The organism is Bacillus sp. 105MF (assembly GCF_000374885.1).
GTDB lineage: Bacteria > Bacillota > Bacilli > Bacillales > Bacillaceae_G > Bacillus_A > Bacillus_A pseudomycoides.
In genome coordinates, this window is the sequence record NZ_KB895575.1 from 115343 (window position 1) to 172507 (window position 57165).

Below are 57165 nucleotides of genomic sequence, written 5' to 3' on the forward strand. Positions count from 1 at the left end.
GTTATACGAATTAGTTATCAGGTATACGCTCTAAGGTGAGACTTTATTTCTCTATAATATAATCAAGCCCTATTCATAGTACTTTTATTGATCCATTGTCTTATAAAGTTTTTGGAGGTAACGCCAACGAGTTATAAAGAAATACAAAATTTGTATACATACAAATGATATTAAGATAACGATTGAACTGTTTAAAATAGAAAAATCCACTAATTGTTGTAATGCGGTATATGCAACTGCAGTATGAATTACCGCAACGATAATTGGTAAAAAGAACATGATTAACAGCTGCCTTGTTACGATCCTTTTTAACTCGCGTCTACTTAATCCCATTTTCGAGATCATTTTATATTGTTGCTGATCTCGATTTAAATCTGTATATAAACGGAAATAAATAAAGCTCGCTGCAAATGTAAAGAAGACAATTCCCACCAAAACACTTGCCATAAGTAGTAATCCGTTTGTCTGTTTTGCTTGTAACCACTGCAATGCTAGAGCTGCAAAATAAAAATGGCGCTCTCCACTCTCTCTGTCCAGTATGCTAGTTAATTGTTGTGAAATTTCTTTTGTTTTCATCCAATTATCTGCAACAAATCCATAAATACGTTCTTTGGACTGCGGGATATCCTCACGATCAATGAAAGGAACTTTATCATACACTTGGTCTTGTACTGCAATTAAAGTACTTCCTACTTCATGTGGTAAAACTAAATGTTTCACAGCCTTTTTCACATGAAATGTTTGCATCCAATCTCCATGAATTACTTCAATTTCTTTTTTAAATTCCCTATTTTCAAATTCTTGTTTTTGTGCCACCCATCCTGGGACTAGCAAAATTTCATCTTCTCTATCAAGCGTCTCCTCTTGATAGCCTAGAGCCTTCGCAAGATTATTATATTCACTTAATTTCATAACAGAAACATTACTTTCCGTATATTTAGTAGAAGCAGATGCAAATTGATAAGAGATATTGGCATCTTCAAGATGCTTCTTAATTGTTGAAAGGTGTTCATTTACCATTTTATTTCCTTCAAAACTCATATACGTAAATGTATAAGGATTTGTCATTCTTGCTAGTTCTTGATTCCCAAGTGCAGCGGTAGTTCCAATTGCAGTGAACGCCACTGCTGAAATGATAGATACAATAAAAAACATCATTGCATTATCTTTCATACGGTAAATTAATTCTGAAAATGTTAATATATTTGTTCTTTTCAAAAATATAGATTCTCTCTTTTTCGCTATACGCAATAAAAAAACACTACATTGTGTGTATAAAAAATATGTTCCAATGATTACAAGTAATACACCTAATACTAATAGAACTGGATTTTTACTAATGATAAAACGAAATACTGTACTATATCCCCCACCTATACTAAGTATAGATAAAAATGATAATAAAAGAGAGGCCTTTGGTTCAGGCTTTGGTTTTTCTTCTGTTTGAATCAGTTCCACAAGTTCAGTCACTTTTATCATCTTAAAAGTAACAAGTGATACAATTAAAAATAAAAGCAGGAATGTAATAATCGTTAATACAATCGCTTGAATTGGAATATAAAACGGCAATCCATTGTTAATCATTAAAATACTTGCGCTAATGAGTAACACTAATTTAGAAAAGATAAGACCAATGATAATACCTATAAAAATCGAAGAAATACCAATTAACATATTTTCAATTAATACTAACTTTTTTAACTGCCTAATAGACATTCCTTGTATCATTAAAATACCAAACTCTTTTTTACGTGTTTTTAAAAATGAGCTTACTGAATATAAGATAAAGAAAAATGAAAAAACAAAAATCAAGCCTTGTGAGATCCTAAACCCGATTGTTCCGAGTTCACTTATCGTTTCACTTGTCGATTTTAACTCCCCTGTTAAATTAGGATGAAATAATAAAAGCGCGTATGTAAAAAAAATCATAATAGAAAATGTACTGCTTAAAAAATGAGCGGCATATGTCCGTTTATTACGAAAAACATTATTAAACGCGAATTGACGAAAAGTCATGCCTTTTCCCTCCTAACAACGAGAGAACATCCATAATCTTTTGGTAAAAAGCTTGCCTACTTTCACCGCAGTAAATTTCATTATACAATTCACCGTCTTTAATGAAGATAACGCGACTACAGTAACTTGCTGCATATGGATCATGAGTAACAAGCATCATGGTTGCACGTACTTTCTTATTCAGTTCTTCTAACATATCCATCACATCATTCGAAGACTTAGAATCTAAGTTTCCCGTAGGTTCATCCGCTAATAACAATTGTGGCTTATGAATGATTGCACGAGCAATTGCGGTTCGCTGTGCTTGACCACCTGAAATTTCATATGTTCTTTTATGCAAAATATCGAGAATGCCTAACTTTTCTGCAACTTCTTCCACCCGCTTATTCATTTCCTTTACAGCCACTCCATCTAACGTCATCGGCAACACAATGTTTTCTTTTACAGTAAGCGTACTGAGAAGATTAAAAGATTGAAAAACAAATCCTAACTGTTGTCGACGAAATAACGCTAATTCTTCAGATGACAATTGAAAAGGGTTCGTACCATTTATTAAAATGTTTCCTGATGTTGGTGAATCAATCGTGGATACCATATTTAACAATGTAGTTTTCCCACTACCAGACGGTCCCATAATCCCAACAAATTCACCCTCTTGAATAGATAAATCAATATCAGCAAGAGCTTTATAAGGAACTTTACCCTTATATACCTTACTAATCCCTTTCGCCTGCAATATTTCCATACTTTATTCTCCCTTCATTTATACTAACTAATTTGAAGTGTAAAGGAGTTATCTTACATCTCATATTGATTCGTCTTTCATTTATCTTACAACTTTGTAAGATTTCTAAAAAAGCTGATGAAATAGAATTTTTCATCAGCTTTTATAAAGTATAAAAAATAATCCGTACAGTCGTACCTTTTTTTACTTCAGAATAGATTTCTACTTTGTGACCTAAATGTTTTGCAATTTCATGTACAAGATATAGTCCCATCCCTGTAGATTCTTTAAAATCTCTACCATTCTCTCCTGTGAAGAAAGGTTGAAATACTCGTGGTATATCTTGCTTCGGTATGCCTACTCCAAAATCACTCACTTCTAAGATGACCCGCTTGTCTACATTATATGCTTTCAGTATAATTTTTTCTCTACTACCCGTTGAATATTTAATTGCATTAGAGAGAATCTGACCAACTAAGAATTGAAGCCACTTCGCATCACTCTCTACAATGATGTCTTTTTCAATTTTTACTTCGGGATATACAAAATTACGGATAAAAAAACGCTTATGTTCATGTATTGCTTCGTTTACTAACTTATACAATTGGACTCTTTCTACGTAGAAATCTTGTATGAAAGTTTCCAGACGTGCCACATATAAAGCCATTTCTAATCCTTTTTTTAATTTATCCGCTTCTTCATTGATACTTTCAAATCGAGGATCAACTTCATCTTGTGTAAGTAATTCAATAACAGATAAAGGTGTTTTCATTTGATGAATCCATTGATTCATAAAAGTTAAATGCTCCTCATTTTTACGTTCCTGCACTTGTAACTGATTCTGATAATGACGGTATTGTACTTCTAATAACTCATGTAATGCAGTAGACAAGACTGCAAAATCTGATTTTTGCACGGATTCATCTAAAGATCGCAGCGGATTTGCTAACCTTTCATAAAAAGACTTATGGGTAAAATAGCGATATAGTAAATATGCAATCAAAAAACATAATCCTAAAAACATTGCATAAAGTGCAGTTGTCATATGACGATAGCCATCAAACCAATAAACAAGAAAAATAGCAATGAATTGAAAAATTGTAAAGCATAGCAGCGGAATATGCTCACGTATAAATAGTTTTATCATTTTTCTCCACCGATTTCCCATGTTATATGTAATCGATAACCGACACTACGAATGGTTTCAATTGCACCTTGAATACCTAATGCTTGCAACTTTTTCCTAACACGTGTTGTATTCACACTTAGTGTATTATCATCAACATATGATTCACTATCCCAAAGTTTGTTCAATAGCACTTCTCTACTTACAACGCGCGGATAATTTTTCATTAACATTTCTAACAAAATCGCTTCATTTCTTGTTACATCAATTTCTTGATTACGTAATTGTAATACTAAACGCTCTGGAAACAAAGTAAGCCCTTGTTGTTCAATCATTCGTTCTTCTATTTTGGGTGCATAGTCTCCATATGCACGCCTTAGTTGACTACGAATTTTCGCCATTACAACTTCATAATGAAACGGCTTTGGAATATAATCATCCCCACCATTTTCTAATGCCATCACTTGATCCATTGTTCCTTCACGAGCTGAAATAAATAAAATAGGACACGTAGAAATAGCGCGAATTTGCCTGCACCAATAATATCCATCGAAACTTGGTAAATTAATATCTAGTAGCACTAAGTCTGGTTTCTCTTGTAAAAACATATCTAATACACGTTGAAAATCAACAATAACAATTGCTTGATACCCGTATTTCTCGATATAAGAAGATAATAATTCCGCGATTTTAGGATCATCTTCCACAATCATAATTTTAACCATGTTTTCATTCCTTTCTTATACTCTCTACGTAAGCATATACTACCATATTTTTTCTTACTTATTTTTAAAAACTCATTGCATGACTATTTAAACACTGCATTTCTTCGCCTATATGACAGGTGTCATTTGTTTTAACTGACACCTATGCATACAAAATATTCCTTTTTAAGGATACAATAATGACAAAATCATAAGAAAAGAGGAAAATAATGAGAAATAACAACAAAAGAATTCGTTTGCTTGATATATTAAGGGGCTATGCTGTGTTAGGAACACTTGGTACAAACATTTGGATTTTTGCATATTTAGGTGATATTTCTTATATCTTTACGTTCGATCATGCAATTTGGTGGATGTCAGTTAATGATTTTATTCGGCTGTTCGTTTTATTTTTAGTAAACGGAAAACTTCTCGGTTTATTAACAATTATGTTTGGTGTAGGACTTGAACTTAAATATCAACAATCTTTACGCAAAGGAAATACATGGCCTGGCGTTTACCTATGGACTTCTTTTATACTTTTATTAGAAGGTTTCATTCATTTCACCTTGGTTATGGAATATGATATTTTAATGAGCTATGGAATAACCGCAATTATTGTTGCTTTCATTATTAAACGTGGTGACAAATGGATTAATCGAGCTATGAAAATGATAGGTATCTTTCACGGAGCTGCTATGCTTGTCATTCTTGCTATATTTATGTATTTAAAATTCATAGGAGGTAACATTTCACTAGGTAACGCTAATGAAATTGTAGCTCTTTATAGTGATGGAACTTGGTTTGAACAAATCCATTATCGACTAACAAACTTTATCGCGAATCGACTGGAAGTAATTTTTGTTATTCCAATGAATATTTTCCTTTTCCTATTAGGGATACGTCTTATGCGTGCTGGTGCCTTCTCCCCTGATGAAAACGGGAAAAGGATTCGTACAAAAATGCTAGAAATCGGCATTATGATTGGTGTCCCTCTCAATCTGTTAATCTTTATTCCGGGCGGTATCTTTGATTTACCAGCTCGTTATTTATTTGCACCTTTCCTTTCTATTTTGTATATTGCATTGATTGCTAAAATGATAGAAAGATTTGAACACTCTTGGTTATGGCGGCGCCTTGAAAATGTAGGGAAAATGTCTCTTAGCTGCTATGTTCTTCAAAATATTCTTTCTTCCATTCTCTTTTACGGTTGGGGCTTCGACCTTGGCGGAAAAGTGAACTCATTATCGATTGTCTTTATTTGGATTTGCATCTGCTTCTTTGAAATTTACTTCGCAACATTTTGGCTAGCTAGATTTAAATTTGGTCCAATGGAGGCCGCACGCAGATACACAGCTGGTTTAATTAAGTAAAAATGATTCTTAGTGGGATTTCATCATTTCCACTAAGAATCGCTCCTTTTAAAATTCAGTGTACTTTACCCTGAAATAGGACTTATTACAAGTCCTTATTCCCTCTTTATAGGAGGATAGTAAATGTTTAAAAAAATTTATCCACACGATCAAATCGAAAAGTACTTATACTTAGATATTATTTTTATTGTCCTTTTAATTTACAATGTAATTCAAGCAGAAACGATTATTAACTTATTCTTAAAAATTGTTCTTTTACTGCTCGTTTTGTTATTTTTTTACTTCGAATTGTGGTATAGAGATTGGCGCCTTCTCCTCTCCAGTTTATGTAGCTGCATATTATTTGCACTACTTGCAATATTCATCGAATCATGGCTACTTTTTTATGGTTTTGTCATCGGGAATTTATTAGGAAGAGCCCAATCTAAATTGTATATCGGCATCGGTACAGTAGGCATCGCAATGATGTTTTTTCTTGTTAGTTGGTATACCTTTGGTCACCCTTTTTACATATTAAAAACTTCTTTGCTTCTTGCCTTTATTCTTCAACTTGTACAACCATTTGTCATCCATATCCGGGAAAAAGCAAAATCTTTACAAAAGGAGCTAAGCGCCGCAAACTCTCAAATTGAAAGATATATTCAAGAAGAAGAAAGACACCGCATTGCAAGAGACCTTCATGATACACTCGGGCAAACATTAACAATGATTAAACTGAAAAGTGAACTGACAATACGATTGATAGAAAAGGATCCACCACAAGCAAAACAAGAATTAAATGATATTTTAGACACATCACGTTTCGCATTAAAACAAGTACGTGAACTAGTTACTGATATGAAATATATATCGATTGAAAGTGAATTAAATCACCTACGTGAGCTATTACATACAGCCGGTATCCAATTCACAATTAATGCAAACGGAAAAGCACCTTTGCTATCAAATGTTGCGGAAACAATGATTGCTCTCTCTATAAGAGAGGCCATTACAAATATTCTAAGGCATAGCCAAGCAAACCACTGTAAAATCGTTCAAGAAATGGATACAAAATGGTTTCAAATAAAAATAAACGATGATGGAATTGGCTTTCAACATGAGCCACTTGGATTCGGAGTTCAATCAATTCGGGAACGAATGAAGATGATACATGGCACAGTAGATATACATACATTAAGAAACAACGGCACAACGATTATTTTAAAGATACCTATTTCAACAAACTTAGTAGAAACAAATTAGCCTTGTAAAACGATACAAGAAAGGCGGCAGTAAAATGATTCGTATTGTAATTGCTGAGGATCAAAAAATGCTTCGCGGAGCCCTCGTTTCTCTATTAAAACTAGAAGATGACATTGAAGTGATTGCAGAAGTTTCAGATGGGATAGATGCTTGGAACATTATTACAAAACAACAACCCGATGTGTGTCTTCTCGATATCGAGATCCCCGACATCACTGGACTTGAAATCGCAGAAAAGTTAAGAACAATGGGACATTCCTGTAAAATAATGATAGTTACAACTTTTGCTCGTCCAGGATACTTGCAAAAAGCGATGGACGCAAAAGTAGACGCATATTTACTAAAGGACGAACCAATTGAATTTCTTATTGAAGTGATTCATAAAGTAATGAATGGTGAACGTGTAGTAAGTGCGGACCTAACTGCTACGCTGTTTTTAAAAGAAGATAATCCACTAACTGCCCGTGAAGTAGAGATACTCCGTATGGTTAAAAACGGGATGACAACGGGAGAAATTGGTAAAACATTGTATTTAACAAACGGAACTGTTAGAAATTATTTATCATCTTCCATTCAAAAGCTTGAAGCTGAATCAAGATTTCAAGCCATTCGTATCGCTGATGAAAAAGGATGGATATGATGTAAGATGCGGTATAGTAAAAGGGATGCTTCTTCTACACCTTTCCTCCCTTTTAAAATACAAGTTTGTTATAAGTTAATTTAAATATTTTTTTATATTCAAATTTCTTATATCAAAAAATGCAGTATTTTGGAAGTCTATTCTTTTCTTAAAGCAAGTACTATAATCAAATGAAAATTATAAGAAAGGAATGAGTTAACTAATGAAACAGCAAAAACAATATTGGAACGAGGTTGCACATGAAAAACAATTTACAACTCCCTTTCGATTTGATTTGTTTCAAACACATGTAAAACAAGAAGCGACTATCTTAGACTATGGATGTGGATATGGAAGAACATTGCGTGAGTTAAGAAAAACACAGTTTACCAATCTTTATGGAGTTGACTTCTCAGAAGAAATGATTAAAAGGGCAAAATTAGACGATATGGGGATTCATTTTAGTGTCATTGAAAATAGAAACCTAGCATTTCCTGATAATTATTTTGACTCTGTACTTTTATTCGCAGTACTAACTTGTATTCATAGTGACGAAGAACAAAGAGCCATTTTAGATGAAATTAAGAGAGTCTTAAAACCTAATGGAATAATTTATATTAATGACTTTCTATTAAATCAGGACAATCGTAATTTAAAGCGATACGATCAATTTTATCAAAAATATGATATATACGGTGTATTTGAATTACCTGACGGAGCCATTTTACGCCATCATAATGAAGAACAAGTAAAGTGCTGGATGAAGGATTTTAAACAGCTGGCATATGAGAAAGTGGAATATACAACAATGAATGGGAATCGATCCAACGGGGTAGTTTGTATAGGGAAATTAATAAAATAAAACCTTAGAACTTGGAGTATGCTATGGTGATTTATAATCAGACTAATAATAAAAACTTTACACTTGCATATCCCCTCCTTGTTAAGACAACATTCTTTACTAAAGTTAACACAGCGAAAGAAACAATGCTTTTCTTATTCAACACAGACAGAAAATAATCAAACACTTTTATAAGCCAACTATTCTTAAAACACATTTGTAAAAGCACCACACTCATTTTCCTACATAACCTTTACTATAATCACCTCTACAAGGGAGGAACTAATATGGCTCTTATTCCTTATAATGAAAGCGATGTCGATTTATTAGCACGCTTAATCCGTGCTGAGGCTGAAGGTGAAGGTAGACAAGGCGAACAGCTTGTCGGCTGCGTTGTAGTAAACCGCGTTTTTTGTGACTGCTTAGACTTTAAGCAATTACGTACCGTAAGTGATGCAGTATATCAAACTCCAGGTGGATTTGAAGCTGTACAATACGGATATTTTTATCAACGTGCTCGTGACTCAGAAAAAGAAATTGCAAGACGTGTGTTACAAGGTGAATGGCGCTGGCCAGCAAGATGGTCCCTTTGGTATTTCCGGCCGACTGGTGCTTGTCCACCGGAATGGTATAATCAACCCTTTGCAGGGCAATTTAAAAGCCATTGTTTTTATGAACCAATCGGGGATGAATGCCCGAAAATGTATACGCGATAATAACTTTATAAAATTCACCACATTCTATTAGTTACAACCTTAAGAATTCAAGGACGCGCATATACAAGTCCTTGAATTCTTAGTTATACTATTAATCACCTCAAACACAGCTTGATAATATAATTTGTGTTTGAGTTAGTATTCTACTCTACTTAGTTACAAAAATCCAATAAGGACACTATTTTCTCGGCACCTATTACAGATATAAGTAACGGTATCCGTGGACCACTTGGCTGATTGATAACAAGTCTATAAATGATTCTAAAAAGTAATTTTTGATTCTCTTTCATTATCTTTTTATTTTCATTATGACAAATTTCATATATCTGTTCCATTATCTTTGGACTATCCGCATTTGTAGGAACTATTTCACAAACTTCTAAAATCCACCTTTTCTGTACCTCTTCCAATGTTTCGTAAAACTCCCAATTCTTTTCTTTATTTACTTCAATCATTTTTTGCGGTTGTAAATTTCGAATCCAGTATTCCACACGATTACTTATTTTCATAATGTCAATCAAGCTATAATCTGCATCCACTTTCGCTAATATCTCTTGTAAAATATGAGTATCAAAGTTCACTAATGGCAAGACGCCTGCTACTTGATTAAATTTTGGTAAGCTGGCATTTTCATCACTAACGCCGGAAAGCCTAATTACATCACGGAACTCTTCATTATTTAACTTATTATTTTGATAACCTTCTTTATATCTTTCATACTCAGTATAATTCCGAATCACATCCTCATCCATACCAATATGAAATGCTGCATTTGGTTTATATTTTGAAAACATAAATAGAATGACTTCTGGCAAATACACATTTAATAATTCACTTGGAGTAATGATATTCCCAGCAGAACTTGACATTTTTTGATTATTACCTTTTATTCCAATGAAATCATAGGCAACATAATTCGGTGCCTCATAATTGAAAATTTTACTAGCTATCTCCTTTGAAACATTATAACTACCTGTTTCGGCTGAATGATCTCTCCCACCCGGTTCAAAAATCACATCTTCTATCATCCATCTCATCGGCCAATCAATTTTCCAATTTAATTTCATGTGACTCGTTTGCATTACTGATAGTACATTATGACTCCCACATTCACACTCATATCGGATTGTTTCCGATGTTTCATCAAAATTTGTTATTTTTGTTGAATCTTTCCCGCATTGCTCACAATATAGCGTAATTGGATAAAAAATCTCCCGCTCATCTTCAGATGGTTCACTCGTTTTGAATTTCATTAATACGTCGTAGATTTCTTTTCTTCTTTTTAATGCTTGAAGTATATGTTGATTATATCTCCCAGTTCTATATTCTTCATGTTGATAAATAAACTCCACATCAATACCAAAAGTTTCTAATGATTTTTCAAATTCTTTTTCAAAATGCTCTGCATACGATTTATGGCAACCATATGGATCTGGAATATCACAATATGGCATACCAATATATTTCTCAAATGATGAATCAACGTTTTTCGGAACCTTTCTAAATCGGTCGTAGTCATCCCATGAAAATATAAATCGTGTCTTTTTTCCTAAATCTTGAAGTGCTCTTACAACAAAATAGGTCGTTATTATTTCTCGAAAATTACCTATATGAACAGACCCCGAAGGACTAATTCCGGATGCACATACAAACGTCTCTTTATTTGGATGTTTTTGAATAAGTTCATGCGCGATTTGATATGCCCAGTGCATATAATTCACCTCTTATTAATTTTTTATTTACTCATCCACTTCCTTTTCAAAACAAAAAAACTCCCACCCCCAAGATTATCCATCTTGAGGACGAGAGTTGTTCACTTCGTGGTACCACCTCAGTTTATTAATATGTCACCATATTAATCTCTTCAGGTACGGCAATTATTTGCTTATACCCTATCTCTATAACGGGAGAACCCGTCGCATTATCCCTAAACAAGTTAGTTCTATGCACAGCTCCAAGTCTTTTTTCGTTAAGATTTTTACCCCTCCTTCTCAGCTACCGGAGTTCTCTGTATGCAATCATTCTTAACTACTCTTCTCTTCATTGCCACTTTTGTTATAAGTTATTTTCCATATAATAATTTATAATGTTATCGTTGTCAAATTTCTCCAAATTAAAGGGTTTGCTACCATTTTCATCGAATATATATAGGTTATCTTTATAGAAAGGAGAAAATACATTGTTAGGAAAATTAGAATTAGTTATCGATGCTAAAGCAAACTTAGGAGAAGGCCCTTGTTGGGATGAAGAAAAGCAAATATTATACTGGGTTGATATTTTAGGGAAAAAGGTATGCATTTATAACCCTATTACAAATATAAATCGTAAAATTTCATTAGACCAACAAATTGGATGTGTCGTTCAAGATGCATCTGGCGGAGTTATATTAGCAATGGAGCGTGGTTTCCATTCTCTTAATCTTGAAACAGAGGAATTAAAACTTATTCATAACCCGGAGTCTCACCTGCCAGAAAATCGCTTTAACGATGGAAAGTGCGATCCCGCTGGTCGCTTTTGGGCTGGCACTACCGATTTATATGGAGTCAGCGCAGCTGGTTCTTTATATTTCTTGGATACTGATTTTAGTGTAAAAAAGCAATTAGAACATGTAAATACATCCAATGGTTTAGCCTGGTCACCCGACCAGCGGTATCTTTATTTCATTGACACACCTACTAAAAAAGTCACTCGTTTTGATTATGATATACACACTGGAACAATTAGTAACCCAATAGATATCATTATTATTCCTAATAGTGAAGGATTACCTGATGGAATGACAATTGATGAGGAAGGCTGTTTGTGGATTGCACATTGGGGCGGTGCTAAAATCACAAGATGGAATCCAATGACTGGCGAAAAAATTCTAACAGTTCCTGTTCCGGCACTCAATGTAACTTCCTGTACATTTGGAGGACCTGACTTAACAGAATTATATATTACTACTGCCAGGACAAGAATGAACCAAGATCAATTAGAAGTTTATCCATATGCTGGTGGCGTATTCCGAATAAAAACACAGGTTAAAGGGTGTCCAACTTATCAGTTTAATCATAAGAAATCGCAGGTAAAAAAATGAATCGAATAGAGTACATTAGACAAGGAAAAAAAGTATCATGACCTTTGTTATGAAGAATCGCTTTCAAAATTCTCCCTCCTTATTTTTTTATTTTAATAAACATCCATTTACCTTCAAAATATTCCGTACTTTCGGTTTGAATTTCGCATGATTAATGGGCAAAAAAAGCCTACCACTTAATCATATTTACAGTGGTAGGCTTTAGATATACTTTTATATGTTTTAAAAGAAGGGACAATCTATTTGATCAATAAATTCCCAAGATTTATTTTCTACACATTCGGCAGGTCCTTTCTTTTCCATTGACACTTTTCTAAGAGGATTTACTTCAAATTTAAACATAGAAGTAGGTTCAATATACATGGAAAAAACATAGCTGCTAGGTAAAGTTTTAGATACATCAATATCGCCTACTTGTTTAAACAATTGCTGGGCACCGTATAAAAAAAATTTTGTTACATCAGATTGCTTATTAATCCATGCGATCATTTCAGAAGATACAGATTTATTTAAATGGATTTTTACCCGATCACCACGCTTATACCGCTTGCGCCCCATACTCACACCAACTAACTAATTGTTAAATTCGTAAATCCCAATTCTTTTTGTTTATGTTCTCTATACCGTGGTGAACATGTGTAAACTAATAATCCACGTGCATTTGTAAATAGAGGGTTATCTACAAATATTACATTTTTTAAACGACCTTTTTGTTTTAAAATAAGTTGCAAACTGTTTTTAATGATGACAGCGCCCCCGCCATAGATAAATACATACGGATCATCTTTCATATCATCAATTTTATTAATAATATCCGTTGCAACTCGTGCAGCTAATCCTAGAAATGCCTGTTGTGACTCTTCTACTAGCATTGCATGCCTTGGGTGTTTCTCATTTAAATAAATTTGATTAAACTCTGTAATACTATCTATTGTTTTTGTCGGATGCTTCCGATTCCATCTTGTAATAATCTGCAATAAAGTTTCTTTAACTCCATAGGACAATCCTTTACTTAATTGCGGTCTAAAATTCACTCCAAATGAAACAACTTCCTCAGTTGTACCCGCACCAATATCAAAAGATAATAATGTTTTATCCACAAAATCAATCTCTGTAATAGCATCTTTTTCACTTGCAACTTTATGTTTTAAAATATTACCTTCCTCATCGTACACAATCCCCCAGGTCCCAGACGCCCCTTCTGGTAAGCATTTACAGTACTCAATGGATATATTTATCGTTACATCTCTTCCATTTGGATAATGAAAAATAATTTTATGATTTCCCATATAACGTTTAGCGTTTTCTGCTGCGATTTCTTGCGTAATAGTTTGCATTGGAAGAGCAACTGATAAATCGTAACGAATATTAATATGATCTAATTTCGGACTATGACGCATAGCGCTAATTGCTAAACCTGATAAAATCGTTAGAACCATTAATTCATCTGTAGATTTATTAGACTTCTTCTCTACTTCTGTCCCTTTTAACTGATCATTGATAACCTTTTGCCCAACAATGTAACGTACATTATTCAACATGAGTGAAGATGAATTAATCGTCACATCTATATGATTTTCCACTTCAGATATCGGTACATCCTCTTCGTCTAATAAGCCTGTCGGTTCCCCAATATACAGTGAATATATACTTGGAATATAAATCGGATTTTGGCCTTTCACCATTAACTTTAAACCATTATTTCCAGCGTCTGCACCCGCTTTTAAAAGTATGGACATATTTACCCCCCAATTTAATCTGACATCCCTTCCAAATATATGCAAATAATAACTTTAACATTCAAACCAAATAGAAATCTTTTTCCTTTCTGTTTTTTAATGTTTATTTCTAAACAGAGAAATAAATAATTAATTTTCATAAATTCATCTATTTATGTAAAATATATTTGACATTACTCCCTGTCATTTTTATACTATTAAGTGTAAAGAGTTTTTTACACTTATAAAGAGGTGAATACGATGAATCAGAATAAGTTTATTTTCGTAGTTATTATACTATCATCACTTGGAATACTCATACATGGCGCATACAAATATACGACCGAAGGAGCCATTCTCGGAGGGACTATTTTTGGAGCTTCTTTAATAATTAGTTATTTAATAAATCATATGACATGGGGAGATCCAAACGGCGTGTCAGAAGAAAGTCAAGATGAAATGGGACAACAAATTACATATAAAAGTTTCAAAATTGGATATTTTGTATTAGTCGTTATTATGTTTATTTTATTGATTTGGTCAGAAGGATTTTCTACCTTATATTCGCTTGATAATATTCAAAATCTCCCTTTATTTATAGCGCTTTGTTCTTCATTCATTGTTATTCCACTTGTAGAATTCGTTGTTTCGAAACGATATCAATAAAGGTATACATAATAGGAGAAGGCATTCCCTTACATAGGAATGCCTTCTCTTTCTTCTTCATATTTTTTACAAACTTGTTCTAATGTTGGTCCAGTTCATCAATAAGCCGGTAATGTTTATAATCAATTTCATAACAGTTATTACACAAAATAGCTATCATTCATATTACCACACTACGCAGCGTCTCTTTTCCTTTTGGAGACCATCTACATTCGGTCGCACGTATACTTGGTGAATTATCAAGATGGTAAATATAAAACAAGCTGCCTTCCAATTGGGCCCATTCTTCTTTGACCTCTATCTTCAAATCCTACTTTTAAATACAGCTTTTGGGCAGGAATATTTTTTTCATTTACAGCTAGTACAATTTCATTTTTATTCGGAAAATAGGATGCTACAAAGTCATGTAATAAGGCTAATCCTTTTTTGGCATACCCTTTTCCTTGTTTCTCGTAATTGATAGAAAAGGCAACTAAAAGTAAAGCATTGGGATTATCTGTGTATTCTGCTACCCTCGTTCCTGATTGTAATGCGAAAATTCCTACTGGTGTATGATTCGCTAAAATAACAACAACATTTCGAGTTGTGTCTTTTTTAGCTTTTTCAAGCAAGTCACTTGGTTTTGCTGTAAATTGAATTTGTTCACTAGGTAAAATAAATGCGTCTATAATTTCTTTATATTTTTCATCATATGGAATAAGCTGAATATCTTCTGTTTGCAAATTCATTTTTATTTCCCCTTTTCTTCTAATTACTAACTTAAACCTTGCTGTGACTTAGAACGTACTTTTCCATCTAAAAAGGTAATCTCAGCAAAGGATTGTGGTGGATTTCCTTTCCAGGCAAAAGTTTATTTATAGTTTGATGAATTTTCATCACCTTGATTTATAAGTAAATCCCCTTCAAATCCTATTAATTCTTTTACTTCGTTATATGTCATTTCTTCATTTATTTGTGAGAAAATATTCATATCAATTGTTTCTCTCTTCTTTTTTTCTGTGACAGTTGAAGAAGTTGTTGTTTGTTTCTTTATTTCTTTATTTCTTTTTATCACACGCTGTCATACCAAAAATCACACACAGACTAAGACCACAAACTATGAGTGCGCATTTATTTTTCATCATTACAACTATCTCTGGTTTAAAAATGATACCCAAGCATATCTAAATGTAATACATCGCAGAGAAACCAGGATAAACCTCCTTCTTTGTTATGTTTTTTATTCATCATTTTCAGATGGTTTTATATAGTTTTATACACGGTGGATCTGTCGTAACTTCCTAATTATTATTAAACCATATATTCCCTTTTTGATAAACTGAATATTAATAATTAACAAAAACATCTCGCGCCATATAGCACGAGATGTTTTTGTTAACTTTTAAGATGATTATTTGATTGATCTTCTTGTTCTTTTCTTAATTCATTCTCTTCATCTTTTGGTAACTGTTTGTCGTTTTCTTTAATCGGATTCGTTTCTTTATTTTCAATCATATCATTTGGTACTTGTGGCATAACACGTCCAACAATTGCAGCAAGTTCATCAAGAATTCCTTCGCCAGCTTTTCCGTGCTTAATTTGATTCCCCATTCGCTTTAATCGTTCATACGTATCAACATCCGCTACAACAACTGCATTTGCACCATTTGGATCATGTTTTAAGCTTTCAGCGACAGAATACTTGATTGATTCTACACGAGTTCGATCCAGTTTTGCCTTTACATCAATGCCAACAACAGCATATTTTCCAATAACGACTGCGGTCGCATCTTTTACACCTGGTATACTAGAAGCTAAAGAAGCTAAATGATCTGCCACTTTTTCATTCGGTTTTGTTTTATCTTTTGTATAGCTAACATTTCGCATAGATACATTTTTTTGTTCTGGTTTTTCATAAGCATTCTCTTTTTTTCCTACACTACACCCTGTGATAGCAAAACAAATCATAAGCATATATATAAGGATTTTCATCATTTTCACCACTTTATCATTGATGTTTAATCATAAATCTTTTCGACAGCCTGCATCTTTTTCACTTTTTCTTCAGTTCCGTCATTTGCATTAATAAAAATTTGGTACGTATCTTTTCCTAATGTCCCGACAAATTCATAGCACAATACTTCTTTATGCACATCATTTACAACAACCGCCTTGCGTTCTTCCATTACTTTTACATCTGGATTGATTTTCTTTCTTGCATCAGCAGCCGTTAATTTTGCAGTTGGAATGGTGCGTTTTTGATGTGATGCTAAATATTCTTTTGCTGAAAAACCAACAATTGATCCATCATCTAAAGCAATTTTCATTTGAATTGCTTCTGGATAAATACGCACATTATTCTCATTCACAACGTACGTAAACACACCAATATTATCGTATTGTGAACTATCAAAGAGCTCCATATTGGTAAACTTATGGTCCTTTAAGAAAGTTAATCCTTTACTTCCTGCGTCATTTAAGCTAATTTTTTGTTCCTTAATTTCACGGTTATTCATTACCCATATTGGATATCCACCTTTTTCGGTAATGTCCATATAAAATTCATTCTTTGTTTCAGGATCTTGAATTTTCACACTATAAAATGATTCTTTAGCACCTTTTCCGCTTTTCTCAACTTCTACTTTTTCATTGCCTTTTAAATTTAAAAATGATTTTGCTATTTTTGCCGCTTCCTCTTTTGAAATCGCTTTACCTTTTGCTTCAAAGCCGCCTTTTTTTGCCTTTTGCATGCTTGTGAAAGTTGGACCGAAATTATTTGAAGAATAGGATGTTACATTTTTCTCAACCGTCTTAAGCCCGTCAATAATCGTGTTATCCGCTGGATCTTTATTTGACGCAAGCGCAAGTTCTACATCCATCCAACGTAAATTATTTTTCAAAACGAGATGCTGTACTTTTCGAAGCTCATCTTGAATGTTGCCAGCATTTGAATATAGAGTTTGAAGCGCTTTATATTCTTGATCGTTTAAAGGTTCTTTCTCTAAATCACGAATGGCAGTGCGATAACTAAAATCACCAATATTCGCTAAAAATTCCTCGGTTTTATTAAACGGCATTAATGTTAAAGGTAGTTGTCCTACATCAGAACGAGCTTCCGATGTTAAACGCCACACATCCGCTAATGCCGGTGATAAAGATGTACGTGAATTCATTGCCAGTGTTGTTCCGATTTTATCGTGTAATAAATCAACCTCATACGCTAAATCATGAAACGCACGCTGATAGCTGTTTTCTGCTCGAATTAACACCGCATTTTTTTCTTGGTGTTCTTTATAACCCCAATACCCTGTTCCAACTACGCCGATTGTTAACAATACAATTACGATACCTCTTAACATTTCTTCACCTCCGCTCTATTTACAGAAAATATGTTTGCCGATTTTTTTAATTTGTGGTCGACTCCAAATCCATTTACTCGTTGCAGTATCTGGATTGAAATAATACAGTGCATTTCCAGTAGGATCCCAACCATTAATAGCATCTAATACAGCTTTTTTCGCCGTTTCATTTGGCGTTAAATAAATTTGTCCATCAGCAACTGCTGTAAATGCACGTGGTTCAAAAATCACTCCAGATACTGTATTCGGGAATGATGCACTTGTCACACGATTCAAAATAACTGCTGCAACTGCAACTTGCCCTAAATATGGTTCACCACGGGATTCACCATAAACTGCGTTCGCCATTAATTGAATATCATTTTGTGAATAACCATTTGGCACATTTGTACCTTTATTTTGGGCTGGCTTATTACTTTGTCCACCCGTGTTCCCTTTATTAGCAGTTGATTTCTCATACTTTGTCGCTTTTACAAGCATCTGCTTCGTCTTAGCCCCCGCTAAGCCATCTACAGGTAAACCGAACTTTTGTTGAAAATTCCTTAGTGCCCAATATGTACCCCAACCAAATACACCATCTACTTTTCCCGTATAAAATCCGTTATATTTCAATCGAGACTGTAGTTCAATGACATCTTCTCCAGAGGCACCTCTTTGAATCACCTGATTAGAAAAGGCTTGGACATTTCTTGTCTGCCCGCTACTTACAATTACAGATATACCGATTAATACAAACAAAATCAGTATTTTAAAAATAACTGTATGACGCATATATTTCCCTCCTTATTTGCAGTGATGATTTCATGGTTATGTTTTGTAAATAAAACGCTTTTATGTAAAGAAGACAAAAAAATCCAAACTTATATGATTTAGACTGCATGTACACAATAAGAAAAACGGCTAAAAGGAGTTTATTATGAAGCGTATTTTTGCATGTTTTGTATTAGGAATTATATTTGTTACAGCATATTGCAATACATATACTCATTCATCAGTTGTTCACGCACAACCACCATATGCAAAATGGGGTAAACTTGCGGTAGAAAAAACGAAAGAAAACTATCCAAAAGCGCAAATTATTGATTACCTTCATATTGGAAGAAAACCGAAGACAGTGAATATAACAACAGAAAAATTCAAATTATGGCTGCGTGAAGATGGAAAGGAATATGGTGTTTTTGTTGATGTAGAGTTTGATACAAGAACGGAGAAGTTTTTGAAGATTACATTTCAAAAGAGCAGTAGATAGTGTTCAACTAACCAAGCTTTTACAGGCTTTTATTTCCCTACTTATCTTCTGTTGTTTCTTTGATTCTTGACATTAAAATCTTATTGTCAGCGAATAGCGGGATTAAAAAAGAGGAAATCATCTCGATTCCCTCCTTTTTATTACTATTTAACTTTCACTTCTTGCTTAACTATACTCTCCTTCTATTTATGTATGATTAACGTTCTCTTGTAAATGATTTATAAATAATTTTAATGGTACTAATCCACGCTTTGGCAGTTGACTGCTTATTACCGCTACAATTTCTAAATGAGGAATAATGATAATGTATTGCCCACCATATCCCATTGCAAAATATATACAATACGGTATGTGAAATCTTTCATTGTCTAATACCCACCAGTGATAACCATATGCTCCAACATGTTCATATGTTAAAAAAACAGCCTTATTCGATTGTTCAATCCAACTTGAGGATACAATTTTTTCTCCACTCCAGAATCCATTTTGTAGACATAATAATCCTATTTTTAGCAAATCCTCCGCTTTCATTTTCATGCCAAATCCACCAACATAAATACCTTGAGGATCTTGTTGCCACTCATATTCGGTAATTTGTAAAGGTTTAAATAAATATTTCTTTGCAAACTGCTCCGTTGTCTTTCTAGTAGCAACTTGTAGTATATAACTTAACAGATGTGAAGAGCCTGAATTATAATTCATTTTTGCCCCTATCTCTTCCATTAACGGCTTCTGCAAAATATAATTTATCCAATGATCTGATTCCACGAAATCATTTGGAAATACAACTCCATTTCCAAACTCCTGCCACTCTTCACCAGTTGTCATTGTTAACAAGTGATAAATGGTTAATTCCTTCTTTTCTTTCGGTACATTGGGAATCCATTTTGCTATAGGCGTATGTATATCATTTATGTAGCCTTTATCTATTGCTATACCGATTAAAATTGATACGATACTTTTCGTGATAGAATTAATTTTATATAAATTATGTGCGCATTCTTTTGTTTTATAATATTTTGTTGTTAACTCACCTTGTTGATATACGAGAAATGCATTCACTTTCTTTTTCATAAATTGATTTTCCAACTTGTAAAAATCCAATATGTATTCCTCCAAATGTATACTGTTCTTGTCTGTTTTTACTATTCTACTCAAATCAAATAAATATTTCTATTTCTATGTACTTTCTAAAAAAATATCCAATTTCACGTGTGGCAAACATATACTATAGATATAAGACATGGTCACTCATACTAAGTAGTTTCGTTTTCGTGAAAAAACACTTAATAACATACGAATTGGTATGCTTTTTTCATTGATGTAACAATATTTCCAAGGAAAATAAGTACAAAATAGCATACCAAATAACAGCGTGACAATAGTCATTGTCATTGTTTGAATTATGGTGTTAATTTTATTGTTAAATGCTATGTTATTTCTAAACTCTTTTGAAAAAAAAAGAAAGGTCATTGTAAATTTATGTTAAAATGTATATAAAAATTGTGAGAATTTGTACTTAAACTGATGAGTCAGATTAGTTGAATAGGCATTAGTTAAGTTATTCTGTCTTTATGTTAAACTTTAGAAGTTATTCAGCAATGGTAAAAAGGGAGAGAAAGTAATGTTACAATCACTGATTTTTGATATGGATGGAACTCTATTTCAAACAGAAAAAATTCTAGAATTATCACTTAATGATACTTTTAACCATTTGCGGTCACTAAATTTATGGGATACAGTAACCCCCATTGATAAATACCGTGAAATTATGGGTGTACCTTTACCAAAAGTTTGGGAAGCTTTGTTACCTAATCATTCCAATGAAGTAAGAGAACAAATGGATGCTTATTTTCTGGAAAGATTAGTTGAAAACATAAGAAGTGGGAAAGGTGCTTTATATCCTAATGTAAAGGAAGTTTTCCGTTATTTAAAAGAAAATAATTGTTCAATTTACATAGCGAGTAATGGTTTAACGGAATATTTACAAGCAATTGTGAGTTATTACAATTTGGATAATTGGGTTACTGAAACATTTAGTATTCAACAAATACGAACACTCGATAAAGGAGATTTAGTTAAAACAATTATAAAAAAATATGACATAAAAAAGGCAGCGGTAGTTGGAGACCGTCTATCTGATATAAATGCAGCTAAAGATAATGGTTTAATTGCAATTGGATGTAATTTTGATTTTGCACAAGAAGATGAACTTGCTCAGGCTAATTTGGTAATAAATGACTTAATGGAGTTAAAAACAATATTGCCTGAAATGAAAATAGTTTACTAAACCAACGGGTGCTTTAACTGAATAAGCGAAATAATAAATCAACGCTCAGAATGATATATGTCTGGGCGTTTTTGTTTGTTATTAGGTATGCGATTTATAATGTGAATTACCGTGTTATTAGATATCTTTTTTACACATAATTACAAAGAAAAAAGTACACCACGCTTCAATAAGTGATGTACTAACAATTATATAATCTTTACTTTATAACTTCGTCCGAACATTCCAAAGTTCTGGGAAAAAGCGTTGATCAAGAACACGTTTTAAATAAGAAACACCAGATGATCCACCTGTTCCCATTTTATGTCCAATAATTCGCTCTACTGTTTTCATATGACGGAAGCGCCACTGCTGGAGCCAATCTTCAATATCGATTAACTTTTCTGCCAGTTGATATAAATCCCAATATTTCTTCACATCAGCATACACCTCTAACCATGCAGCTTCAACTGTCGCATCTTCTTCATAAGGCTGTGTAATATCACGATTTAAAACATTTGGATTGATTGGGAACCCTTCTTTTACAAGTGCCTGAATTGCAACATCGTAAAGACTTGGTGAATGAAGCGCTTTATGCAAACGAGCATGTAACTCTGGATCTTTTTCATAAATTTTTAATGCATGAGGTGTTTTATAACCAAGCGCATACTCAATCATACGGTATTGATAAGACTGGAATCCTGATGCTTGGCCGAGTGAATCACGAAATTCAATATATTCAGATGGTGTGAGCGTTGCAAGAATATCCCAAGATTGAATAATTTGCGATTGAATTTTTGAAACGCGCGCAAGCATTTTAAAAGCTGGAGCCAGCCTATCATTTTGAATGGATTCAATCGCTGCACTAAGCTCATGTAAAATCAACTTCATCCAAAGTTCACTCGCTTGATGAATGACAATAAACAACATTTCATCATGATGATCAGATAACCTTTTTTGACTTCCTAGCAAACTATCTAATTGTAAGTACTCTCCGTATGTCATATTTTCTTTAAAATCCGTATGAATTCCCTTTTCCATAATTACTTTTTCATTTTCTTTCATAAAAATGAACACCCCTTCTATGCATCATCTGCTTGCTCTTATAGTGGTCTTATTACAGCTCGAACTGGACTCCCATCCGCATCTGTCAATGCAAGTGGCAGGGCAATCAGTTCATAATCTCCGTCTTGTGCATGGTCTAATACAACATTTTCTAAAATATGAATACCATATTTAAATAATTGGTGATGCGCCGCTAATTCTTTATCATCTAGCGGATCTACAGAAGGTATATCCACTCCAATTAATCGAATGCCTTTTTCCGAAAGAAATGGTGCAATATCAGCACGTAAATACGGAATTACTTGCGGGAATTCCTGTGCATTCCCATGCGAAGAAGTCCGAAGTAATAACCTCTCTACCCCATCTAAAGGGAATTTTTCTAATTCTTTTGCGCCAATACTTTCGATACCTGATACATCTATAATTCGAGCTTTACCAACATAGACATTAACATCTAAATCTAGTACCCTTTTTCCGTTATTATCAAAATGAAATGGCGCATCAATATGCGTACCCGTATGAATACTCATCGTTAATTTTCCAACATTAACAGATCCACTTTGTTCTTTTGCCCATGATACTTCGTATGAAAATGGCGTATCTCCTGGCCATGTCGCAATATCATTATTTAATGGTTGTGAAATATCAATCCAATCAGATTCCTTCATCGCTTATGCCACAACCTCTCGCTTATTTTCAAACTTTTTATATTCTTCATCTTTCATGATTTTCTTCAAGATTTGCACAGATTTCCACACTTCTGCGTACGTGTTATATAAAGCAACTGGCGCAAGGCGAACCCCATTTGGTGCACGAAAATCAGGAATAACTCCATTTGCTTTTAAAGCTTTACATATACGTGCAGCTTCTGGATGCTCTAAATATATATGCCCTCCGCGTTTATCATCCTCTAATGGATTTCCAATTGTAAATCCCATCCCCTTCAGTTCATGGTTGATTAAATTTAGCATATAACGAGTAATGTGTAATGATTTTCCTCGCAATCTTTCAATGCCAGCTTCTTTGAAAATCTCAAGTGAACCAATAAGTGGCGCTGTACTTAACACATGAGGTGTGCCAATTTGATATGCCCCGGCATGCTCAGCTGCTGTTAATGTATGTTCCATATCAAATTGCTTATCTTTTCTTGAACTAAACCAACCAGAAAGCCCTGGAAGACGATTGAAATGGTTTTTGTTTACATATAATCCAGCAACCCCACCAGGTCCTGCATTTAAATATTTATAATTACACCATACTGCGAAATCAACACCCCACCCTTTAAAGTCATGCGGAATTGAACCGATGGAATGGCATAAATCAAAACCAATATAGATACCACGCTTGTGCGCTTCAGCTGTTAATCGCTTCATATCAAGAATTTGTCCACTTCGATATAGCACTGCAGGCAATAAAATTAACGTAATATCATCCGTCATCGCATCAATAATATCTGCCTCTTGCAGCGTTCTACCATCCCTGCTCTTCACTCGTACAAGATGTTCATCTGGATCTAGTCCTTTTAAACGGATTTGACTTTGCAAAGCATAAATATCTGATGGGAACGTTAATTCATCCGCAAGAATCTTTGTACGAATTCCTTTCGGTTCATAAAATGTCGCAATCACTTGATGAATATTCGTCGTCGTGGAACCGGTTACAATTACCTCTTCAGGTAAAGCACCAACAAGAGGAGCAGTTAATTCACCTAATTGTTCAGAGAGAAAAAACCAAGGATATTCTCCTTCTGTCCACCCGTCAATACCATACTCTTTCCATGAATCTAGCATAGTAAGTAAAGATTTTTCTGCTCTTTTTGAAAGTAATCCTAATGAATTACCATCTAAATATATTGTATCTGCTTTCTTATAAAATTCTTTTTGAAAATCAGCAAGTTCATCGTATTTATCACATTCCATTGCATAGTCGTAAGATGGTTCAAATGGCTCTCGATACATTCTTTCACCTTCTCTTAATTTTCTTTTTATTCTAACTAATTGAAATATAACATCAAAATTGACATAACGTCAATGATATTATGTCAGTTGACTTTTTGTATTCGATTCAACTAGAATAAAATTATATTTTCAGATATTTCAGTATAAAGGAGTGTCCAGTTTGGGAAAAGATCTTCTTTCAACAAGACAACAGCGATCTATAGAAACGAGAAATAAATTATTAAAATCTGCCCGCAATGTTTTTTTAGAAAACGGATTTCACAAAACAACAATCTCTCAAATTATTAAACATGCTGAAACTGGTTATGGTACGGCATACGTTTATTTTAAAAATAAAGACGAGCTCCTCATAGTCCTTATGGAAGATGTTATGAATCGTTTTTACAAAATCGCTGAACGTTCCTTTTTTCCTAAAACAAAAAAAGAAGCTCACAGTATGATTGAAAATCAAGTGCGAGCTTTTTTACAACTAACTGAAGAAGAAAGAAATATATTACAAGTCGTTGAAGAGGCTATCGGTGTGTCAAAAGAAGTTCGACAAAAGTGGAATGACATTCGAGAACGTTTTATTAGCCGAATTATACAAGATATTACCTACTCTCAAAATAATGGATTAGCTAGAAAAGAATTAAATAAAGCAATTGTGGCACGCAGTTGGTTTTATATGAATGAAGCGTTTCAGTGGGAGATTGTCCGAAATGAGATCGATGTAAATCTAGAGGAGGTTGTTTGTACATTAACAGAGCTGTATACGGCAGGCTTATATAAAAATGAATAGCACACTCTCGTCTCTATGAAGAAAGTGTGCTATTTAATCGTTTAAAGGAATATTTCTTCTGGATATGGCAATGCTAGCTTTGGTCTTTCCTGTGATGAAAAGTATTGAAGTTTTAACGATTCTCCATCTATCGCTCTCGATTCTCCTCCAACTCCCTCACATTCAAACACAACAACGATATATTCCACTTGATCTCCATTTGAATATGTATGACGGAAGTCTTTCCCTCCAAAAATCCCTTTTATTTCTTTCACTTGTACTCGTAAACCTGTTTCTTCCCACACTTCGCGAACAATAGCATCTTCTGGCGTTTCACCAGGTTCAATTGCCCCGGCAGGAAGACTCCAATACTCCCCACCAGGATATTGGAACAAGATCTCCCCTAACTCATTTTTGATGATTGCCGCGACACTTGGCATGAAAATGAGACCAGAACCTACTTTTTCACGGATTTTTTTGTAGTATGTAGAAATAGACATGTTCATTCTCCTTATATATTATATTTCCTGTGTGATTATATTATTGCAATCTACTCACAATCCCCAAAATAAACTTATACTCATTTCGCCTCTTTTTTACTCTCTTAAACCCTTCTTTTGAATCAAAAATCAAACAAGTTTTTCTAAACCAAACTCGTAAATAGCATGATTCAAAATAAATAGATTTCACAACTCCTTTTTGCTCAAATTCTGTTCCATCTTCTCGTTCTATTTCTGTTCGAACCAACCATTTATTTCCGATTCCGGCTTCTATGTACTTCACTTACAACTCCCCTTATATGAAATACTTACATCTTCCTTAGGAAATGTTGTTCTAAGCATTCTACTATTTCCCTGGTAAGCGCAGATTTTGACAGATTCTCTATTATTTCTACTTAATTGAAACTAGCAACATTCCTGTTATAAAGAAAAAGGAAAAAGCTTCATATATACCGAATAACACAAAAATAATCCATTCTTTTGAAAGAGGTATATATGTTATGAACGATCAATTTACTACTCTCCTAAGTGAAATGACCTTTATAGAAAGACAATATGAATTTCGAAATCCAGATGTTGTTCTCTATCATCCCGGTCATTACACAGAATTAAATGAACAAATCATCACATTATTTCATGAGGAAGGCTTTAAAACAATCATGATTCCCAGTGTACATAATGCATTTTTAAATGCTAATGAGTTTATCTTTCATAAAGAAATCCTAGTTAAATCAGGAATTCCTGAGGAACTGATCATTCCAATAACAGGAGAAGCTAATACAGCTAACGATGTTATCAAAAACGCAATGCTTCACCTATGTAACACAAGCGTACATAAAAATATTTTATTAGCAGGGAAAACTTTTTTTATGAAAAGATTTTTGCTTATAGCAACTGCGTTTGCTACAAATGACATGACTATTGATATTCTTCCATTACAAGATAATAGAAATCTTACGAAAGATACATGGCACTTAACCGACATCGGTAGAAGGAGGGTATGGAATGAATACCATATGATTTCCAAATTTCTTAAAGAAAACTGCCCTTAAATCGTAAAGTAGTAGACTTTATCGCGTTGACCAGTTTAAAAGATTTCCCTTCTTTATAGAAATTTTTTTGATCTACTATTTCCCCGGTAAGCGCATATTCCGACAGAACGTGCACATACATATAAAAGAAGCAGATTGATAGAAACCTGCTTCTTTTACAACTAAAATCGTTGCATTCGTTTATAAAATGTACTGCGCGGGACATCTAATAGTTTCGCCGCAAGCGAGACATTTCCCTTTGTTTTTTTGAAGGGCCTCAATCATTCCATCTTGCTGTATTTTTTCCCGAAGGGTTAATTATTATCCATTAAATCTCCCCATAATAATAGTGTTATAGTATTTACCATCCGCAAGCCTTTTGTCATTCTTTAATACACCTTCGATTTCAAAACCAAGTTTTTCATACAATTTAATCGCTTTATCATTTGTTTCTAAAACATTCAAAGTCATTTTTTTAATGCTATTAGCGTCAGCCCAAGATATAGACTCTTTTAAAAGATTTTTCCCAATCCTATATCCCCAAAACTCTTTTAATACGCATACTCCAAATTCTACTTTATGAGAGAATCTCTTTAAATACACTCCCTCACATCTTGAAAACCCAACAATCCGATCGTTCACTACCGCGACTAAAAATAAGTTTCTTGGACTTTCAGTGTCCGTTTTGATGATTTCTTCAAATCTCGTTGTATCTATGAATCCCTCCCCTTCTTCTCTGTCCAGATTTTCAGTTTCTCCATCAATTTGTAATCTTAATTTAGACAAATCATTTGCATCTTTATCCATTGCAGATCTAACAGTATAATTAATCCCATTTACATAAAATTCTTGTTTGTTAATAATCATAATATACTCCTTTGATATTAAGTTGATTTAGAAGAATAAGACAGGTAAAAATCTTAGTAATTTACTGCAATTTTAACCAAATAACCTCCACATTCGTTTCAATTAAATCGTTTCAAAACATCATTATAAAGATGCCCCTTTTGATTTAACGAATCTTCTGTTGCTTTTCATATGAATCATTAAAACTGATATTCTCTGTTCGTATCATCCATTCTTCTACTAGACTCTGGAATAACTCAGGTTGTTCAATTTGTAAGTTGTGACCGGCCATATCTAAAACAGCAAATGTTGCTCGTGGATACTCTTCAATAGTCTCCAATAAATCTTGATATCCTACAACTATATCTTGCCTGCCAGCGAGTAAAAGAACTGGTTTTTCGTATTTTTGTCCATTTGTATTGAATGATAACGTATAATTTCTTTGAAGCGTTTCCACAAACTCTGTATTGGCTACTGTAAGACCTGATTTGATTTCTTTTTTATATCGATTGTAAGTATATTCATTTGCTATCACTGCTAACTCACAAAACTCGTTTCTTTCATCCGATGAAAGTTTATTTAAAAATTCATCATCACTTATAATCCTATTATATTTTGGGACTGTTCTTGCTTTATGATTCGCAATTATAACAGGGCATATCAGCAATAAACCATCAATTCGCTGAGGCATTTTTGAAAGTATTGCTTTAGACAAATATCCGCCATATGATTCTCCTACAAGTAGAAAATTTTCATCAGGAATAATTTTTTCGATAAATAAAGTCAAGACATCTAATAAAATATCAGAACTATTTATCCAATTAGGGGCAGTCGATTTTCCCATACCTGGTAAATCAATATAAATGCGCTTATAACCTGCATGTTTATGAAACACTGACTCCATACATCCCATCATGAGCCTATGATCGACAGAACATCCATGTAAGAGAATTACAGGTTTTCCCTCGCCAATTATTTTATAATATATTTGTGTATCTTTAATGTGGCATATCATAAGAAATCCTCCTTATTTTAAATAAAGGTTTTCTATTTCATTTCTTCATTCAACTTAAAATATGCTTCAAAGGCTGATTTACAACCACTAAAGTTTTTAACATAATAAGTTAAGAACTTTTTATAGAGGTAATATATTTAAAGGAGAGCTTTGCGTCCAACCGACAGAATATACGTTCTTATTATATAACACTCAACAAGTGACTGACAACTCTGATTTTTCAGTCCGAACCGTTTTTCACTTACAAATAAAGGATCCTTACATATCAATGTCAAATTGTTTTAGAATTCGGTCGTACAATAAAAAAGAACAAGTTTTATATAAAACTCGTTCTTTTTCAACCATACTATTCACGCATGCACAGCATGTCCTATCGGCCTGTAACACTGCTTCATGAATTGCTTCCGATAATGTCGGATACGCTGCGATAAAATCTCGCATTATATCAGCTGTTACTTCTGTATGAAGCATAACAGTTCCTTGTCCAATCAGAGTTCTGTCGCACGAGGCCCGACAATCGAAATTCCAATGATTTCTTGATACTTCGGCTCAACTATTACTTTCACTTTTCCAATTTGTTCTCCTAAAATAAGTGCTTTTCCATTTGCGGTAAATGGAAATTCCCCAACGGGCTTGTTCTTTTGTCATTTCATTCCCTTTACTTTCAGTTGTTTTTAACATGTCCAGCCCTCCTATTTTCTTGTTCACCTTTTATATCGCAAGTACCGCGCCAATTTAAAACTCTTGAAATGATAGTTTTTTTCTCTTTTTCAAAAATACTTGTTTAAAAGATATAATTTGCATTAATATAGAATGCTAGTTAGTATGCTATTTGATTTACGAGAATAATAGATTTTCTACATGTACATCGTTATGATGTAAGAAAAAAGAAAGTGAGCGGAAAATGAGTAAAATCGTGATTATTACAGGTGCATCCAGTGGATTTGGATTTTTAACTGCCCTCGAGCTTGCGAAAAAGGACTATTTCGTCATCGCTACAATGCGTAATCTTAATAAACAAACGGAATTATTATCTCAAGCTGCTGCATTACACTTACAACAAAATATCAAAATTCATCAATTAGATGTAACAGATCAAAAATCTATACATGCATTCCAATTGTTTTTAAAAGAATTAAACCAAGTAGACATTCTCGTCAATAACGCAGGCTATGCGAGTGGTGGATTTATAGAGGAAATTCCGGTAGAAGAATATCGTAGACAATTTGAGACGAATGTATTTGGAGCAATATCCATAACTCAAATTGTATTACCTTATATGCGAAAACAAAAAAGTGGGAAAATTATTAATGTAAGTAGTATTAGTGGCCAAGTTGGATTCCCAGGTTTATCCCCCTATGTTTCTTCAAAATACGCATTAGAAGGTTGGAGTGAATCCCTTCTCCTAGAGGTAAAACCATATGGAATAGACGTTTCATTAATCGAACCCGGTTCCTATAACACAAACATATGGGAAGTTGGGAAAGAACTTGCCGAAAATTATTCAGAATCAACCTCTCCTTATAAAGCGTATATGGATAAAATACAAAATCATATTAATAATGGCAGTGATACATTTGGCAATCCAGTAGATGTTGCAAGAAAGATTGTAGCGATTGCTGAAGCAAAAAACGCAACATTACGATACCCAATTGGGAAAGGTGTAAAATTGATGATCGTTGCTAAAAAAATTCTTCCGTGGAGAGTATGGGAGTTTCTTGTTTTGAGGAGTTTTAAGAAGATGTAATGTAAAAAGACTACTGATAAATAAGAGTCGTTATACACATTGAAATTGGGATAACGACTCTTATTATCTAGGCCTTTTAACCAACAGGTTGGAATAAATATATCATTACATTAAATGTAATCATTAAACAAAATACTCCCAATAGAGAAATTACATATTTTTTTGATTTTTTATCATATTTCCATTCCATATACGCCCGAAAAAGCTGTTGCGTACCTAAAAATACAAATAATATATATACACCCTTTATATACTCTGAAGTATAAATACAAACAAAGCCAGCCACTAAATAGATTATGATTATAATCCGCTCTCCCCATTTATGAAGCTCATTTACAGGCTCATAAATCCAGCCACTTTGTTTTGGTATATTTAATTTCTTTCTCACAAGCTTTTCTAAAAGATATAGCACGAAAATCCATAGAATCAACACAATCACTATTGTGAAAATTGTTCATCCCCCCATCCTTAAAAATCCAATATTACACATATTAATTAGGAATATACTTTTTGAGTAAGTAAATGCGCAATATTATTGCCCTTTTGTTCTATCAAAGAAACAATCCCCTCAGGATAAGTCAGTTTATCTTTTAACTCCTGTATACTTTTCCATATAAGAATAATATTCTTATGTTCTTTATGAAATAACACTTCACTTATAGACTTTACAGGTTTACACCAATGAAACAACGTACATTGATGGTGTGATTCTCCATCAACTTCAAATATGTGTTCATTTACAATCGCTAATTCTGCTACTCGAACTTGTAAATCATATTCCTCAAGTAACTCCCGTATAATCGCTTCATATGCCGATTATCCATACTCAATCGATCCACCTGGAAAACGATAAAATGTCTCTTCTTCATTACATTGAACAAGAATTTTAGAATGCTCCTCATCTATGATAATAGCTTCCGCGCGCAATAAGGGCCTTTTCATTTCCTACCCCCTATTTTACTAATTTGAAGATCGTATTTTCTCCAGCTGATCGCTTGGATAAGTAGCATATACACGATTATCATAATCCCAACTAATTATCGTTGCACTATCTCGACCAAGTTGGTGATGAACATGCTCTAGTACATTTTGAATACATTCTGTTAGTTTCACTTTGTTTTCATATATATCTTTATATAAATGAATTGGATTTTCATAACGACGTTCTCCGTATTCTAGTACGCCATCTGTTACCATTACGATTCTATTTCTTCCTGTACGTAGCTCTCGAGCACCTGAAGAATAACATGGAACAGGTAAAGAAAATGTATTCACATTCCCAATCCATTCATAAAAATGACGTTGGTTCAGCATATACTGTCCTAGCTTATGTAACTCTTCATGAAATACATAAACGAGGCAATCTCCTATAGAAAACCACCAAATATAATTTTCTTTTCGCACACAAATTAAGCATGCTGTTTCACCCTTTACTTGCTGACACGCCTGTTGAAACGAATTAGATTGAAAAAGTGTAAGGATATGATTTTCAACAGAACGGAATGCTATTTCAATTGGTTCTTCTAATAAAACTTTTATATTTTCATAGTCATTTTGGATTGTATGTACTACTAAGGCGACACTTTCTGCACTATTGTGTCCATCTAATATCATCGCAAATTCCCAATCTCCATTTGACCAAACGAAAGCGCCATCTTCATTCTTCTTTGCGCCTGCACTCGTATTTCCACCATATCTGCCAAGCACTATATCACCATACTGCTTAACTGAAATTTCGCCTAAACACATTTCATCACTACCAACCCATGAAGATTGTGTATTATTTGTTGTATGCATACTCATTCACCATATACGTTCGTATTCTTTCGCATAGTTTTTGGATTTGTTCTGCTTGTCCATAAGGTGCATCTTTCCAATTGGCGATCTTAGTTGGTGACCAAAATTCCTTCGGTGTATTCGGATAACGAGGAATTATATGCATGTGCATATGATTGACTCCATTACCGGAAACGAAAGCATAAATATGTTCTGCACCCTCGCATTCTTTTAATGCACGGCTTACTCTACTCGTAATTAAACCAAAAGCTTTCGCTTCTTCTTCTGTTAATTCAGCTAATCCTGGTGCATGTCTTTTTATATCAATCATTACATATCCGAGATACGTTTCCTCTTCTTCCCAATGAACATGCCCCACATATACGAGTTCATCTTCATAGATTGCCCCGCCTAGCACCTTAATCTCCCCTTTATGTTTCTGACATATAAAACAGTGTGCTTCAAAGTGACTTTGTGTCGACATATGCATCCCTCTATCCCTTGGATTTACCATTATAATACCATAAAACACCCTTCCGTTCAGACTATTCAGAAATGAATTTATTATATATTCCTATTATCTCAATCTAATAGTATAAACCTTTGTAATTCTTTTTCATCGAGTCACCTTTAAACAGAGATGGGCATTTATTATAGAAAAAGAAATCTTTTCTTGAAGGAGGAACAAATCATATGCATCCACATTGGAATTCTCACATGAATTACCCACCAACCTCTTATTCAAACAACGCCGTACGAACTACACCACCAATCCCTAATGATTTTCATTACATGATGCAACTTATAGCGAACCTGGAACATCAATTAGCAAAATTGATCTCATTGATTGAAGAAAATAATCAATTAATAAAAGCGATGGAACAACAAAATCAAGTGTGTGCACCAGCTGGAGGTTCAGTAATTGTGCGTATGTAACCTTATTTCATTCAAATAAAAAACACGCATCATAATAAGTAGCCTCGCTTACGATGCGTGTTTCATTTCTATTTACACTCTTCTTTTCTTATGAAATCCTTGCGTAATCCGATCTAATACAATCGCAATGACTACAATAGCTAGTCCAGCCTCAAACCCCATTCCAATGTTAACCTGTGTTACAGAACGATATACATCTACCCCAAGTCCTGGTGCACCTACAAGCGAAGCTGTAACAACCATCGATAAAGAGAGCATGATACTTTGGTTTACACCAGCCATTATAGTTCCCGTTGCAAGAGGTAACTGAACTTTAAATAACTTTTGCGATGTAGTTGAACCAAATGCATTTGCAGCTTCAATTAAATCTTCTGGTACTTGCCTAATCCCTAAATCAGTAAAACGAATCGTTGGTGGCATCGCAAAAATAACAGATGCGATAATACCAGGAACAACACCTACTCCAAAGAATGTAATCGCTGGAATTAAGTATACAAATGCTGGCATTGTTTGCATAAAATCTAATGTTGGCCTCAATATTTTTGAAAATCGCTCATTTTGAGATGCTAAAATGCCGATTGGGATTCCAACAATGATGGAAATAATGACTGATGTAAGAACAAGCGCTAATGTTTGCATCGTTTGTCCCCAGTAGTTAATGTTTAGAATAAATAATAAGCCGATTAACGCAAATACCACTAAAGATATTTTCCTTGTTGTATACCAAACGAGAAAACATACGATTATAATCATTAAAAATGCTGGAATTAATGTTAAGAAATTTGTAAGTAAATCAACGAAACCACCAATGATGTATGAAAATCCTCTAAACAATCCTTCAAAATGCGCATATAAACTAGTAACAAATGCATCGACCCATTCACCTAAAGGAATACGCGGAATACTATTCATCGTCATTCACCTCTTCCTCAATATTTCCTGCAAGGGCTTGAATGACACTTTCTCGTTTTATGATGCCTCTTAACCTTTTCTTTTCATCAATGACTGGTAATGGAAGCTTCATTTCCGCCATTTTCGCATACGTTTCCTCTAGTAATGTATCTAAATATACGTGCGGAATATCTTTTAGTAACAAGTCAGCAATTGGCCACTGCTTTTGAACAGCTTTACTCGCATCATCCGCTGTTAATATCCCTAAAAACTCGTGTTTTTTATTTACAACATATACGGTAGATACCCCTGCATTTCTCATAATTTGTAGGGCCACTCGAGGGCCGCGGTCAATCAATAATGTTTCTGGTCTTTTTAAAATAGATTCAGCCGTAATCACTTTTCCTAAATTCACATCCGCAACGAATTTCTCTACGAATTCATTAGCTGGGCTTATCATAATTTCTTCTGGCGTTCCAATTTGCACAATTTCTCCGTCTTTCATTAATGCGATACGATCCCCAATTCGAAGTGCTTCATCTAAATCATGTGTAATAAAAATAATGGTTTTTTCCATCTTATCTTGTAGCTCTAACAGTTCATCTTGCATTTCTTTACGGATAAGTGGGTCTAATGCGCTAAATGACTCATCCATAAGTAAAACATCTGGATCATTCGTAAGAGCTCTTGCAATTCCAACGCGCTGCTGCATACCACCGCTTAATTGTCCTGGGAAGCTATCTTTATGATGATTCAATCCAACTAATTTAAGTGACTCCAAAGCTTTCGCTTCTCTTTCTTCTACTGGTACTCCTTGTATTTCTAATCCATAGGCAACATTTTGTATCACGGTACGATGAGGAAATAACGCAAATTTTTGGAAGACCATACTCATCTTTGTTCTTCGTACTTTCCTAAGTGCCTCTTTCCCCATTGTTGCGATATCTTCCCCATCTATGTATATGTGGCCTGCTGTTGGCTTTATAAGCTGATTGAGCATTCGAACAAGAGTTGATTTCCCGCTCCCAGATAGCCCCATAATGACAAAAATTTCTCCTGTATACACTTCAAATGTTGCTTTTTTCACCCCAACGTTCATTCCCGTTTCTTTTAATATTTCTGATTTACTTTTTCCCTCCTTTAATAAGGCGACTGCTCTTTGAGGGTTTTTTCCAAATACTTTTGTTACGTTTTCAACACGTACTTTTGTATTTTCCATATAACGACTCCTTTTCTGCCTATCTATTCACATAGTGTAACGATTTTAAACAGAAATATTACATAAAGAGGCTTTTTTTAAAATTCTTGTTTCCGTTCATAATAAGAAGGTTCACTTATAGATTTATTCCTACAAACAACGTGATACAAAACGGAATGAAAAATCTCTATTTACGAAACGGGAGGACTCGATGAAACAGAAAATATGGCTTATAAGCATTTTGTTATTTATCAGTATGATTATTACCTCTTGTAATGCCACAAATGCAAATACAAAAGGAAAAATTAAACTTGGTGTAACAAGTTGGAAGGAAAATATTGCGGCTGCAAATATGTGGAAAGTTTTATTAGAAGAAAAAGGATATAAAGTTGAACTCATGTATTTAGAAAAAGCAGCTATTTGGACTGGCGTCGCTCGCGGCGATGTTGATGCAAACTTAGAAGTATGGCTTCCCGTAACCGATAAGCCCTTAAATGACCGATATAAAAATGACATTGTCTTAAAATCGAAATGGTATGAGGGAACTGGACTTGGATTAGTCGTTCCTTCTTATATGAAAGACATTAACAGTATCGAGGATTTAAATACCCATAAGGATGAATTGGATAATAAGATTGTCGGAATTGAGCCTGGTAGTAGCCTTATGAATTTAACAGATAAAGCAATGAAAGAATATGATATAAAGCTAAAACTTGTCCAATCTTCAGAAGCAGCGATGATGAGTGAGCTAAAAAAAGCATATACACAAAAGAAACCCATCGCTGTAACGCTTTGGAATCCACACTGGAGCTTTTCAGAATTTGATTTAAAATATTTAAAAGACCCTAAGAAAGTATATGGTGAAAAAGACGACATTTATTACTCTGTACGAAAAGGTTTTGAAAAAGATTATCCAGAGATTGTGAAATATTTCGACAGATGGAAAATGAGTGATGAACAACTTGGTACATTGATGGTTATGTTAAATAAAACAAAGGATCCCGAAGAGGCGGCTCGAAAATGGATTGAAAAGAATCAGGCGTTAGTAAATGAGTGGATAAAAGATTAATTTATTACGCAAAAATAGGCCAGGGAGCCTAATGTTCTCTGGCCTATTTTAAGTTATTTTTTTTCAATAACAGCATCGACAATACCATATATTTTAGCTTCTTCCGCAGTCATAAAGTAGTCTCTTTCTGTATCAAGAGCTACCTTTTCAACTGGTTGACCTGTTCGATCTGATATAATTTTATTAATATCATGTTTTAACTTTAATATTCGTTTTGCAGTTATTTCGATCTCTGTCGCTTGCCCTTTCACTCCGCCAAGCGGCTGATGAATCATAATTTCACTATTTGGAAGCGCAAACCTTTTCCCTTTCGCTCCAGCGAGTAATAATAGCGCTCCAAATGAAGCTGCGAAGCCCATACAAAGCGTTTGAACATCAGGTTTAATCAAATTCATTGTATCTAATATCGCAAATCCCGCTGTAGTTGAGCCTCCTGGACTATTGATATAAAGAAAAATATCCTTCTCCGCATCTTCTGCTTCTAAAAATAATAACTGTGCCACTACACTGCTTGCTACTTGATCATTAATTTCTGATCCAATCATGACAATACGGTCTTTTAACAACCTTGAATATATATCATAGGAGCGTTCTCCTAGCTTTGTTTGCTCTACAACATACGGAATTGTATTCATCATAATCCCTCCATCTACTTTTTAAGCTGCGCATAGCATATAACCGTAAGAAGAAGGTGTCTTTGTATTGAATAATAACACAGGCTGCTTAGATGATAGATGTGTAAAGTCGATTGTTGGAAGAAGTCTTGTTAACAATTCTGGTTTTTGTTCACGAATAGCTGTTACAACTACTTCAACGTCATCATCCTGCCCGGCTAATTCAATCTCCTCTTCTTCACTTACCGTTTTCAATCTATTTCTACTACGAAACAACGAAGCCTTCACTGCGCCTTCTGAGATTGAACATATTTCCGCAATATCTGATAAGCTGTATTGAAAAACATCTTTTAACAAGAAGATAACGGATTGCTGTACATTTAATAAAGACAAGACTTTCTCCGCCATCTCATGCAAATCAGCAATTTTTTCATGTGGTTCTTCAAATGTAATCTCCTGCTCTAATTTCTTCTTAGCTGATTTTGCTTTCATTTGATCGAGCCATTGATTTCGAGCGATTTTATATAGAAGCGTAATACAAACATCTTTATGTTCTACACCTATATATTTTTGAAGTACTTTACAAACCGTTTCTTGGGCCAGGTCTTCCCCATCCCATTTGCTTTTTGTTAAAAAGGTACAGTACCTTTTTAACTCCGCATAATTTTCAATGATAAAGTTTATATTTGAATGATTCATATCGATATGATTTTTTAACATTTGAGTTACTTTTGTGCACAAAATAACCACTCCTTTTCAGCGCTTACTTAATTAACGATTGAACAAATCAAAAAGTTACGGGGCACATAAAAAAATTTAATGTTTATGTTTGTAAATGTGGGGTCATAAATATGTTATGTAGAATTTTACATGAGGAGGCAACAATATGCCAAAATTAACCGTTGTAGGCAGCGGAACATTTGATGTCAAAGAAGGAACGAAATTAGTACTAGCACTTGTAGATAATGGTATCCATATTCTTCACCGCTGCGGTGGAAAAGCACGTTGTACCACTTGCCGTGTCGAAATCATAGCTGGAGATTTTTGTGAACCTACACATGTTGAGAAGAATGCTATTACTGAAAAAGGCATTGAAGATCATTTGCGATTATCATGTCAAATGCATGTACATACTGATCTCACCGTTCGTCCCATATTAACAGTTGAAAATTCCGGATTAGATGCTGGGCCACGGCCTGTAGAATGAAAAGGCAACAGAATGACGGATTTAAAACGCTTAGCTGGTGAATATGCTGCTGATTTTGTAAAAGACGGGATGAAAATCGGCCTTGGTACTGGTTCTACTGTATATTGGACAATACAAAAATTAGGACAGCTAATCAGCGAAGGTTTAACGATTCAAGCTGTACCAACATCAATAGAAACTCAGAAATTAGCAGTGCAGCTTTCTATCCCTTTAATTCCTTTAAGTGACGTTGATTACCTTGATCTCACGATTGATGGTGCAGACGAGATTAACCCCAATCTACATTTAATTAAGGGGGGCGGCGGCGCTCTTCTACGTGAAAAAATAGTCGCCACTTCTTCCCAAAAACTCATTATAATCGCTGATGAATCAAAACTGGTAAAAGATTTAGGTACCTTTCCTCTTCCTATTGAAATCGTACCGTTCGCTTGGGAGCAAACTGCAAAACGAATTCAATCCTTTGGTTGCCAGACGATTTTACGTACCCAAAATAATCAACCATTTATAACAGACAATGGCAATATGATCTTAGATTGTGTTTTTCCAAACCAAATAACGAACCCAATCGAAACTCATCAGCAGGTAAAAATAGTAACTGGTGTAATTGAAACTGGTTTATTTATTAATATGGTAAATAAAGCGATTATTGCAACTGAAAAAGGAATAAAAGTATTATGACAAAACTAAAGGGCATGAGCCCGGTACAATACGAAGCCCATGCCCTTTAGTTTTGACTAATGAAGTAACCTGTCTAACTTTTTGAGATCACTTCACTAATAGCGACTTACTTAACTAATTTAGCTAATTCACATTGCAATCTATATTCTTCTAATTCCCAAATCTTATTTACAATTCGTTCTTTACAGCATTCCATACCAATATCCATATCATAATCAGCAGGGTCAACACATGCGCTGGATTCAGTTAAAATAAATCCATTTGGCAATTTCGCAACTACGACTGTACATTTGCCATGAAATTCTTCTACTGTCCATTGAGTTTTCTCTAAAATATTATCAATATCCTGTTGAGTTACCGTATTATCCATTATTCAACAACCTCCCAATCTTCTGCTAGCATATCAGTTGGTGAAGCTAACCAAGGAACAAAATGTTCTTGTACTGTTTTCATTGCAATATATGCAACATATGAGACATTATGTCCTCTATGCTTGTTTTATAAAGGCCACGACACTAATACACCGTTGACCGTCTATATGAATTCCATTGGTCTTTTGTCCTAATGCGGTTTCTTACCGCCCTCTGCTCATTCTCCGAATTCATATATGATAAAATTAATTCAATCGCTAATATGTCCAAACATGTAATTTTCATAGCAATAAAATTAAAACTAGGCTTACAACGTCATTCAAAATTAGATGAAGCAGGTGCATACAATTCGAAAAAGAGTTTCAAGTGGTGTATTATTATCGATATTGAGTCAGGTCCAAAGACAGGAAAAAACCCAAAAAATGGGCTTCTCGATATAAAACAGTATCTTTATATTCCCATCATATAAGAAAGGACTGAATAAGTTGAAATCAAAACAAATAAAAGAAATAGCTGACTTAGAAACTGCCTTTCAAATTCGAAAAGAAGTGTTTGTCAAAGAACAAGGTGTTCCTCTGGAAGATGAATTTGATACATTCGATAAATTAAATGATGTATGTCATCATATTTTAGTTTATTTTAATGAAATACCTGTAGGGACTGGACGCATAAGATTCGTCGATAACATTGGTAAACTAGAAAGAATCTGCATATTACAACCTTATCGAAAACATGGTTTAGGCAAAGTAATTATTCAAACATTAGAAGAGATTGCTAGAGAAAAAGAAATATCCAAAGTTAAATTACATGGGCAAACACATGCAGAAGGGTTTTATAACAAACTAGGCTATCATACTTCTTCAGACGTATTTATGGAAGACGGTATTCCGCATATTCTTATGACAAAGGATTTATCGATTAAAGAAGTTAGTAAATAATAAAGTAAAATCCCCTTTCTGCACTATATAAAGGGGATTTTAAAACGATTCATTTATAATATACTCTATCAATTCTTTCATCTATACATTGTCGTCTCTTAAACTATCTCTACTCCCTTTATTGTTTCTTCAATCGCCTCTTTATTTGTTAAAATCCAAAAGAACATTTCTTCATTTAACTTTAATAATTCTGCTGATTGAACAAAATAAGTAATGAAGATGACTTGAATACCTAGCATTACATACCAAATCGCCTGAATTTCTGCTTCTGATAAAGAATTCTGTTTATGGTATCCCTCAAAAATATTTCGAACAATATATAACCAGTCACTTCTTAATTGTTCATCACAAAATACTTCGCTTAAAATACTAGTGAAACAGTAGCACAAATCAAACACTCTCACATTTATTTCTACAAGTTCAAAATCTATAAATCCTTGAAACTCATCTTCCTTAAAGATTAAGTTAGATAAATGCATATCTCGATGAATGAGTTGCCTTGGTAACAGCGTAATGGAGTCTTTAAAGTCTTTTTGCAGCTGGTTCATAGTTTGAATGAGCTCAGGATGAACTTGCTCACTGCTTTTCAAAATAGGTGTGGCCCAATCATAAATTACATTGTACAAATTACGTTCCACAAATTCGTCTACATGATTTGTGGAACAAAGTGCCTGATGTAACTTAGCAACTTCACTTCCAATAGTATTACTTAACACTTTAAGATTTTCAACGCGTTTGACTTCTACAACATTTCCCTCTACATACTCATACATACAATAATATTTATCATCTTGTAAAATATAGCTTTCGTTGCCTCTCGTCTTCAAAAGCCTTTGTATTCTAATTCCTTTTTGTGCAAGTTGATTTAATACATTTGTTTCAGCCAACAACTGCTTTATCGAACCTTTTTCTTTTAATATATAATTTTGCTTATTCCTTATAATCTTTGTTACTTTCGGTTGGATTGCTTCTGCTGTTACTTGCTCGTCTTGAAACCAAAAATTTGTAATATCTAATATGTGTTCCATTGTACATATACCCCTTTATGAAATCCGAAGCCTTTTATACTTTTCGAAACATTAATTCACAAAGCATACCCATTCCAACTCCAATTGTATAAGCTAATAAATCACTCCACAAAAAACCATACCCTAATACAAGTCCCCCTAAAGTCGTTGCACGAATATTATCTATCCAATCCGCATGATATAATTGACTGATTTCAATACCATAACAAAATAGTAAACTTAAAAACGCGATCTTTTTAGTCTTCATTTTATGAAAAAGGAATCCAAATCCAATAAAAATCATGAGAGCCCACAGTGCATCCCCTAAATATGCATTTAATAGATTAGGTAAAGCATAAGCAAATTTCCTTGATGCCAATCCTAAAATAACTACTATTATTGTCAAGATTGCATACAGCAACCTATTTCGTTTATAACTCATTATGAAGTCCTTTCTTATTACACAAAACGTTTTACAAACCCTGTACTTTTTTCAACATATCCCATACATTTATAAAATTGGTGCGCATGGTGTCTTTCCTCACGATTCCCACTATTTGAGCAAATCGAATCTGTCCCTTGTTCCATCGCCCATTTCTCTGCTGCTTCTATTAAACTTTTTCCTATTCCTTGATTTCGAAACTCTTCATCTACTACTAATGCAATAATGCGAGCGTATATTCCATCTTCAGTGTAAAGTATGCCTGTACATAAGCCAATCATTCCAATAACACGCTCATTTTCTTCTGCTACCAACGTATAGTAATCTGGGTGAGAAAAAATATTTTGAAGTCTTACTTTCATTTTTTCTATAGTTGTTGGATAACCAAGATGTTTCATTAACATAGCTAAATCATGTACATCATCTAAACGTGCCTTTCTGATTTCCACACCCTCCTCTACTATTCAAAACCCCTATACCATTATTCATTTATTCCTCATACAATACGTTAAAATCAGTAACAAGCGAAACAATTTTCCCATTCTCATCAAATCCCCAATAGGAAGGATAAAAACCATCACCATAACCTGATCGGAACATAATAATATTACTTCCTGTTTCCTCACATACTACACAATTTCCCCACTCATCATCATGTTCTGTTAGTACGTCGTCTATCAAATCATCATACAAACTAATGAATTCTTCTCCTAACTCTTGTTGTAATCTATTTTCTATTTCTTCTAACTTATCAATTGCTTCCACATCTGCAAAACACCCTAGTCCCGTATCAACTGGATACCCAAAAATATATCCTTCCTTTAGTTCACTTACATTCTGTCCTGGCTTTATTGCCATCTTCCATTCTGTCACTTTTGCTTCTGATACTTTCAATTCAGCACCAGCAATTACACCATCTTCCTCGTTCAACCAAGCAACAATTGGATATGTGCCGGGCTGAATTGTTTGTTCGAAGTGATTTTTATTAAAAATAAGAGGATCACAAGCAACCATTTTACCTGAAGTAACTTTTAAATGATCTAATACTTCAGGACGTAAGACTTCACTATTCAGTTTAGATAATTCATGTAATAACTTTGACATCACGTTTCTCTTCCTTTCATTTTCTTGTTTATAGTAAAACGGATAAAATTCACGTGCTATTTCACCCAATTCGGAATATGAGGACCAAAGTATTTACCGATTTTCTCAACTTCAGTCATGATACGACTGATTCCAATCTCAGTCGTAAACCAATTTTCCTTAGTTATTCCATACCTGTCGATTACAGATGAGACGAAGAACTCAGTTTCTTTTGGAAACTCAGCTTGATAACATAATAATGCCCTGCGTGAGTGTCCTGCTTTACAAACAATGATAGCTTTTTTAGGGTCTATACCTGTATTTTGTAAAACTTCCAACGATAAACGTGCATTTTCCAAAGTATGTTGTGCTTGATCTTCTTTTAAAATCGCTTCTTCAGGCACTCCATTTGCAATGCCAATATTTCTTAAAAAATCCCATTCAGTAGTTCCGACGTGTGGTTTATATCCGCCAGATGGAAGTATATATGGTGCTAAGCCCTGTTTATACAAAGAAGCAGCTTTTTCCATGAGTGGAGGATGATTAGCACCAGGGATTAAAATTACATCTGCTGGAGAAATTTCAGTTTCAACAAAAATAAAATTAGTAATGCAATCGAATGGATAAGACATCGTTTATCCCTCTCCTAAAATCTCTTTCTGCAGCTTTTTCGAAAAAGATTGCAGAACTAAATCATACGACCAATCTATCATTTTATTAATTACTTCTTGTTCTAATCCTTTATTTATGTAAACTGTATTCCAATGCTTTTTATTCATATGATAGCCAGGAATAATTGCATCAGGATATTCTTCTCTAACGCGCAATGCTACATTGGGATCACATTTCAATGTAATAGCCGCTTTATCCCCTTTTTCATGATTGAAAATCGCAAATATTTTATTATGAATTCTCATACATGTTGCATTCCATCCGTCTGGAGAATCTTCTGTTACTTTTCTTTTTGAAAGACAGTATGTACGTGTTGATTCCATTTCTTTTTCTCCTCTTATCTGCTCTTAATTGCTTAACTGGTTACAATGCATGATTATATATCCCGAAAATTAATTTACATAACATTATTATATTATACTTATAAACGTTTCTCTAAAAAATGCTGACTATACCCTTTAGGATGATCTTCCACTACGCCAAACTCTCTGTAACCATGTTTCTTGTAAAATTCAGGTGCTTGAAAACTAAATGAATCAAGTAATATAAGTCTACAGTTTTTCTCTTTGGCAATTTCTTCGATTTCATTTAATAGTTGACTACCATATCCTTCATGACGTACTGACTCATCCACCCATAAAAAATCAATATGAAGGTGATAGAAATATATTGTGCCTGTTATGCCCCCAAATACTTTGCCAACATCGTCTTTTAAGAAAAAACTTACATGTTCTAATGGGCTTTTTACTTCATCTGATAGTACAGACATATTGTATTGGATTACTTTATTTTTAATATATTCGCTATCTTTTGAGTTATTTTGTTGTATAATTTTCAAGTCTATTCTCCTTTCTTATCACTATATATAGCATTCTGTATACTCTTTATACAAACATTACAATGTTTCTTTTATTTTCATATCAGCTTCTTGATTTTCATAACGATTTGGTAACTCCATTCCGCCAATCACATAAAGCAATGGTTTTTCATAAAACGTTCCTAGTATACCGATATTTATAACAGCTGTAGGTAACCCACCTGTCATATGGGCTAAGTGGTACCCTGGTATTCCTTCATATTGTCCTTGTTGTCTCACCATTCCATTTATAATTGGTTCCCATAGCACCGGATTTAATTCATATCCTTGGAATATACGAATTAAAAGTTTAAGAACTTGTTTTAATTTCCCAACATTTTTCATATCCCTTGGGTCTTTCGTAATATAAATCTTTGAAAAAGAACATTGAATTCTACTATTTACTTCTTCCCATCCACCGCAAAAGTTGACAACAGATTGTGCAATACAATTGTCATGACATGCAATCATTACTTCTACAGCATTTTTGAGTGTTAATACGGTTCTTCTTTGTAGATGTGGGTATATTTCTTTACTATCTTCTTTCGGATTAAATACGATATTTTCGATTTCATCACTCCAGCGAACTTGATTCTCTTCAACCATTTTAGCTACAGCAAATCCAATTGCAACCTTTGCGGCAGACGCTAGTGGAACCAATATATCATCATTATATAAAGCGACAATATTTTGGCTTTCTGCCGAATAAGCAACTATACCTACTTGACCTGATTTTATCTCCTTTATTTTCTTGATTACTTCCTCCATTTGTACGCCTCTTCTCGATTTCGTTTTTATCCCTTTCAGTATTTCGATAATACGAATCAAAAATCCTTTTATGAGGTTAACAAATGCATTCTACTATTTCTGTTCCAACTCTACTGGTAAAACATAGCCGCCATTTTCTTTCTGAAGTTCTACTACTTTCACAACAGCATTAGCATTTACGGTTCCGTATATATGTGGATAGTTTTGACCATTAGAAGCCAATTCATATTTTATCTCCACCTCAACTAACGACGGATTAATTACAAGTAATACTAACTCCATTTCAGTACTAAAATGCTTTTCTGCCACTTGAAGAGATTGTTCTAAAAAAGAACAATGAATAAACCCTTCTTGCATCAGTGAAGCTTCCATTATGTTTCCTTTTGCTTTTGCTACTTCCCATTCACTTTTTTCCATTACCTTTGTAATCATAGTCAATCTCCTTCTTCCCTACTTTATAGAAACATTAAGAGGATTTTCCCGCTCGTTACGGGGTAACGCCAATGCCCATCAACCTCAGATTTTAAAATGCCCACAAAACGAAATTATTTTGCTTTTGGATTCCGAATCTCTTAATTAGATAGCACCAGGTATCCCACGAAAAAAGCCGTTCTCCTAAACTATGGAAATCGGCTTTTGTAATCTAATTCATTCACATTGTATATCCACCTTCCAAAAGAGTGTAAAAACTAAGGTTCTGAGACTTGTTAATAAAACAATCCCGTACCCTTGTTGATGATAACGGTAACTACCGCGACGTATAGTTTTCATTTCCGAAAAAGGACATACTTCTCCCTTGATGGCTGGTACGCGTTTTTTTCAGTCCGAAAACTAGTTACTTCGAACCATACGGAATGTCATCTTCTTCACCTCATCTGAAAGATTATATTAATTATACCCCATAACACTCTTTTGTGGACATTTTAAAATGCGAATTTTTAAATAACGGATATAAATTCTTTAGAAAACATTTTTTACTATTCAGTAGAATTTTTCGTGAATAAGGCTGTCCAAAGTCCAGAGACACCAAATACTTTATTCGATTGTTTTATCTCTTTCATCCTACGTATTTCTACTTCAGAAAAGCCTTTAAAGATGACTCTAAGTTTTTTATCTGTAAAACCTAATCCACCTTTAAGACTTTGCAGTTTGTATACTTCCCAATCTGTTATGTCTGCTCCACCTAATTCTCCACCTTGAACAAAACAAGTGATTGCAAAATAACCACCTGGTTTTAAAGCCATTTTCACCAAATTTATATAACTCATTCTTCTGTGTGGAGCAATATGATGAAAGCATCCTGAATCATACACAATATCGTATGTACCCTCTTCAATTTGTAAGTCAAAGATATTGTTATAAATAAAATTTATATTTACATTTTTTTCTTTTGCCCGTTCGGTTGCCCATTGAATTGATTCCTGCGATAGATCTACTGCATCAACTAAGCATCCTTTTTCAGCAAAGTAAATTGCATTCCTGCCTGGACCGCATCCGAGTTCAAGAACTTTTCCTGGATTAAGTAATTTTTTCTCGAAATAATTAACTAAGTTCTCATCTGGTTTATTAGTAAAAAAGGGAACTCCTTTTTCACGATTAGAATAAAAATCATCCCAAAATTGAGTTGGTTCACGCAATAACGAATCTAACATATCCAATAAATCTTCATAACTACTAATTGTTTCTTTCATAATAACCCCTTCTTTCCAATTAAATCTTACATTCTAATTATACTAACAATTAGAATGTTTCGTGTTTCATCGGGGTTAACAATACTTTAAATTCAAATAAGTTTGAACTCTCTACATATGCCTATTTATGCTAATTTAACACGCATAAATGCACCTAATTTTCCTTTTATATTATTTTAAAAGTATTTACCTTACTCTTTCTGAAAATCCAATCAAACAATTAGAAATACCCTTAGAATTGGAATTTGATTTCGATTTTTCAGAATTATCATTACAATTATTGCAATAATATTACAAATGGAGTAGCTATACATTCTCATTAAATAAAGATGTTTCTTTGGTAATTTACATAAATTCCATTACTAGTAGTAAGAAAATAAGCACATGCCTTATTTTTGCGGAGTGACGGGTTGCACTTTTAATTCTTTTATCCCTTCTTTTAATGTGACCACATCTGTTCTTAATGTTTTCCAACTGTCTTTAGCCGCATCCAAGTTAGGTTTTAAGAATTTAAATTTATTTTGATCAGCTTTTTGAGCTGCATTATCAATATATCCCATTACTCCCGAATATTTAGAATCTAAAGCGTGCCATTGCGTGGACATATAAGTAAGATCATTAATAGCTTTATCAATCGCACTATGCATCTTGTGAACGGGTAATATTTGATTTTTATTTCTTAATATACCTATACCAAATAAAAATACCTTTTCTATTACTTCTTCAGTAGTTAGATAACCTGACCTATTTTTTATTTTATCGATTACTTTTTGAGTTTCTACAATGTCCCAATCTTGTTCTGTAGCTCGCTTTATTTTCTCTATTACAACATCAGTTAGCACTTCCCCCTCCAAGTATGCTTCTACTTGCCAAAGAGTCCAATACTTCCATGTAATATGATCATTCGTTTTTATGTAATCTTCTCTCTTCTTTTCTCTACTTTCTGGTGTTCCATCAATAAGATTTTTTTTGTTAAAAATCGGGTTTAACCTTTGGATTCCATCGATTTCCATAAAAAACCTCATATGTGCATCATCATTTCGTAATCGATATAACTCAATCTTATAAGTAAAAGTAAAACCGTCATCACTATATAAAGCAGAATCGTCTTGATTTCCTGCAAGATGTCCACCAACTCTTTCAGCAAGTTACTTTCCGTTAAATTATCAAATAGTTTACATGACATAAAAAACCTCTATTTTCGTATCATAGAGCTACTTATTTCCCTTAAATAAAATAAGAGACGTTCACCAAAAGCAAACATCTCTTGTGATAACCTTTCGCTCGTATTATAGCATACTGTCGTTTTATAATAAGTTTCGATAAATGCGTTATTTCTGACTCTCCATTTCCTTCATTTCATCTTGCCACTTATCACCAATACCACTGCTAGGCGTATTCCAACGAGCTTCTTCGCGCAGAATCTTGGCTTTCTCTTGTTCGGTTAATGCGGGCTGTCCATCGATTAATACCGTGCCATTATCATCATACTTCGGCTCTTTAGGTGCTGGTGCTTCCTTCTTTACATTCGCGGTATTAGGTTTCACATCGTTTTGTTTCGCGTCATTAGACTTCGTTTCGTTCGATGCAGACGAATTTACCTTTGGTTTATCAACAGCGGGTTTATCATCTTTCTTCACTGCGTTCGTCGCAAACTCTCCCGTTGGTTCTAGCGTCGTTCGTGTGACATTTCCTTTCTTATCGGTATCCGCGTGACTTGCTGAGTATAATTTCCCGTCGACATAAAATACATCAACCGTCGTACCACTAGTCGAATGATATACATAACGAATCCCGTCCCTGTCATACTGACGTGATTTATACGCAGATTCGGCGTTTCTATTAAGTTTCTTCGCTACTTCTTCGGTCGTCATGCCCACATGCAATGCTTTAAACGCGCCAATATTTAACAACCCCCTATCAGCGTACTTCTCGCCGAGGTCGCTGTGGTCAGGTTTGACTTCCTTCGTAGGGGTCGCTGTGTGTTCGTTATCCTTTGACGCATTATCATCGGACTTTTTCGCGTCCTTTAATTCATCTTGCTTTGCATCATCGACCTTCTTATCGGCTTGTGCGTCCTTCTTCGCAACCTGTTCGCTCTTTGGCGTGTCTTTCTTCGTAGAGGCATCGTCCTGACCACACCCCACTAATAAACTTGACACCGATAATCCTACTACTAGATACTTTTTCATGTTCGTTTCCCCCTGTTTGTGTTGTACTTACACAATAACAACCTTTCATTTTCCTTATTTTTCCTTATTTTCTATGTAATATTATAACAAAAACCTAAAATACACAACAAACTAATCGGTTATATAAAGATTAAAACGTGTGATATATCCGCTCGCATAAATCGTATAACGCAGTCTTGCGTTAATCAATCATATTTGTTATACCGTTTATATATATTGTTATAATTAGCGCTAATAACGCCTTTCACGCCAATTTTGTCTCTTGTCACGTATCTTATCACGTAATTTCCTTATACCGTTTATTACACCCTCTATCACGCACTCTATTATAAGGTCTATTACGAGATATCTTACGAATCTAATAACAGGATTAATCACGTTCTTCCCCGCGAAGTCAATAATAACGTCAATCATGTGTTCCCTTCCTCCTATTTCGCCATTCGCCTATCTTCTCCGTAATAACTGCTGCGACTACTGCTAACGCAAATATTACGGAAACTGCACTAATGTATAAATTGTCGATAAACTCCGTGACTACCAACGTAATAAACGCTATTAATAAGAGGCTTGCTGAATTTTTCTTCCCCTTTTTTATTTTTGGTGTTTATTACGTTAAATAACTCCCTTTATTTTACTATATTTCCAAATTTGTCAGGGGGATCTGTTGGGTACTCTATTAACCTTCTCTAGTGTTATCATTGATGGCCTTCGTCGTTTAGGTATGAAGATAACAGAAAAACAGGCCGAAGATTATCTGTATTTTTGGAAGATTGTAGGATCCATGTTAGGAGTTCGGGAGGACATTATCCCAGAGGCCATGGAACAATCAATAATGTTAACAGAAACTATTGGAAGAAGGCATCATCGTCCGTCCCCCGAAGGAATTCAGATGACTCAGGCTCTTCTTGAATATCATGCAGATCTAATTCCGGGTCAGATGTTTGATAACATTATTCTTGCTCTAATTCGAGAAATCGTAGGGGACAAAATTGCCGATTGGATGGAAGTGCCTCGCTCCAATTGGCAAAAGTTAATGAAATTCAAAGAACTAATGGGTTTTCTTGATTCTGATAATTCAAGTGTTTTTGGAAGTATGGCTAATCAGCTTTGGCTGGCATTGCTCAGGCGTCAGTCACTTTCTATGACCGATTATGAATATACCCCGTTTCTCATACCAATAGAACTACGAAAGGTATGGGGAATAGATGGAGCTGCAAAAAAAGGGGGGAAGAATGAATAAACCATGTGTATCCTTATACTTGGCGGATGATATGTGGCAGGCTGTATCCATTGGTAGTCGTACCGCTGTTGGAGATAATGGCCGATTACTTGAATAATTTGACTCCTGAATTTATATAGGGATTATGTGTAATATTCCATAATCCCCTTCCCCTATGTATAAAAATAGAACAACATCCACTTCGCATCTCCTACAATATTTCTATAACGTTTCTTATCCTCCTCGTAAAACAATATCGCCATCATCTCTTCGGTACTAGCTATCATCTGTTGTCTGCCGGATTGATCTACGTAAAACACCGAAATGGTGTCGCTTGTCCTGTAGATTTCAAATTCGCATACATGCTTCCCTCGCTTTACCTCTACGTTATACCACATTAACTCCTGACCACCTGACATTTATATTTCGTATAAGTTCGACTATACCTGTCCCATTAGCAAGGCCCCTTTTACGTTAGTTTGTTACCTCATGTAAAATTTCAACAGTTAGATATTAACGTAGTGTAAAGGACATGTGAAGTTTCGTTTAATATAGTTACATACCGCCTACTCAGCGTTAATAATGTCGATAAATTTAAACGTATTCTTATAATGAAAAGCGTCCGTACATATAACGCTCTTTTTTAAAGGATCGATATCGACAACAGTCATATAACCCGAAAGTATGTAATTAGTATCTCCTCTTCGGGTAGTAACGAAGTTAGTAGACGGCTTTCAATTCGTTCCTTTTTGTCTTACGTCACGATAGGGCGTGGCACTTTCGCATTCTCCTTAATGATAGATCTGATACCGGCGAATTGTTCCGGCATAGATGCGAATGGCTGCCATTTCACCATTCCTCTCCCCTTCGGCATCTTTGCGTTGTTTGCGTTATTCATGACTTATGTCCCCCTAATAATGTATTTCTATATCTTGCGGTTGCATTTTTCGTATAGGAAACGCCCCATAATATGCTATTCTTACTGAATCGTGTTCTGATTTCGTCCATAACCCGAGTTAATCTCATTTCTTTTTCTCGTTGTATTACATTATCAAACAACGAAATCTGCTCTTCTCCTTCGGCTACTAAATTCGTTAATGAAATACTAACTGTTCGAATTGGCTCGCCCGTGTATAGAGTGTGTAAATAATATGTACAAACATGATAGATATCCACCGTTAAATTGGTCGGTCGATTAAACGTGTGTGTCTTTCGAAATCCCCCATCGTAACCCTTACTACTACCAATTGAAAGATGGATGGTTCTAGCAAGTTTCTTTTGCATCCTTAATCGATAGCAGACTTCTTCTGTATGCCCTAGCAAAATTATCGGAATTTCATCTATCGAATAATCACGTAATAGTATTTGACTCTTAGCGATAGAAGTTTCTGTCGGAATATGTTTTTCGGATATACGGCTGAAATCTATACCGTTACTATGTAAGTTTAATTCTTCTCCGATTACACCGAAGTATACATAAAGGAGTGTGATTTTTCATGAGCTTGAATAACGGAAGAGACTGTAGTCATTCCGCTATTTCTTGTCCTGTACCTGGTTCGGTTTCCGTTCCTTTTCCAGGCTCAGCGCCATCTACCGCTACAACTCCCCTCTTATTTTCCACTCCACTACCACCAAATCCAGATCCTGTTGACCTTCCAGCGAATACAGGGAATTATTTTCATGTGGTAAACGCTCAAGTTAGAAATCGTGGATTTACAGGTGTGATTTTTCCGCCTGTTCCTATTTAATACGTACTAAATACGTAAACCGACTCCGATTACAGAGCCGGTTTCTTTTTCGTCCTACTAACGTACATCCACATACGCATCCTAGCCCTAATGTAGCACGTTTTTCATTAGATATTGCCATTTTCGATTTTTATAACAAATGGATATTTATGTTAATATAAAGGGCGGAGTATGACAAAATGTACTTAAAGTATAGGTTAGTCTAATAAAAAGAGGTGTATAAATGGAGAGATTTTATTCATTATGTCTACAAGGAGATATAAAATCGGCCATGAAGTATCTAAGCTCTATTAGTCCCAAAACTAACGAAATTATTAAAATAGAAAAAGATTTTATTAATAGATTTTTCACGACTGACTATAAAGAGAAAATTCCTACGGAGGACGAATGGGTTAATAGAGTCATTTTAATTTATCATAATTATTTTCGAAGCGTATTAATAAGTCCAAAATCAAATGGTAATGCCGAGCTCATTCTTAAGGAAGAGTTGACTAATTTGTTGCAAGTTAGTAATACTCTAAATATTGAGGCAATCGAAGAAATATTAATGGATGCTTTTATGGAAAAAGGGTTTTATTTCTTGGGCGGGGTTCCCCCCCTTATAGAGGGCCTTATATTTGGAAAAGTATGAAAACCCTACATTTTGATGTTGAATTACCATCCACATTTCAAACTGTTACAGTGCATATGATGTCCGACTTTTTACTGGAAAGTTGGATAAGTTTTGCTACTTGTGAGAAAAAAACAGCCGGGGGATGGGCAAAAGATGCTGAACTATACTGCAATTCAAAACGTTATAAGAATATACAGGGAGAAGAGTTTCAAATATCCTTTTTAAAACATGAAACGCAACATTTATTTGACTATGTTCATTTTCCTAATTTAAAACCTAACGATTTAGAATATCGCGCAAAATTAATAGAACTTATTTATAGTAAAGATCATACTATCTTGGGCAAATTTCTATTCCAGGCAAAAAATGACCCAACATTCCCTCATTCTTATGCTTCCTATCTTATTATTAGAAACTTGTCAAACATATTATTTAATGAAGATTTTCAGAACAATCTAAACATGTGGCTTGAGAAAGACTATAAAGTTATTTCTTCAGTATCTTTAGGTTTATTTAAAAGAAGCACAAACGAGTTAAATAGAAAATATAATACTTAAAATCTTCTTCGGCCGTAGGCTTTATTTAAAGAAAATATTTAGAAAAATGGATTCCTCATCGTACAGAAAATCAGTGTATCTCTGTAGAATTTTGTTTTTAGTACGTAATCCGCGTTTTGTTTGCACTCCTCGGTATATAGTAAAAGAAACCGATTCCGATTACCGAGCCGGTTTCTTTTTCGTATATCAATGCACGTTTACATACTCATTACTTGCCGTAATGTAATACGTGTTCTCTTTCGAATTGTGTACTTTATACTGAGAATAAAGAATCATATCAGATTCACTTATTTCATTTGATCAAACATTGTTTTTACATCCTTAGAATTAGGAGTAGCATACAAAGTTGGTGTTCCTGAAGTTGAACGTCGGGATGTCACTGCAAAAACATAACCAAGGTTTTCATTGATTATCGCTCTTAACCAAGGTCCGCCACTCGCTCCCCCATTCATACCGCAACTCATCTTGGCATCACTACTAAACAATCCCGCACTACTTGTTGATCCGCCACAATAATAAGGTAATTGTCCATTGTATGGATTTTCAGCGGGCCAACCCCAAATACGAACACTCGGTTGATTAGTACCATATCCAGTTGAAAGTCCATTTCCTCCGACAGTATTTATTAAATTGTTTCCACTTCTAGGATAAACAGTAAAAAACGCTTGATCATGGCTAAAATCACTATCGTTTATCCAAGAATTAAATGTACGAGCATCTTTCCAATTCCAAATCCCATACGGTGTGGAACCATTATTATATGCTGGAGCAAATGCAATATTTGAGTGCCATCCTTTCCCCTTACCTCCATGTACACAATGACCCGCTGTTATGACAAGGTTTTTATAATCATTATTAGTAGCAGAAGCAGAACAAACATAGTCCCTTCCGCTATATGAAAAAAATACTTTGCCTGCTGTAGATGGAACAACAACATTTAGTGCTTTAATTCCACCACTAGTATCAGGCGGAACTGGATCAGAAATATTACTAGGTTTTTCTGTTGAGGGAGCTTCCTGTTTTTTTGGAGTAGTTTTTTCATTAGTCTTGATTTCATCTGCTGGGATTGCATTCTGCATTTTTTCTTTTGTCCAATAACCAGAAGGATCTTCTGTATTGTTTGGATCTTGAATAGAGTATGGAATGTTAGGAGAGCTTTTAGATTGAGTAAGAGAATTTTTTTCATCAGAGGTTGCATATACAGAATTAATACTTAAACATGTTGTTAAAGTTATACTAGCTATAATCCCAAAAAATAAAAATTTTAGTTTTTTCATAAATACCCCCAGTTTACATATTTTGTAAGCGCTGTTTAATATTATATCACGCCTTAATTTATTATTCGTAGAAAAAATAAAAAAACCTAAAAATAATCCGAATATTCAGACGTTATTTTATTATAAAATGAGAAAGTCTTCAACATATTATATATGTCTAATATGTTGAAGACTTGGTTATAAGGTGTGTTGAGAATTCAGCTCTTGATAATATTAATTAAGTTATTTTACTTGCTAAACTCTCTTTGGACTCTCATATAGCTTTCAATGATATTTTGATAACTAAGAAGATGTTTAGCAAGTAAAGCTCCAAAGCCTTTCTACCTTGAGCAGCTATTTGCACCTCGTCATCAAAGACCACTATAAATGTATTATCATCATATGAAACGAGCATGGCTACTTTCTTTAAGTTAAACTCAGGCAGCGCCTAGAATTACAATTATCAATTTAGTCAAAATTTATTTACCATCAAGCTAATATTTTAAAGCACCCCCTAAACAAAAAATTCACTTCTCTATAGTTAAGTATTTATGAGAATTTAGCTCGTTTTTTCGTTTTGGGGAACAACCAATTTCTTAAGTTGATGGGCATGTACAGTGCCCCTATAAGGTGAACTTCGCCAATTGTTCACCCCAAGATGATACTTCAGTTTCAACAAATCCAGCTTTCCTATAAGCGATTTTTGCTGAAAGATTTTTAGGATTATATCCAATCATGATTAGAGGAATATTTTTATTATTAATACTTCTTATCTTTTCAATAATGAGAAATATAGCCTGTATACCTATACCTTGTCCCTGGTACTCTTTATCAATCATTAGTCTATAAATCCAATAATTATTATCATCAGAGTCTATTCCAAACATTGCAAATCCTATTAGCTTATTATCAAGATATATACCATTTGCATAGAAATTATCTAAAAATTGAACCTCTGCAATAGAATAAAGATTGGAGGCGATAAATGTGCGTTGTTCTTCTTTTACTGATAATTTTATAGCCTCTTCCCAATTACTTTTGTCAATGGGTTTTAAAGATAGTTTGTTCAATATGGATACTCCTTTCGAATATAGAAGGGAACCACGTAGCTTTTGGGCTATTAAAACGTTTTTCCCTCATATTTACACCCTAAAAATACCAATTCCTTTTGCATAGACAATAACCTTCTTAACATTAGGATTTAACCTTCTAAATAATATATATAACCCCGTCATATGTTCCAACTAAAGCTGCCTCACCATTTGCATCCGCTAAAAGTAAATTCATATTCGTTCCCACAGGCATGTTTTTCACCGCATAGACGGCTTCTTCAATATTTTTACACGTCTCTAGTATGGCTCTAACAACCACCATAAACTGTAACCCCGTAACTACTGGCTCTCTCATACCTGGATATTTACCTATCGGCATACCACACGAAGCAAACACTACACATAAACCTTTCTCGTTTAATCCTTCACTTCGACCAAATGTAGAAACGGAGAAACCGGTATGAGTGTATCTTCCATCTACTTTACAAAGGCGCATATCCGAAATATCAGGAGAGAGGTCGTAGTTTCGTAATACATATGTTTTACCATCAGACATTTTTTGGGGGAAAATTGCGCCTAGACTACACCCTCCAGGTATTAATCAGGCATCGTTATAAAACTTTAATTGATTTGGTTGATAACCAAACCCTTCCGCAAAACCCTCTAATTCCTCATTTAATCCCGGACAATACTCCTCGATTTGGGATCTCATTTCAAGATATGCTTTGTCAGAATAAGATTGTTCTCTTAGAAAAATCCCCTTAACGTTTGCATTCTCAGGATATTCTAATGCTTGTTGTTTTCCAATTCTCAATTACATTTTATTCTAAAACTACATACTCAAATAAGTTCCATTATAACCGAAAAACACATTAATCTGACAATTCAACTTTCCAAATCATTCCTAAAAAAGTATCAATCGGATTGCATTTTTCTTTCGTGTAGGACCCTCTGTTGACTTAGCTTCAAGTGCTATAGCTCATCCTTTATACACACCATCGTAGTCTACTGTACTTTTAGCTTCATAGATTCCATTCGTCCACCTTTACTTTTTAACACCTTCACAAGAGTCTGATGGCTTGTTTATACGCGCCAATCTATCTCTTTGGTGCATTTCATTCGATAGATTGATAAGCATTTCAAAATGCATCCCTCGATTTCCTAAGTCCATTATTCTTTCTTACTGTCTATTAAGAGGATTATTCTGTCAAACAACAATTCCCACAAAACGGTAATTATTATATAATTGAATTATTCAAACATCAGGAGTGAAGAAAATGCTTGATATATACAGTCTTATTTTTTTGATTATTATAGGAATCGGTGCAGTATTATCATTGATAAGTGATTTGCGAAAACCACAAAAAAATATATTTGCGATTACATGTGAGTCTTTAGTTCTTATAGGAATTGTATCTTATTACTTACATAATAAATAATACTATCCCGTGAATAAGTTTCAATATTCCGTCAATACTATAGATACCATAATAATTTCTCTGTCCCCCTGGAGAGCCTTGAGCAGTTAGCTTTTGCTAGCTGCTCTTTTCGGTCACATTTACCATTAATAACCATTGTGATTACACCTTATAATATAGAAGCTAGATTAAATCGGGTTGTTATATCCATTACCCTAGGAAACTAGGGTTTTGTTTTGTACAAAATGAGGTTTTTATTAACTCTGTAATTTTTATCACATCTTCACCGGCAGGCCTATGTTAATATTTTTTGC

Annotated in this window: 65 protein-coding genes, 9 pseudogenes and 1 other annotated feature; of the genes and pseudogenes, 21 read left to right on the forward strand and 53 right to left on the reverse strand. The window is 34.2% G+C overall.

Annotated elements, in window-relative coordinates:
• Window positions 1-84: 84 nt before the first annotated feature.
• The 4 genes from C564_RS0116015 to C564_RS0116030 form a co-directional block, all read right to left on the reverse strand.
• Entirely contained in the window at window positions 85-2016 is a 1932-nt protein-coding gene (locus tag C564_RS0116015) for an ABC transporter permease (RefSeq protein ID WP_018766004.1), read from the reverse strand.
• Window positions 1991-2761 carry an ABC transporter ATP-binding protein gene (locus C564_RS0116020; protein ID WP_018766005.1) on the reverse strand — a complete coding sequence of 257 codons (771 nt, stop codon included), beginning with the start codon at window positions 2759-2761 and terminating at the stop codon, window positions 1991-1993. Before C564_RS0116020 ends, C564_RS0116015 begins: the two co-directional genes overlap by 26 nt.
• A gap of 142 nt (window positions 2762-2903) precedes the next feature.
• Window positions 2904-3887, reverse strand: a complete 984-nt coding sequence (locus C564_RS0116025) for a sensor histidine kinase (RefSeq protein ID WP_018766006.1) — start codon at window positions 3885-3887, stop codon at window positions 2904-2906.
• Entirely contained in the window at window positions 3884-4591 is a 708-nt protein-coding gene (locus tag C564_RS0116030; protein ID WP_003204521.1) for a response regulator transcription factor, read from the reverse strand. The genes C564_RS0116025 and C564_RS0116030 overlap by 4 nt, the downstream gene beginning before the upstream one ends.
• A 209-nt stretch (window positions 4592-4800) precedes the next feature.
• Between C564_RS0116030 and C564_RS0116035 the strand changes: the two genes are divergently transcribed.
• From C564_RS0116035 to C564_RS0116055, 5 genes are all read left to right on the forward strand, one after another.
• Window positions 4801-5943 carry a DUF418 domain-containing protein gene (locus tag C564_RS0116035; protein WP_018766007.1) on the forward strand — a complete coding sequence of 381 codons (1143 nt, stop codon included), beginning with the start codon at window positions 4801-4803 and terminating at the stop codon, window positions 5941-5943.
• Between the two features lie 123 nt (window positions 5944-6066).
• Window positions 6067-7185: a sensor histidine kinase gene (locus C564_RS0116040; RefSeq protein WP_018766008.1), complete on the forward strand. Its 1119-nt coding sequence runs from the start codon at window positions 6067-6069 to the stop codon at window positions 7183-7185.
• A gap of 34 nt (window positions 7186-7219) precedes the next feature.
• Complete coding sequence (locus C564_RS0116045; RefSeq protein ID WP_018766009.1) at window positions 7220-7825, forward strand: response regulator transcription factor; 606 nt, start codon at window positions 7220-7222, stop codon at window positions 7823-7825.
• Window positions 7826-8027: 202 nt separating this feature from the next.
• Entirely contained in the window at window positions 8028-8666 is a 639-nt protein-coding gene (locus tag C564_RS0116050; protein ID WP_003204528.1) for a class I SAM-dependent methyltransferase, read from the forward strand.
• 266 nt (window positions 8667-8932) lie between these two features.
• Entirely contained in the window at window positions 8933-9361 is a 429-nt protein-coding gene (locus C564_RS0116055) for a cell wall hydrolase (RefSeq protein ID WP_003204532.1), read from the forward strand.
• A gap of 152 nt (window positions 9362-9513) precedes the next feature.
• Here the strand turns inward: C564_RS0116055 and lysS are convergent, their stop codons facing one another.
• Complete coding sequence (gene lysS / locus C564_RS0116060; RefSeq protein ID WP_018766010.1) at window positions 9514-11073, reverse strand: lysine--tRNA ligase; 1560 nt, start codon at window positions 11071-11073, stop codon at window positions 9514-9516.
• An 83-nt stretch (window positions 11074-11156) separates the two neighbouring features.
• Window positions 11157-11414, reverse strand: a binding site (T-box leader).
• A 126-nt stretch (window positions 11415-11540) separates the two neighbouring features.
• Between lysS and C564_RS0116065 the strand changes: the two genes are divergently transcribed.
• A complete protein-coding gene (locus C564_RS0116065; protein WP_006095003.1) occupies window positions 11541-12440 on the forward strand; it encodes an SMP-30/gluconolactonase/LRE family protein in 900 nt (299 codons plus the stop codon).
• Window positions 12441-12662: 222 nt separating this feature from the next.
• Here C564_RS0116065 and C564_RS0116070 read toward each other — a convergent pair whose 3' ends face one another.
• Both C564_RS0116070 and C564_RS0116075 read right to left on the reverse strand, forming a co-directional pair.
• Window positions 12663-12998 carry a hypothetical protein gene (locus tag C564_RS0116070; protein WP_006095004.1) on the reverse strand — a complete coding sequence of 112 codons (336 nt, stop codon included), beginning with the start codon at window positions 12996-12998 and terminating at the stop codon, window positions 12663-12665.
• Window positions 12999-13009: 11 nt separating this feature from the next.
• Complete coding sequence (locus C564_RS0116075; protein ID WP_003204545.1) at window positions 13010-14179, reverse strand: ParM/StbA family protein; 1170 nt, start codon at window positions 14177-14179, stop codon at window positions 13010-13012.
• Window positions 14180-14419: 240 nt separating this feature from the next.
• Here C564_RS0116075 and C564_RS0116080 point away from each other — a divergent pair, with 240 nt between their 5' ends.
• Window positions 14420-14824: a hypothetical protein gene (locus C564_RS0116080; RefSeq protein WP_018766011.1), complete on the forward strand. Its 405-nt coding sequence runs from the start codon at window positions 14420-14422 to the stop codon at window positions 14822-14824.
• A 239-nt stretch (window positions 14825-15063) separates the two neighbouring features.
• Here the strand turns inward: C564_RS0116080 and C564_RS0116085 are convergent, their stop codons facing one another.
• From C564_RS0116085 to sleB, 5 genes and pseudogenes are all read right to left on the reverse strand, one after another.
• On the reverse strand, window positions 15064-15552 hold the full coding sequence (locus C564_RS0116085) for a GNAT family N-acetyltransferase (RefSeq protein WP_018766012.1): 489 nt from the start codon (window positions 15550-15552) through the stop codon (window positions 15064-15066).
• A 26-nt stretch (window positions 15553-15578) separates the two neighbouring features.
• Window positions 15579-15945 (reverse strand): annotated as a pseudogene (locus C564_RS33530) (hypothetical protein).
• Between the two features lie 253 nt (window positions 15946-16198).
• Window positions 16199-16795 carry a YhcN/YlaJ family sporulation lipoprotein gene (locus tag C564_RS0116095; RefSeq protein ID WP_018766014.1) on the reverse strand — a complete coding sequence of 199 codons (597 nt, stop codon included), beginning with the start codon at window positions 16793-16795 and terminating at the stop codon, window positions 16199-16201.
• 26 nt (window positions 16796-16821) lie between these two features.
• Complete coding sequence (gene ypeB, locus C564_RS0116100) at window positions 16822-18162, reverse strand: germination protein YpeB (protein ID WP_018766015.1); 1341 nt, start codon at window positions 18160-18162, stop codon at window positions 16822-16824.
• Window positions 18163-18177: 15 nt separating this feature from the next.
• Window positions 18178-18933, reverse strand: a complete 756-nt coding sequence (gene sleB / locus C564_RS0116105; RefSeq protein ID WP_003204560.1) for a spore cortex-lytic enzyme — start codon at window positions 18931-18933, stop codon at window positions 18178-18180.
• A 145-nt stretch (window positions 18934-19078) separates the two neighbouring features.
• On the opposite strand from sleB, the gene C564_RS0116110 reads away from it, so the two are divergent.
• On the forward strand, window positions 19079-19411 hold the full coding sequence (locus C564_RS0116110; protein WP_018766016.1) for a DUF3889 domain-containing protein: 333 nt from the start codon (window positions 19079-19081) through the stop codon (window positions 19409-19411).
• A gap of 186 nt (window positions 19412-19597) precedes the next feature.
• On the opposite strand, the gene C564_RS0116120 is transcribed toward C564_RS0116110, so the two are convergent.
• Window positions 19598-20515: a serine hydrolase domain-containing protein gene (locus C564_RS0116120; protein WP_018766017.1), complete on the reverse strand. Its 918-nt coding sequence runs from the start codon at window positions 20513-20515 to the stop codon at window positions 19598-19600.
• Between the two features lie 520 nt (window positions 20516-21035).
• On the opposite strand from C564_RS0116120, the gene C564_RS0116125 reads away from it, so the two are divergent.
• Window positions 21036-21701 carry an HAD family hydrolase gene (locus tag C564_RS0116125; protein WP_003204566.1) on the forward strand — a complete coding sequence of 222 codons (666 nt, stop codon included), beginning with the start codon at window positions 21036-21038 and terminating at the stop codon, window positions 21699-21701.
• A gap of 204 nt (window positions 21702-21905) precedes the next feature.
• On the opposite strand, the gene kynA is transcribed toward C564_RS0116125, so the two are convergent.
• From kynA to kynU, 3 genes are read right to left on the reverse strand one after another with little or no spacing between them, the layout of a single operon-like run.
• Window positions 21906-22745, reverse strand: coding sequence for a tryptophan 2,3-dioxygenase (kynA, locus tag C564_RS0116130; protein WP_018766018.1), 840 nt, complete (start codon window positions 22743-22745; stop codon window positions 21906-21908).
• A gap of 38 nt (window positions 22746-22783) precedes the next feature.
• On the reverse strand, window positions 22784-23413 hold the full coding sequence (kynB, locus tag C564_RS0116135; protein ID WP_018766019.1) for an arylformamidase: 630 nt from the start codon (window positions 23411-23413) through the stop codon (window positions 22784-22786).
• Window positions 23414-23416: 3 nt separating this feature from the next.
• Entirely contained in the window at window positions 23417-24703 is a 1287-nt protein-coding gene (kynU, locus tag C564_RS0116140) for a kynureninase (protein ID WP_018766020.1), read from the reverse strand.
• A gap of 160 nt (window positions 24704-24863) precedes the next feature.
• On the opposite strand from kynU, the gene C564_RS0116145 reads away from it, so the two are divergent.
• Window positions 24864-25481 carry a TetR/AcrR family transcriptional regulator gene (locus C564_RS0116145; protein ID WP_003204576.1) on the forward strand — a complete coding sequence of 206 codons (618 nt, stop codon included), beginning with the start codon at window positions 24864-24866 and terminating at the stop codon, window positions 25479-25481.
• Between the two features lie 41 nt (window positions 25482-25522).
• On the opposite strand, the gene C564_RS0116150 is transcribed toward C564_RS0116145, so the two are convergent.
• Together C564_RS0116150 and C564_RS0116155 are read right to left on the reverse strand one after the other, a co-directional pair.
• A complete protein-coding gene (locus C564_RS0116150; RefSeq protein WP_003204578.1) occupies window positions 25523-25960 on the reverse strand; it encodes an NUDIX domain-containing protein in 438 nt (145 codons plus the stop codon).
• Between the two features lie 40 nt (window positions 25961-26000).
• The gene (locus C564_RS0116155; RefSeq protein WP_018766021.1) at window positions 26001-26243 is read right to left on the reverse strand and encodes a DUF3977 family protein; all 243 of its coding nucleotides are present in this window, start codon (window positions 26241-26243) and stop codon (window positions 26001-26003) included.
• Between the two features lie 217 nt (window positions 26244-26460).
• Here C564_RS0116155 and C564_RS0116160 point away from each other — a divergent pair, with 217 nt between their 5' ends.
• A complete protein-coding gene (locus C564_RS0116160) occupies window positions 26461-27012 on the forward strand; it encodes a hypothetical protein (protein ID WP_018766022.1) in 552 nt (183 codons plus the stop codon).
• A gap of 161 nt (window positions 27013-27173) precedes the next feature.
• Here C564_RS0116160 and C564_RS34830 read toward each other — a convergent pair.
• The 4 genes and pseudogenes from C564_RS34830 to acoL form a co-directional block, all read right to left on the reverse strand.
• Window positions 27174-27309: pseudogene (locus C564_RS34830) on the reverse strand (helix-turn-helix domain-containing protein); the annotation flags it as partial.
• Window positions 27310-27312: 3 nt separating this feature from the next.
• Entirely contained in the window at window positions 27313-27858 is a 546-nt protein-coding gene (locus C564_RS0116165; RefSeq protein ID WP_018766023.1) for a GNAT family N-acetyltransferase, read from the reverse strand.
• Between the two features lie 145 nt (window positions 27859-28003).
• Window positions 28004-28852: an alpha/beta fold hydrolase gene (locus C564_RS0116170; protein WP_018766024.1), complete on the reverse strand. Its 849-nt coding sequence runs from the start codon at window positions 28850-28852 to the stop codon at window positions 28004-28006.
• Window positions 28853-29202: 350 nt separating this feature from the next.
• Window positions 29203-29481 (reverse strand): annotated as a pseudogene (acoL, locus tag C564_RS34835) (dihydrolipoyl dehydrogenase); the annotation flags it as partial.
• 275 nt (window positions 29482-29756) lie between these two features.
• Here acoL and C564_RS0116185 point away from each other — a divergent pair.
• Window positions 29757-30599 carry an oxidoreductase gene (locus tag C564_RS0116185; protein ID WP_018766026.1) on the forward strand — a complete coding sequence of 281 codons (843 nt, stop codon included), beginning with the start codon at window positions 29757-29759 and terminating at the stop codon, window positions 30597-30599.
• 76 nt (window positions 30600-30675) lie between these two features.
• On the opposite strand, the gene C564_RS0116190 is transcribed toward C564_RS0116185, so the two are convergent.
• From C564_RS0116190 to C564_RS0116205, 4 genes and pseudogenes are all read right to left on the reverse strand, one after another.
• The gene (locus C564_RS0116190; protein ID WP_003207292.1) at window positions 30676-31038 is read right to left on the reverse strand and encodes a DUF4181 domain-containing protein; all 363 of its coding nucleotides are present in this window, start codon (window positions 31036-31038) and stop codon (window positions 30676-30678) included.
• Between the two features lie 56 nt (window positions 31039-31094).
• A pseudogene (locus tag C564_RS33535) lies at window positions 31095-31541 on the reverse strand (NUDIX domain-containing protein).
• Between the two features lie 18 nt (window positions 31542-31559).
• Window positions 31560-32402: a PP2C family serine/threonine-protein phosphatase gene (locus C564_RS0116200; RefSeq protein ID WP_026008591.1), complete on the reverse strand. Its 843-nt coding sequence runs from the start codon at window positions 32400-32402 to the stop codon at window positions 31560-31562.
• Complete coding sequence (locus C564_RS0116205) at window positions 32380-32859, reverse strand: HIT family protein (RefSeq protein ID WP_033794818.1); 480 nt, start codon at window positions 32857-32859, stop codon at window positions 32380-32382. Before C564_RS0116205 ends, C564_RS0116200 begins: the two co-directional genes overlap by 23 nt.
• A gap of 209 nt (window positions 32860-33068) precedes the next feature.
• Between C564_RS0116205 and C564_RS0116210 the strand changes: the two genes are divergently transcribed.
• Window positions 33069-33311 (forward strand): hypothetical protein, encoded by a 243-nt coding sequence (locus C564_RS0116210; protein WP_018766031.1) that lies wholly within the window; start codon window positions 33069-33071, stop codon window positions 33309-33311.
• A gap of 72 nt (window positions 33312-33383) precedes the next feature.
• Here C564_RS0116210 and C564_RS0116215 read toward each other — a convergent pair whose 3' ends face one another.
• Both C564_RS0116215 and C564_RS0116220 read right to left on the reverse strand, forming a co-directional pair.
• On the reverse strand, window positions 33384-34223 hold the full coding sequence (locus C564_RS0116215) for an ABC transporter permease (RefSeq protein WP_018766032.1): 840 nt from the start codon (window positions 34221-34223) through the stop codon (window positions 33384-33386).
• A complete protein-coding gene (locus C564_RS0116220) occupies window positions 34216-35421 on the reverse strand; it encodes a quaternary amine ABC transporter ATP-binding protein (RefSeq protein ID WP_003207288.1) in 1206 nt (401 codons plus the stop codon). The genes C564_RS0116215 and C564_RS0116220 overlap by 8 nt, the downstream gene beginning before the upstream one ends.
• 190 nt (window positions 35422-35611) lie before the next feature.
• Here C564_RS0116220 and C564_RS0116225 point away from each other — a divergent pair, with 190 nt between their 5' ends.
• Window positions 35612-36469 (forward strand): glycine betaine ABC transporter substrate-binding protein, encoded by an 858-nt coding sequence (locus C564_RS0116225; protein WP_018766033.1) that lies wholly within the window; start codon window positions 35612-35614, stop codon window positions 36467-36469.
• A gap of 53 nt (window positions 36470-36522) precedes the next feature.
• Here the strand turns inward: C564_RS0116225 and clpP are convergent, their stop codons facing one another.
• The gene (gene clpP, locus C564_RS0116230; protein WP_018766034.1) at window positions 36523-37104 is read right to left on the reverse strand and encodes an ATP-dependent Clp endopeptidase proteolytic subunit ClpP; all 582 of its coding nucleotides are present in this window, start codon (window positions 37102-37104) and stop codon (window positions 36523-36525) included.
• A gap of 21 nt (window positions 37105-37125) precedes the next feature.
• On the reverse strand, window positions 37126-37824 hold the full coding sequence (locus C564_RS0116235; RefSeq protein ID WP_018766035.1) for an RNA polymerase subunit sigma-70: 699 nt from the start codon (window positions 37822-37824) through the stop codon (window positions 37126-37128).
• 145 nt (window positions 37825-37969) lie between these two features.
• Between C564_RS0116235 and C564_RS0116240 the strand changes: the two genes are divergently transcribed.
• A complete protein-coding gene (locus tag C564_RS0116240; protein ID WP_003204611.1) occupies window positions 37970-38290 on the forward strand; it encodes a 2Fe-2S iron-sulfur cluster-binding protein in 321 nt (106 codons plus the stop codon).
• Window positions 38291-38302: 12 nt separating this feature from the next.
• Complete coding sequence (gene rpiA / locus C564_RS0116245) at window positions 38303-38968, forward strand: ribose 5-phosphate isomerase A (RefSeq protein WP_003204613.1); 666 nt, start codon at window positions 38303-38305, stop codon at window positions 38966-38968.
• Window positions 38969-39074: 106 nt separating this feature from the next.
• On the opposite strand, the gene C564_RS0116250 is transcribed toward rpiA, so the two are convergent.
• Together C564_RS0116250 and C564_RS34840 are read right to left on the reverse strand one after the other, a co-directional pair.
• Window positions 39075-39338, reverse strand: coding sequence for a Gp49 family protein (locus C564_RS0116250; protein WP_006095034.1), 264 nt, complete (start codon window positions 39336-39338; stop codon window positions 39075-39077).
• Window positions 39338-39448, reverse strand: a pseudogene (locus C564_RS34840) (Thoeris anti-defense Tad2 family protein); the annotation flags it as partial. The gene C564_RS0116250 and the pseudogene C564_RS34840, both read right to left, overlap by 1 nt.
• A gap of 376 nt (window positions 39449-39824) precedes the next feature.
• Here C564_RS34840 and C564_RS0116260 point away from each other — a divergent pair.
• Window positions 39825-40277, forward strand: a complete 453-nt coding sequence (locus C564_RS0116260) for a GNAT family N-acetyltransferase (protein ID WP_003207285.1) — start codon at window positions 39825-39827, stop codon at window positions 40275-40277.
• Between the two features lie 98 nt (window positions 40278-40375).
• Here C564_RS0116260 and C564_RS0116265 read toward each other — a convergent pair whose 3' ends face one another.
• The 13 genes and pseudogenes from C564_RS0116265 to C564_RS37465 form a co-directional block, all read right to left on the reverse strand.
• Window positions 40376-41305, reverse strand: a complete 930-nt coding sequence (locus tag C564_RS0116265; RefSeq protein ID WP_003207284.1) for a phosphotransferase enzyme family protein — start codon at window positions 41303-41305, stop codon at window positions 40376-40378.
• A 34-nt stretch (window positions 41306-41339) separates the two neighbouring features.
• A complete protein-coding gene (locus C564_RS0116270) occupies window positions 41340-41726 on the reverse strand; it encodes a ribosomal maturation YjgA family protein (RefSeq protein ID WP_018766036.1) in 387 nt (128 codons plus the stop codon).
• Window positions 41727-41743: 17 nt separating this feature from the next.
• A complete protein-coding gene (locus C564_RS0116275; protein ID WP_081621485.1) occupies window positions 41744-42124 on the reverse strand; it encodes a GNAT family N-acetyltransferase in 381 nt (126 codons plus the stop codon).
• Window positions 42125-42215: 91 nt separating this feature from the next.
• Window positions 42216-42830, reverse strand: a complete 615-nt coding sequence (locus C564_RS0116280; RefSeq protein WP_018766038.1) for a DUF4241 domain-containing protein — start codon at window positions 42828-42830, stop codon at window positions 42216-42218.
• Window positions 42831-42886: 56 nt separating this feature from the next.
• The gene (locus C564_RS0116285; RefSeq protein ID WP_018766039.1) at window positions 42887-43441 is read right to left on the reverse strand and encodes a YdcF family protein; all 555 of its coding nucleotides are present in this window, start codon (window positions 43439-43441) and stop codon (window positions 42887-42889) included.
• 3 nt (window positions 43442-43444) lie between these two features.
• Window positions 43445-43804 carry an MmcQ/YjbR family DNA-binding protein gene (locus C564_RS0116290; RefSeq protein ID WP_018766040.1) on the reverse strand — a complete coding sequence of 120 codons (360 nt, stop codon included), beginning with the start codon at window positions 43802-43804 and terminating at the stop codon, window positions 43445-43447.
• Window positions 43805-43902: 98 nt separating this feature from the next.
• Window positions 43903-44250 carry a GNAT family N-acetyltransferase gene (locus tag C564_RS0116295; RefSeq protein WP_231382324.1) on the reverse strand — a complete coding sequence of 116 codons (348 nt, stop codon included), beginning with the start codon at window positions 44248-44250 and terminating at the stop codon, window positions 43903-43905.
• A gap of 126 nt (window positions 44251-44376) precedes the next feature.
• Window positions 44377-45105 (reverse strand): serine hydrolase, encoded by a 729-nt coding sequence (locus C564_RS32135; RefSeq protein WP_018766042.1) that lies wholly within the window; start codon window positions 45103-45105, stop codon window positions 44377-44379.
• 93 nt (window positions 45106-45198) lie between these two features.
• Window positions 45199-45537: a DUF952 domain-containing protein gene (locus C564_RS0116305; RefSeq protein WP_018766043.1), complete on the reverse strand. Its 339-nt coding sequence runs from the start codon at window positions 45535-45537 to the stop codon at window positions 45199-45201.
• Window positions 45538-46082: 545 nt separating this feature from the next.
• Window positions 46083-46796, reverse strand: coding sequence for a class I SAM-dependent methyltransferase (locus tag C564_RS0116310; RefSeq protein ID WP_018766044.1), 714 nt, complete (start codon window positions 46794-46796; stop codon window positions 46083-46085).
• 389 nt (window positions 46797-47185) lie between these two features.
• Window positions 47186-47452: pseudogene (locus C564_RS34845) on the reverse strand (hemolysin); the annotation flags it as partial.
• A 675-nt stretch (window positions 47453-48127) separates the two neighbouring features.
• The gene (locus C564_RS0116320) at window positions 48128-48988 is read right to left on the reverse strand and encodes a hypothetical protein (protein WP_018766046.1); all 861 of its coding nucleotides are present in this window, start codon (window positions 48986-48988) and stop codon (window positions 48128-48130) included.
• A gap of 231 nt (window positions 48989-49219) precedes the next feature.
• A complete protein-coding gene (locus C564_RS37465) occupies window positions 49220-49402 on the reverse strand; it encodes a hypothetical protein (RefSeq protein WP_018766047.1) in 183 nt (60 codons plus the stop codon).
• A 250-nt stretch (window positions 49403-49652) separates the two neighbouring features.
• Between C564_RS37465 and C564_RS0116330 the strand changes: the two genes are divergently transcribed.
• Window positions 49653-50228: an oxygenase MpaB family protein gene (locus C564_RS0116330; RefSeq protein WP_018766048.1), complete on the forward strand. Its 576-nt coding sequence runs from the start codon at window positions 49653-49655 to the stop codon at window positions 50226-50228.
• Between the two features lie 152 nt (window positions 50229-50380).
• Here the strand turns inward: C564_RS0116330 and C564_RS0116340 are convergent, their stop codons facing one another.
• From C564_RS0116340 to C564_RS32145, 3 genes and pseudogenes are all read right to left on the reverse strand, one after another.
• Complete coding sequence (locus tag C564_RS0116340; protein ID WP_018766050.1) at window positions 50381-50605, reverse strand: hypothetical protein; 225 nt, start codon at window positions 50603-50605, stop codon at window positions 50381-50383.
• 168 nt (window positions 50606-50773) lie between these two features.
• A pseudogene (locus C564_RS33540) lies at window positions 50774-51081 on the reverse strand (YolD-like family protein).
• Between the two features lie 20 nt (window positions 51082-51101).
• Window positions 51102-51677: pseudogene (locus tag C564_RS32145) on the reverse strand (DinB/UmuC family translesion DNA polymerase); the annotation flags it as partial.
• Window positions 51678-51703: 26 nt separating this feature from the next.
• Here C564_RS32145 and C564_RS36190 point away from each other — a divergent pair.
• From C564_RS36190 to C564_RS0116365, 3 genes are all read left to right on the forward strand, one after another.
• Window positions 51704-51955 carry a hypothetical protein gene (locus C564_RS36190; RefSeq protein WP_116734375.1) on the forward strand — a complete coding sequence of 84 codons (252 nt, stop codon included), beginning with the start codon at window positions 51704-51706 and terminating at the stop codon, window positions 51953-51955.
• Window positions 51956-52178: 223 nt separating this feature from the next.
• Window positions 52179-52586 (forward strand): hypothetical protein, encoded by a 408-nt coding sequence (locus C564_RS0116360; RefSeq protein WP_018766054.1) that lies wholly within the window; start codon window positions 52179-52181, stop codon window positions 52584-52586.
• Window positions 52583-53125 (forward strand): hypothetical protein, encoded by a 543-nt coding sequence (locus tag C564_RS0116365; protein ID WP_018766055.1) that lies wholly within the window; start codon window positions 52583-52585, stop codon window positions 53123-53125. Before C564_RS0116360 ends, C564_RS0116365 begins: the two co-directional genes overlap by 4 nt.
• A gap of 287 nt (window positions 53126-53412) precedes the next feature.
• Here C564_RS0116365 and C564_RS0116370 read toward each other — a convergent pair whose 3' ends face one another.
• From C564_RS0116370 to C564_RS37490, 5 genes and pseudogenes are all read right to left on the reverse strand, one after another.
• Window positions 53413-54402, reverse strand: a complete 990-nt coding sequence (locus tag C564_RS0116370; protein ID WP_018766056.1) for a trypsin-like serine peptidase — start codon at window positions 54400-54402, stop codon at window positions 53413-53415.
• A 602-nt stretch (window positions 54403-55004) separates the two neighbouring features.
• The gene (locus C564_RS0116375) at window positions 55005-55451 is read right to left on the reverse strand and encodes a GNAT family N-acetyltransferase (protein ID WP_003204648.1); all 447 of its coding nucleotides are present in this window, start codon (window positions 55449-55451) and stop codon (window positions 55005-55007) included.
• A gap of 139 nt (window positions 55452-55590) precedes the next feature.
• Window positions 55591-56031, reverse strand: a complete 441-nt coding sequence (locus C564_RS37480; protein ID WP_257140255.1) for a C45 family autoproteolytic acyltransferase/hydolase — start codon at window positions 56029-56031, stop codon at window positions 55591-55593.
• Between the two features lie 3 nt (window positions 56032-56034).
• Complete coding sequence (locus C564_RS37485) at window positions 56035-56247, reverse strand: hypothetical protein (protein ID WP_018766058.1); 213 nt, start codon at window positions 56245-56247, stop codon at window positions 56035-56037.
• A 168-nt stretch (window positions 56248-56415) separates the two neighbouring features.
• Window positions 56416-56604, reverse strand: a pseudogene (locus C564_RS37490) (Holliday junction resolvase RecU); the annotation flags it as partial.
• Window positions 56605-57165 lie beyond the last annotated feature (561 nt).

Excerpts from the sequence above, each read along its gene's own strand:
- C564_RS0116015 (WP_018766004.1), bottom strand. The coding sequence starts at position 2,016 with ATGACTTTTCGTCAATTCGCGTTTAATAATGTTTTTCGTAATAAACGG.
- C564_RS0116020 (WP_018766005.1), bottom strand. The coding sequence starts at position 2,761 with ATGGAAATATTGCAGGCGAAAGGGATTAGTAAGGTATATAAGGGTAAA.
- C564_RS0116025 (WP_018766006.1), bottom strand. The coding sequence starts at position 3,887 with ATGATAAAACTATTTATACGTGAGCATATTCCGCTGCTATGCTTTACA.
- C564_RS0116030 (WP_003204521.1), bottom strand. The coding sequence starts at position 4,591 with ATGGTTAAAATTATGATTGTGGAAGATGATCCTAAAATCGCGGAATTA.
- C564_RS0116035 (WP_018766007.1), top strand. The coding sequence starts at position 4,801 with ATGAGAAATAACAACAAAAGAATTCGTTTGCTTGATATATTAAGGGGC.
- C564_RS0116040 (WP_018766008.1), top strand. The coding sequence starts at position 6,067 with ATGTTTAAAAAAATTTATCCACACGATCAAATCGAAAAGTACTTATAC.
- C564_RS0116045 (WP_018766009.1), top strand. The coding sequence starts at position 7,220 with ATGATTCGTATTGTAATTGCTGAGGATCAAAAAATGCTTCGCGGAGCC.
- C564_RS0116050 (WP_003204528.1), top strand. The coding sequence starts at position 8,028 with ATGAAACAGCAAAAACAATATTGGAACGAGGTTGCACATGAAAAACAA.
- C564_RS0116055 (WP_003204532.1), top strand. The coding sequence starts at position 8,933 with ATGGCTCTTATTCCTTATAATGAAAGCGATGTCGATTTATTAGCACGC.
- lysS (WP_018766010.1), bottom strand. The coding sequence starts at position 11,073 with ATGCACTGGGCATATCAAATCGCGCATGAACTTATTCAAAAACATCCA.
- C564_RS0116070 (WP_006095004.1), bottom strand. The coding sequence starts at position 12,998 with ATGGGGCGCAAGCGGTATAAGCGTGGTGATCGGGTAAAAATCCATTTA.
- C564_RS0116075 (WP_003204545.1), bottom strand. The coding sequence starts at position 14,179 with ATGTCCATACTTTTAAAAGCGGGTGCAGACGCTGGAAATAATGGTTTA.
- C564_RS0116080 (WP_018766011.1), top strand. The coding sequence starts at position 14,420 with ATGAATCAGAATAAGTTTATTTTCGTAGTTATTATACTATCATCACTT.
- C564_RS0116085 (WP_018766012.1), bottom strand. The coding sequence starts at position 15,552 with ATGAATTTGCAAACAGAAGATATTCAGCTTATTCCATATGATGAAAAA.
- C564_RS0116095 (WP_018766014.1), bottom strand. The coding sequence starts at position 16,795 with ATGAAAATCCTTATATATATGCTTATGATTTGTTTTGCTATCACAGGG.
- ypeB (WP_018766015.1), bottom strand. The coding sequence starts at position 18,162 with ATGTTAAGAGGTATCGTAATTGTATTGTTAACAATCGGCGTAGTTGGA.
- sleB (WP_003204560.1), bottom strand. The coding sequence starts at position 18,933 with ATGCGTCATACAGTTATTTTTAAAATACTGATTTTGTTTGTATTAATC.
- C564_RS0116110 (WP_018766016.1), top strand. The coding sequence starts at position 19,079 with ATGAAGCGTATTTTTGCATGTTTTGTATTAGGAATTATATTTGTTACA.
- C564_RS0116125 (WP_003204566.1), top strand. The coding sequence starts at position 21,036 with ATGTTACAATCACTGATTTTTGATATGGATGGAACTCTATTTCAAACA.
- kynA (WP_018766018.1), bottom strand. The coding sequence starts at position 22,745 with ATGAAAGAAAATGAAAAAGTAATTATGGAAAAGGGAATTCATACGGAT.
- kynB (WP_018766019.1), bottom strand. The coding sequence starts at position 23,413 with ATGAAGGAATCTGATTGGATTGATATTTCACAACCATTAAATAATGAT.
- kynU (WP_018766020.1), bottom strand. The coding sequence starts at position 24,703 with ATGTATCGAGAGCCATTTGAACCATCTTACGACTATGCAATGGAATGT.
- C564_RS0116150 (WP_003204578.1), bottom strand. The coding sequence starts at position 25,960 with ATGTCTATTTCTACATACTACAAAAAAATCCGTGAAAAAGTAGGTTCT.
- C564_RS0116160 (WP_018766022.1), top strand. The coding sequence starts at position 26,461 with ATGAACGATCAATTTACTACTCTCCTAAGTGAAATGACCTTTATAGAA.
- C564_RS0116165 (WP_018766023.1), bottom strand. The coding sequence starts at position 27,858 with ATGATTATTAACAAACAAGAATTTTATGTAAATGGGATTAATTATACT.
- C564_RS0116170 (WP_018766024.1), bottom strand. The coding sequence starts at position 28,852 with ATGATATGCCACATTAAAGATACACAAATATATTATAAAATAATTGGC.
- C564_RS0116185 (WP_018766026.1), top strand. The coding sequence starts at position 29,757 with ATGAGTAAAATCGTGATTATTACAGGTGCATCCAGTGGATTTGGATTT.
- C564_RS0116200 (WP_026008591.1), bottom strand. The coding sequence starts at position 32,402 with ATGAGTATGCATACAACAAATAATACACAATCTTCATGGGTTGGTAGT.
- C564_RS0116205 (WP_033794818.1), bottom strand. The coding sequence starts at position 32,859 with ATGTCGACACAAAGTCACTTTGAAGCACACTGTTTTATATGTCAGAAA.
- C564_RS0116210 (WP_018766031.1), top strand. The coding sequence starts at position 33,069 with ATGCATCCACATTGGAATTCTCACATGAATTACCCACCAACCTCTTAT.
- C564_RS0116215 (WP_018766032.1), bottom strand. The coding sequence starts at position 34,223 with ATGAATAGTATTCCGCGTATTCCTTTAGGTGAATGGGTCGATGCATTT.
- C564_RS0116220 (WP_003207288.1), bottom strand. The coding sequence starts at position 35,421 with ATGGAAAATACAAAAGTACGTGTTGAAAACGTAACAAAAGTATTTGGA.
- C564_RS0116225 (WP_018766033.1), top strand. The coding sequence starts at position 35,612 with ATGAAACAGAAAATATGGCTTATAAGCATTTTGTTATTTATCAGTATG.
- clpP (WP_018766034.1), bottom strand. The coding sequence starts at position 37,104 with ATGAATACAATTCCGTATGTTGTAGAGCAAACAAAGCTAGGAGAACGC.
- C564_RS0116240 (WP_003204611.1), top strand. The coding sequence starts at position 37,970 with ATGCCAAAATTAACCGTTGTAGGCAGCGGAACATTTGATGTCAAAGAA.
- rpiA (WP_003204613.1), top strand. The coding sequence starts at position 38,303 with ATGACGGATTTAAAACGCTTAGCTGGTGAATATGCTGCTGATTTTGTA.
- C564_RS0116250 (WP_006095034.1), bottom strand. The coding sequence starts at position 39,338 with ATGGATAATACGGTAACTCAACAGGATATTGATAATATTTTAGAGAAA.
- C564_RS0116265 (WP_003207284.1), bottom strand. The coding sequence starts at position 41,305 with ATGGAACACATATTAGATATTACAAATTTTTGGTTTCAAGACGAGCAA.
- C564_RS0116270 (WP_018766036.1), bottom strand. The coding sequence starts at position 41,726 with ATGAGTTATAAACGAAATAGGTTGCTGTATGCAATCTTGACAATAATA.
- C564_RS0116275 (WP_081621485.1), bottom strand. The coding sequence starts at position 42,124 with ATGAAACATCTTGGTTATCCAACAACTATAGAAAAAATGAAAGTAAGA.
- C564_RS0116280 (WP_018766038.1), bottom strand. The coding sequence starts at position 42,830 with ATGTCAAAGTTATTACATGAATTATCTAAACTGAATAGTGAAGTCTTA.
- C564_RS0116285 (WP_018766039.1), bottom strand. The coding sequence starts at position 43,441 with ATGTCTTATCCATTCGATTGCATTACTAATTTTATTTTTGTTGAAACT.
- C564_RS0116290 (WP_018766040.1), bottom strand. The coding sequence starts at position 43,804 with ATGGAATCAACACGTACATACTGTCTTTCAAAAAGAAAAGTAACAGAA.
- C564_RS0116295 (WP_231382324.1), bottom strand. The coding sequence starts at position 44,250 with ATGTCTGTACTATCAGATGAAGTAAAAAGCCCATTAGAACATGTAAGT.
- C564_RS32135 (WP_018766042.1), bottom strand. The coding sequence starts at position 45,105 with ATGGAGGAAGTAATCAAGAAAATAAAGGAGATAAAATCAGGTCAAGTA.
- C564_RS0116305 (WP_018766043.1), bottom strand. The coding sequence starts at position 45,537 with ATGATTACAAAGGTAATGGAAAAAAGTGAATGGGAAGTAGCAAAAGCA.
- C564_RS0116310 (WP_018766044.1), bottom strand. The coding sequence starts at position 46,796 with ATGAAAGAAACAATTAGTAGTTATGAAGATTTATTGGATATGTTAGAT.
- C564_RS0116320 (WP_018766046.1), bottom strand. The coding sequence starts at position 48,988 with ATGAAAAAGTATCTAGTAGTAGGATTATCGGTGTCAAGTTTATTAGTG.
- C564_RS37465 (WP_018766047.1), bottom strand. The coding sequence starts at position 49,402 with ATGATTGACGTTATTATTGACTTCGCGGGGAAGAACGTGATTAATCCT.
- C564_RS0116340 (WP_018766050.1), bottom strand. The coding sequence starts at position 50,605 with ATGTGGTATAACGTAGAGGTAAAGCGAGGGAAGCATGTATGCGAATTT.
- C564_RS36190 (WP_116734375.1), top strand. The coding sequence starts at position 51,704 with ATGAGCTTGAATAACGGAAGAGACTGTAGTCATTCCGCTATTTCTTGT.
- C564_RS0116360 (WP_018766054.1), top strand. The coding sequence starts at position 52,179 with ATGGAGAGATTTTATTCATTATGTCTACAAGGAGATATAAAATCGGCC.
- C564_RS0116365 (WP_018766055.1), top strand. The coding sequence starts at position 52,583 with ATGAAAACCCTACATTTTGATGTTGAATTACCATCCACATTTCAAACT.
- C564_RS0116370 (WP_018766056.1), bottom strand. The coding sequence starts at position 54,402 with ATGAAAAAACTAAAATTTTTATTTTTTGGGATTATAGCTAGTATAACT.